This window comes from Streptomyces kunmingensis, from assembly GCF_039533535.1.
Classification (GTDB): Bacteria; Actinomycetota; Actinomycetes; order Streptomycetales; family Streptomycetaceae; genus Streptomyces; species Streptomyces kunmingensis.
Genome location: NZ_BAAATS010000019.1, coordinates 273,693 through 331,120 on the forward strand (window position 1 = coordinate 273,693; position 57,428 = coordinate 331,120).

At 70.9% G+C, this 57,428-nt stretch carries 50 protein-coding genes and 2 riboswitches (2 of these 52 cut by a window edge); of the genes, 12 read left to right on the top strand and 38 right to left on the bottom strand.

What is annotated here, in order from left to right:
* Positions 1–780, top strand: the 3' portion of a protein-coding gene (locus ABD366_RS25590; RefSeq protein ID WP_324769516.1) for a helix-turn-helix transcriptional regulator. It extends 2,181 nt beyond the left edge of the window; the window shows 780 of its 2,961 coding nt (coding positions 2,182–2,961); the start codon falls outside the window, past its left edge; the stop codon is at positions 778–780.
* 119 nt (positions 781–899) lie between these two features.
* On the opposite strand, the gene serA is transcribed toward ABD366_RS25590, so the two are convergent.
* From serA to ABD366_RS25620, 6 genes are all read right to left on the bottom strand, one after another.
* Positions 900–2,501 carry a phosphoglycerate dehydrogenase gene (gene serA / locus ABD366_RS25595; RefSeq protein ID WP_324769517.1) on the bottom strand — a complete coding sequence of 534 codons (1,602 nt, stop codon included), beginning with the start codon at positions 2,499–2,501 and terminating at the stop codon, positions 900–902.
* A gap of 254 nt (positions 2,502–2,755) precedes the next feature.
* The gene (gene ilvC / locus ABD366_RS25600; RefSeq protein ID WP_324769518.1) at positions 2,756–3,757 is read right to left on the bottom strand and encodes a ketol-acid reductoisomerase; all 1,002 of its coding nucleotides are present in this window, start codon (positions 3,755–3,757) and stop codon (positions 2,756–2,758) included.
* A 109-nt stretch (positions 3,758–3,866) separates the two neighbouring features.
* Positions 3,867–4,394, bottom strand: coding sequence for an acetolactate synthase small subunit (gene ilvN, locus ABD366_RS25605; RefSeq protein WP_324769519.1), 528 nt, complete (start codon positions 4,392–4,394; stop codon positions 3,867–3,869).
* Positions 4,395–4,420: 26 nt separating this feature from the next.
* On the bottom strand, positions 4,421–6,271 hold the full coding sequence (locus tag ABD366_RS25610) for an acetolactate synthase large subunit (RefSeq protein WP_324769521.1): 1,851 nt from the start codon (positions 6,269–6,271) through the stop codon (positions 4,421–4,423).
* A 245-nt stretch (positions 6,272–6,516) separates the two neighbouring features.
* Entirely contained in the window at positions 6,517–9,396 is a 2,880-nt protein-coding gene (locus tag ABD366_RS25615; RefSeq protein ID WP_324769522.1) for a putative bifunctional diguanylate cyclase/phosphodiesterase, read from the bottom strand.
* A gap of 436 nt (positions 9,397–9,832) precedes the next feature.
* On the bottom strand, positions 9,833–10,771 hold the full coding sequence (locus ABD366_RS25620; RefSeq protein ID WP_324769524.1) for a 2-hydroxyacid dehydrogenase: 939 nt from the start codon (positions 10,769–10,771) through the stop codon (positions 9,833–9,835).
* 76 nt (positions 10,772–10,847) lie between these two features.
* Between ABD366_RS25620 and ABD366_RS25625 the strand changes: the two genes are divergently transcribed.
* Both ABD366_RS25625 and ABD366_RS25630 read left to right on the top strand, forming a co-directional pair.
* Positions 10,848–11,849, top strand: coding sequence for an aldo/keto reductase (locus tag ABD366_RS25625; protein WP_324769588.1), 1,002 nt, complete (start codon positions 10,848–10,850; stop codon positions 11,847–11,849).
* A 286-nt stretch (positions 11,850–12,135) separates the two neighbouring features.
* On the top strand, positions 12,136–13,308 hold the full coding sequence (locus tag ABD366_RS25630; RefSeq protein ID WP_411293718.1) for a PQQ-dependent sugar dehydrogenase: 1,173 nt from the start codon (positions 12,136–12,138) through the stop codon (positions 13,306–13,308).
* A 29-nt stretch (positions 13,309–13,337) separates the two neighbouring features.
* Here the strand turns inward: ABD366_RS25630 and ABD366_RS25635 are convergent, their stop codons facing one another.
* The 17 genes from ABD366_RS25635 to ABD366_RS25715 all read right to left on the bottom strand — a co-directional run bounded on the left by ABD366_RS25635 (position 13,338) and on the right by ABD366_RS25715 (position 35,560).
* Positions 13,338–13,571, bottom strand: a complete 234-nt coding sequence (locus ABD366_RS25635; protein WP_324769590.1) for a DUF6191 domain-containing protein — start codon at positions 13,569–13,571, stop codon at positions 13,338–13,340.
* An 85-nt stretch (positions 13,572–13,656) separates the two neighbouring features.
* Complete coding sequence (locus tag ABD366_RS25640) at positions 13,657–16,752, bottom strand: helix-turn-helix transcriptional regulator (protein ID WP_324769526.1); 3,096 nt, start codon at positions 16,750–16,752, stop codon at positions 13,657–13,659.
* Positions 16,753–16,949: 197 nt separating this feature from the next.
* Entirely contained in the window at positions 16,950–17,132 is a 183-nt protein-coding gene (locus ABD366_RS25645; protein WP_324769527.1) for a hypothetical protein, read from the bottom strand.
* A gap of 232 nt (positions 17,133–17,364) precedes the next feature.
* Positions 17,365–17,994, bottom strand: a complete 630-nt coding sequence (locus tag ABD366_RS25650) for a hypothetical protein (RefSeq protein WP_324769529.1) — start codon at positions 17,992–17,994, stop codon at positions 17,365–17,367.
* 35 nt (positions 17,995–18,029) lie between these two features.
* Complete coding sequence (locus tag ABD366_RS25655) at positions 18,030–18,599, bottom strand: GNAT family N-acetyltransferase (protein ID WP_324769530.1); 570 nt, start codon at positions 18,597–18,599, stop codon at positions 18,030–18,032.
* Positions 18,577–20,835 (bottom strand): MMPL family transporter, encoded by a 2,259-nt coding sequence (locus ABD366_RS25660; RefSeq protein WP_324769532.1) that lies wholly within the window; start codon positions 20,833–20,835, stop codon positions 18,577–18,579. The genes ABD366_RS25655 and ABD366_RS25660 overlap by 23 nt, the downstream gene beginning before the upstream one ends.
* Positions 20,836–21,011: 176 nt before the next feature.
* A complete protein-coding gene (locus ABD366_RS25665) occupies positions 21,012–23,114 on the bottom strand; it encodes a phosphocholine-specific phospholipase C (RefSeq protein WP_324769534.1) in 2,103 nt (700 codons plus the stop codon).
* A gap of 112 nt (positions 23,115–23,226) precedes the next feature.
* Entirely contained in the window at positions 23,227–24,480 is a 1,254-nt protein-coding gene (locus ABD366_RS25670) for an SLC13 family permease (protein WP_411293720.1), read from the bottom strand.
* Positions 24,481–24,574: 94 nt separating this feature from the next.
* Positions 24,575–26,089, bottom strand: coding sequence for an Asp-tRNA(Asn)/Glu-tRNA(Gln) amidotransferase subunit GatB (gene gatB, locus ABD366_RS25675; protein ID WP_324769536.1), 1,515 nt, complete (start codon positions 26,087–26,089; stop codon positions 24,575–24,577).
* Between the two features lie 16 nt (positions 26,090–26,105).
* Complete coding sequence (locus ABD366_RS25680; protein WP_324769591.1) at positions 26,106–26,339, bottom strand: hypothetical protein; 234 nt, start codon at positions 26,337–26,339, stop codon at positions 26,106–26,108.
* Positions 26,340–26,344: 5 nt separating this feature from the next.
* Positions 26,345–27,838: an Asp-tRNA(Asn)/Glu-tRNA(Gln) amidotransferase subunit GatA gene (gene gatA / locus ABD366_RS25685; RefSeq protein WP_324769538.1), complete on the bottom strand. Its 1,494-nt coding sequence runs from the start codon at positions 27,836–27,838 to the stop codon at positions 26,345–26,347.
* Between the two features lie 5 nt (positions 27,839–27,843).
* Entirely contained in the window at positions 27,844–28,140 is a 297-nt protein-coding gene (gene gatC / locus ABD366_RS25690) for an Asp-tRNA(Asn)/Glu-tRNA(Gln) amidotransferase subunit GatC (protein ID WP_018531282.1), read from the bottom strand.
* Between the two features lie 87 nt (positions 28,141–28,227).
* The gene (locus tag ABD366_RS25695; protein ID WP_324769539.1) at positions 28,228–30,723 is read right to left on the bottom strand and encodes an EAL domain-containing protein; all 2,496 of its coding nucleotides are present in this window, start codon (positions 30,721–30,723) and stop codon (positions 28,228–28,230) included.
* 232 nt (positions 30,724–30,955) lie between these two features.
* Positions 30,956–33,154 carry an NAD-dependent DNA ligase LigA gene (ligA, locus tag ABD366_RS25700; protein WP_324769592.1) on the bottom strand — a complete coding sequence of 733 codons (2,199 nt, stop codon included), beginning with the start codon at positions 33,152–33,154 and terminating at the stop codon, positions 30,956–30,958.
* 71 nt (positions 33,155–33,225) lie between these two features.
* A complete protein-coding gene (locus ABD366_RS25705; protein ID WP_324769541.1) occupies positions 33,226–34,245 on the bottom strand; it encodes a methionine synthase in 1,020 nt (339 codons plus the stop codon).
* A 43-nt stretch (positions 34,246–34,288) separates the two neighbouring features.
* Positions 34,289–34,987: an SDR family oxidoreductase gene (locus ABD366_RS25710; protein ID WP_324769543.1), complete on the bottom strand. Its 699-nt coding sequence runs from the start codon at positions 34,985–34,987 to the stop codon at positions 34,289–34,291.
* A 27-nt stretch (positions 34,988–35,014) separates the two neighbouring features.
* Entirely contained in the window at positions 35,015–35,560 is a 546-nt protein-coding gene (locus ABD366_RS25715; RefSeq protein ID WP_324769544.1) for an LOG family protein, read from the bottom strand.
* Positions 35,561–35,623: 63 nt separating this feature from the next.
* Here ABD366_RS25715 and ABD366_RS25720 point away from each other — a divergent pair, with 63 nt between their 5' ends.
* The 5 genes from ABD366_RS25720 (at position 35,624) to ABD366_RS25740 (ending at position 38,353) form a co-directional block, all read left to right on the top strand.
* A complete protein-coding gene (locus ABD366_RS25720; RefSeq protein ID WP_324769545.1) occupies positions 35,624–35,950 on the top strand; it encodes a DUF427 domain-containing protein in 327 nt (108 codons plus the stop codon).
* Between the two features lie 42 nt (positions 35,951–35,992).
* Positions 35,993–36,361, top strand: coding sequence for a hypothetical protein (locus tag ABD366_RS25725; protein ID WP_324769546.1), 369 nt, complete (start codon positions 35,993–35,995; stop codon positions 36,359–36,361).
* 212 nt (positions 36,362–36,573) lie between these two features.
* On the top strand, positions 36,574–36,927 hold the full coding sequence (locus tag ABD366_RS25730) for a hypothetical protein (protein WP_324769547.1): 354 nt from the start codon (positions 36,574–36,576) through the stop codon (positions 36,925–36,927).
* Positions 36,924–38,042, top strand: coding sequence for a hypothetical protein (locus ABD366_RS25735; protein ID WP_324769549.1), 1,119 nt, complete (start codon positions 36,924–36,926; stop codon positions 38,040–38,042). Before ABD366_RS25730 ends, ABD366_RS25735 begins: the two co-directional genes overlap by 4 nt.
* A 32-nt stretch (positions 38,043–38,074) precedes the next feature.
* Positions 38,075–38,353 (top strand): hypothetical protein, encoded by a 279-nt coding sequence (locus ABD366_RS25740; protein ID WP_324769551.1) that lies wholly within the window; start codon positions 38,075–38,077, stop codon positions 38,351–38,353.
* Positions 38,354–38,372: 19 nt separating this feature from the next.
* Here the strand turns inward: ABD366_RS25740 and mnmA are convergent, their stop codons facing one another.
* Positions 38,373–39,509: a tRNA 2-thiouridine(34) synthase MnmA gene (mnmA, locus tag ABD366_RS25745; protein ID WP_324769552.1), complete on the bottom strand. Its 1,137-nt coding sequence runs from the start codon at positions 39,507–39,509 to the stop codon at positions 38,373–38,375.
* 99 nt (positions 39,510–39,608) lie between these two features.
* Between mnmA and ABD366_RS25750 the strand changes: the two genes are divergently transcribed.
* A complete protein-coding gene (locus ABD366_RS25750) occupies positions 39,609–40,295 on the top strand; it encodes an N-acetylmuramoyl-L-alanine amidase (RefSeq protein ID WP_324769553.1) in 687 nt (228 codons plus the stop codon).
* 66 nt (positions 40,296–40,361) lie between these two features.
* Here the strand turns inward: ABD366_RS25750 and ABD366_RS25755 are convergent, their stop codons facing one another.
* The 3 genes from ABD366_RS25755 to ABD366_RS25765 form a co-directional block, all read right to left on the bottom strand.
* On the bottom strand, positions 40,362–41,531 hold the full coding sequence (locus tag ABD366_RS25755) for a cysteine desulfurase family protein (protein WP_324769593.1): 1,170 nt from the start codon (positions 41,529–41,531) through the stop codon (positions 40,362–40,364).
* 82 nt (positions 41,532–41,613) lie between these two features.
* A complete protein-coding gene (locus ABD366_RS43505; protein ID WP_411293721.1) occupies positions 41,614–41,832 on the bottom strand; it encodes a DUF4190 domain-containing protein in 219 nt (72 codons plus the stop codon).
* A 189-nt stretch (positions 41,833–42,021) separates the two neighbouring features.
* Positions 42,022–42,180 (bottom strand): hypothetical protein, encoded by a 159-nt coding sequence (locus ABD366_RS25765; protein ID WP_324769556.1) that lies wholly within the window; start codon positions 42,178–42,180, stop codon positions 42,022–42,024.
* 104 nt (positions 42,181–42,284) lie between these two features.
* On the opposite strand from ABD366_RS25765, the gene ABD366_RS25770 reads away from it, so the two are divergent.
* Together ABD366_RS25770 and ABD366_RS25775 are read left to right on the top strand one after the other, a co-directional pair.
* Positions 42,285–42,908 carry a TetR family transcriptional regulator gene (locus tag ABD366_RS25770; protein ID WP_324769557.1) on the top strand — a complete coding sequence of 208 codons (624 nt, stop codon included), beginning with the start codon at positions 42,285–42,287 and terminating at the stop codon, positions 42,906–42,908.
* An 18-nt stretch (positions 42,909–42,926) separates the two neighbouring features.
* On the top strand, positions 42,927–43,835 hold the full coding sequence (locus ABD366_RS25775) for an alpha/beta fold hydrolase (RefSeq protein WP_324769558.1): 909 nt from the start codon (positions 42,927–42,929) through the stop codon (positions 43,833–43,835).
* Here the strand turns inward: ABD366_RS25775 and ABD366_RS25780 are convergent.
* From ABD366_RS25780 to ABD366_RS25830, 11 genes are all read right to left on the bottom strand, one after another.
* On the bottom strand, positions 43,780–44,772 hold the full coding sequence (locus ABD366_RS25780) for a helix-turn-helix transcriptional regulator (RefSeq protein ID WP_324769559.1): 993 nt from the start codon (positions 44,770–44,772) through the stop codon (positions 43,780–43,782). The genes ABD366_RS25775 and ABD366_RS25780 overlap by 56 nt on opposite strands.
* A gap of 221 nt (positions 44,773–44,993) precedes the next feature.
* Entirely contained in the window at positions 44,994–45,863 is an 870-nt protein-coding gene (locus ABD366_RS25785) for a thioesterase family protein (protein ID WP_324769560.1), read from the bottom strand.
* Positions 45,864–45,994: 131 nt separating this feature from the next.
* Positions 45,995–46,666 (bottom strand): trimeric intracellular cation channel family protein, encoded by a 672-nt coding sequence (locus tag ABD366_RS25790; RefSeq protein ID WP_324769562.1) that lies wholly within the window; start codon positions 46,664–46,666, stop codon positions 45,995–45,997.
* A gap of 91 nt (positions 46,667–46,757) precedes the next feature.
* Positions 46,758–48,011 carry an ABC transporter ATP-binding protein gene (locus tag ABD366_RS25795; protein WP_324769563.1) on the bottom strand — a complete coding sequence of 418 codons (1,254 nt, stop codon included), beginning with the start codon at positions 48,009–48,011 and terminating at the stop codon, positions 46,758–46,760.
* Positions 48,012–48,031: 20 nt separating this feature from the next.
* Positions 48,032–49,135 carry an ABC transporter ATP-binding protein gene (locus ABD366_RS25800; protein ID WP_324769565.1) on the bottom strand — a complete coding sequence of 368 codons (1,104 nt, stop codon included), beginning with the start codon at positions 49,133–49,135 and terminating at the stop codon, positions 48,032–48,034.
* The gene (locus ABD366_RS25805; RefSeq protein WP_324769594.1) at positions 49,132–50,133 is read right to left on the bottom strand and encodes an ABC transporter permease; all 1,002 of its coding nucleotides are present in this window, start codon (positions 50,131–50,133) and stop codon (positions 49,132–49,134) included. The genes ABD366_RS25800 and ABD366_RS25805 overlap by 4 nt, the downstream gene beginning before the upstream one ends.
* 149 nt (positions 50,134–50,282) lie before the next feature.
* The gene (locus tag ABD366_RS25810) at positions 50,283–52,052 is read right to left on the bottom strand and encodes an ABC transporter substrate-binding protein (protein ID WP_324769566.1); all 1,770 of its coding nucleotides are present in this window, start codon (positions 52,050–52,052) and stop codon (positions 50,283–50,285) included.
* A 113-nt stretch (positions 52,053–52,165) separates the two neighbouring features.
* Positions 52,166–53,170, bottom strand: a complete 1,005-nt coding sequence (locus ABD366_RS25815; RefSeq protein WP_324769568.1) for an ABC transporter permease — start codon at positions 53,168–53,170, stop codon at positions 52,166–52,168.
* A gap of 363 nt (positions 53,171–53,533) precedes the next feature.
* Entirely contained in the window at positions 53,534–54,325 is a 792-nt protein-coding gene (locus ABD366_RS25820) for an enhanced serine sensitivity protein SseB C-terminal domain-containing protein (protein WP_324769570.1), read from the bottom strand.
* A 119-nt stretch (positions 54,326–54,444) separates the two neighbouring features.
* A complete protein-coding gene (locus tag ABD366_RS25825) occupies positions 54,445–55,227 on the bottom strand; it encodes an enhanced serine sensitivity protein SseB (RefSeq protein WP_324769572.1) in 783 nt (260 codons plus the stop codon).
* Positions 55,228–55,252: 25 nt separating this feature from the next.
* Positions 55,253–55,915, bottom strand: a complete 663-nt coding sequence (locus tag ABD366_RS25830) for an AAA family ATPase (protein ID WP_411293722.1) — start codon at positions 55,913–55,915, stop codon at positions 55,253–55,255.
* Between the two features lie 134 nt (positions 55,916–56,049).
* A riboswitch (glycine riboswitch) is annotated at positions 56,050–56,149 on the top strand.
* A riboswitch (glycine riboswitch) is annotated at positions 56,150–56,268 on the top strand.
* A gap of 53 nt (positions 56,269–56,321) precedes the next feature.
* Between ABD366_RS25830 and gcvT the strand changes: the two genes are divergently transcribed.
* Positions 56,322–57,428, top strand: the 5' portion of a protein-coding gene (gene gcvT / locus ABD366_RS25835) for a glycine cleavage system aminomethyltransferase GcvT (RefSeq protein WP_324769574.1). It continues 9 nt past the right edge of the window; 1,107 of the gene's 1,116 nt are visible here — the first part of the coding sequence; it begins with the start codon at positions 56,322–56,324; its stop codon lies beyond the right edge, outside the window.

The window sequence follows — 57,428 nt, forward strand, 5'->3', positions numbered from 1 at the left end:
GCGGCGCTGCGCGGCGACGCCGGGGACTGCGTACGTCAGATGCGGGCCTCGGTCGAGCGGCTCATGGAGGGTGCGGGCTCCGAGCGGCCCGACGCCTTCGTGCGGCTCGCCGCACTGACCTTGTCGGGGGTCGCCGACGCGGCGGAGGAGGCCCGGCGGTCCGGCGACGCGAGCGCCGTCGAGCGCTGGACGCCGATCGCCACCGAGCTGGTGGAGCTGGCCCGCGGCACGGCGGCACAGGGCGAGGACGGCACCGAACAGGGGCCCGAGGGGCTGGCCTGGCTGGCCCGCGCCGAGGCCGAGGCGGTGCGCGCCGCGACCGGCCCGTCCGTCGAGGCGTGGGAGCGGGCGGTGACGGCGTTCGGCTACGGCGAACCGTACGAACTGGCCCGGTGCCGACGGCGGCTCGCGGAGGCCCTGCTCATCGCCGACCGCCGCGAGGAGGCCGCCGAGCAGGCCCGCGCGGCCCGGACGGTCGCGGAGCGACTGGGCGCCGTGCCGCTGCGCGAGGCGCTGGACGCGCTGGCCCGGCGGGGCCGCTTCACCGAGGCGCCGGGCGCCGAGGAACGGATCGCCGCCCTGACCGCCCGGGAGAGCGATGTGCTGCGGCTGCTCGGCCGGGGCCGCACCAACCGTCAGATCGGCGAGGAACTGTTCATCAGCGGCAAGACGGCGAGCGTCCACGTCTCGAACATCCTCGCCAAGCTGGGCGCCGCGAGCCGCACCGAGGCGGTCGGCATCGCCTACCGGGAGGGCCTGATCGAGCGCGCCTCGTCCTGAGAGTCTTCCCGAGAGCCTGACTGTGAGCCTGACTGTGAGCCTGTCTGTGAGCCTCTCTTCGGGACGCACGAGGGCCGGGCCACCCGTGGGTGGCCCGGCCCTCGTGTGTCCGCTGTGCCTCAGACCAGGTTGACGGAGCGCGCCGACGTCGCGCCGATCTCCGCGGCGACCTCGGTGAGGACGCTCTGCGGCACCGTGTCGTCGACGGTCAGCACGGCCAGCGCCTCGCCGCCCACGTCGGCACGGGCGACCTGCATGCCGCCGATGTTGATGCCCGCCTCGCCGAGGACACGGCCCACCGTGCCGACGACACCGGGACGGTCCTCGTAGCGCAGGACGACCATGTGGTCGGCGAGCGCCAGGTCCACGTCGTACTCGCCGACGGCGACGAGCTTCTGCAGGTGCTTCGGGCCGGCGAGCGTGCCGGAGACCGAGACCTCCTGGCCGTCGCTGAGGGTGCCGCGCACCGTCACGACGTTCCGGTGGTCGGGCGACTCGGAGCTCGTGGTCAGCCGGACCTCGACACCCCGCTCCTGCGCGAACAGCGGAGCGTTCACGTACGACACCGTCTCGTCGACGACGTCCTCGAACACGCCCTTGAGCGCGGAGAGTTCGAGCACCTTCACGTCGTGCTGGGTGATCTCGCCGTACACCTCGACGTCGAGGCGGACCGCGACCTCGCCCGCGAGCGCGGTGAAGATCCGGCCGAGGCGCTCGGCGAGCGGCAGACCCGGCTTGACGTCCTCGGCGATGACGCCGCCCTGCACGTTCACCGCGTCCGGGACCAGCTCGCCGGCGAGCGCGAGGCGCACCGACTTGGCGACGGCGATACCGGCCTTCTCCTGCGCCTCGTCGGTCGAGGCGCCGAGGTGCGGGGTGCAGACGACCTGGTCGAACTGGAACAGCGGGGAGTCCGTGCAGGGCTCCTTCGCGTACACGTCCAGGCCGGCGCCGGCGACGCGGCCCTCCTTGAGCGCGGAGTACAGCGCCTGCTCGTCGACGATCCCGCCGCGCGCGGCGTTCACGATCCGCACCGAGGGCTTCACCTTGTGCAGTGCCTCGTCGCCGATCAGACCGATCGTCTCGGGCGTCTTGGGCAGGTGGACGGTGATGAAGTCGGAGACCTCGAGCAGCTCGTCGAGCGAGAGGACCTTCACGCCCATCTGCGCGGCGCGCGCGGGCTGCACGTACGGGTCGTAGGCGACGACCTTCATGCCGAAGGCCGACATGCGCTGGGCGACGAGGGCGCCGATGCGGCCGAGGCCCACGACGCCGAGGGTCTTCTCCGCGAGCTCCACGCCCGTGTACTTGCTGCGCTTCCACTCGCCGCCCTTGAGGGCCTGGCTGCCCTGCGGGATGTTGCGCGCGGTGGCGATGAGGAGACCGCAGGCCAGCTCGGCGGCGGTCACGATGTTCGACGTCGGGGCGTTGACGACCATCACGCCGGCCTTGGTGGCGGCGGAGACGTCCACGTTGTCCAGGCCGACGCCGGCTCGTGCGACGACCTTCAGCTTCTTCGCGGCGGCGACGGCCTCGGCGTCGACCTTGGTGGCCGAGCGGATCAGGATGGCGTCGACGTCGGCGATGGCGGGCAGCAGCTCCGCGCGGTCTCCGCCGTTGCAGTGGCGGATCTCGAAGTCCGGGCCCAGAGCGTCGACGGTGGCGGGCGACAGCTCCTCAGCGATGAGTACGACGGGTTTGCCGGTGTCAGCAGTGCTCACGTGAGTCCTCACAAGTCCCAATGCGGACGGCCGTCCCGACGGCCGCAAGCGGTGGAGGTGGCTAGCCGCGTGAAAGACGCACGACGCTGTGGGCCCAACGCGAATTTAATTCAGCAGTGTAGTGGCGCACGGAAGGCGGTCTTGCGCCTCCCTGGAAGGATCACTCGTCCGTGGCTGGACGCCATGGACAACCATGTGTACAGCCTATGGAGAACGGGGCCGCGGCGTGTGCCGCGGCCCCGCACCCGAGGGGCTTACGCCTCCTCGTTGTCCACCCAGCTCATGAGCTTGCGCAGCTCCTTGCCGGTGGTCTCCAGCAGGCTGCTGGCGTCCTGCTCCTTGTACTCGTTGTACTTCTTCAGGCCCGAGTGGTACTCGTCCATCCAGTTCTTGGCGAAGGTGCCGTCCTGGATCTCGGCGAGAACCTTCTTCATCTCGGCCTTGGTGGCGTCCGTGATGATCCGCGGGCCCGTGACGTAGTCGCCCCACTCGGCGGTCTCGGAGATCGACCAGCGCATCTTCTCCAGGCCGCCCTCGTACATGAGGTCCACGATGAGCTTCAGCTCGTGCAGGCACTCGAAGTACGCGATCTCCGGCTGGTAGCCGGCCTCGGTCAGCGTCTCGAAGCCCGCCTTCACCAGCGCGGCGGTACCGCCGCAGAGCACGGCCTGCTCACCGAACAGGTCGGTCTCGGTCTCCTCGGTGAAGGTCGTCTTGATGACGCCGGCGCGGGTGCCGCCGATGCCCTTGGCGTAGGACAGCGCCAGCTCGAAGGCCTTGCCGGTGGCGTCCTGCTCGACCGCCGCGATACACGGCACGCCGCGGCCCTCTTCGTACTGACGGCGCACCAGGTGACCCGGGCCCTTGGGGGCGACCATGCAGACGTCGACGCCGGCCGGCGGCTTGATGAAGTCGTAGCGGATGTTGAGGCCGTGACCGAAGAACAGCGCGTCGCCGTCCTTCAGGTTGTCCTTGATGGACTCCTCGTAGACCTTGGCCTGGAGCGGGTCCGGGACCAGGATCATGATGACGTCGGCCTCGGCCGTCGCCTCGGCGGGGGTGACCACGCGCAGGCCCTGCTCCTCGGCCTTCGCCTTGGACTTGGAGCCCTCGTGCAGACCGACGCGCACGTCGACGCCCGAGTCGCGCAGGGACAGCGCGTGGGCGTGGCCCTGGCTGCCGTATCCGATCACCGCGACCTTGCGGTTCTGGATGATGGACAGATCGGCGTCGTCGTCGTAGAACAGCTCGGCCACTGGGGTTCTCCTATGTGTGCTGGTGTTGCGTCCCACCGTACGGCGGAAGAAGGACAGGAAGTTTTCAGGTCTCGCAATGCGAGCCGGATGGTGCCGGGATAAGGCCGGTTCAGGCCGTGCGGTCGAGCGCCCGCAGGCTCCGGTCTGTGATGGAGCGCGAGCCGCGGCCGATCGCGATGGTCCCGGACTGGACGAGTTCCTTGATGCCGAAGGGTTCCAGCATCTTGAGCATCGCCTCGAGCTTGTCGCTGGAGCCGGTGGCCTCGATGGTGACGGCCTCGGGCGAGACGTCCACGGTCTTGGCGCGGAACAGCTGGACGATCTCGACGATCTGCGAGCGCGTCTCGTTGTCGGCGCGGACCTTGGCGAGCACGAGCTCGCGCTGGACGGCGGAGCCCGGCTCCAGTTCGACGATCTTCAGGACGTTGACCAGCTTGTTGAGCTGCTTGGTGACCTGTTCGAGCGGGAGTCCCTCGACATTCACGACGATGGTGATGCGCGAGATGTCGGGGTGCTCGGTGATACCGACGGCGAGCGAGTCGATGTTGAAGCCGCGGCGTGAGAACAGGGCGGTGATACGGGCGAGGACACCCGGCTTGTTCTCGACCAGGACGGAGAGCGTGTGCTTGGTGGACATGGCGCTTGTTCCTCTTCCTACAGCTCTCAGTCGTCTTCGTTGTCGCCGAAGTCGGGGCGGACGCCGCGTGCGGCCATGACCTCGTCGTTCGAGGTGCCGGCGGCGACCATCGGCCACACCATGGCGTCCTCGTGCACGATGAAGTCGACCACGACGGGACGGTCGTTGACCGAGTTCGCCTCCTCGATGCACTTGTCGAGGTCCTCGGGGCGCTCACAGCGGATGGCGTAGCAGCCCATCGCCTCGGACAGCTTCACGAAGTCGGGGACGCGCGTGCCCTTGTTGGGCGGCGTGTCGCCCTCCGGGCCCGCGTGCAGCACCGTGTTCGAGTAGCGCTGGTTGTAGAACAGCGTCTGCCACTGGCGGACCATCCCGAGGGCGCCGTTGTTGATGATGGCGACCTTGATCGGGATGTTGTTCAGGGCGCAGGTGGTGAGCTCCTGATTTGTCATCTGGAAGCAGCCGTCGCCGTCGATCGCCCAGACCGGCTTGTCGGGTGCGCCGGCCTTGGCGCCCATCGCGGCGGGCACCGCGTAGCCCATGGTCCCGGCGCCGCCCGAGTTCAGCCAGGTGGCCGGCTTCTCGTACTGGATGAAGTGCGCGGCCCACATCTGGTGCTGGCCGACGCCCGCGGCGAAGATCGTGTCGTCCGGGGCGAGCTGGCCGATGCGCTGGATGACCTGCTGCGGGGAGAGCGAGCCGTCCTCCGGCTGGTCGTAGCCGAGCGGGTAGGTCTCGCGCCAGCGGTTGAGCCCCGTCCACCAGGCGCTGTAGTCGCCGACGTGACCCTCGCTGTGCTCCTTCTGGACGGCCTGCACCAGGTCGGCGATGACCTCGCGGGCGTCCCCGACGATCGGCACGTCCGCGGCGCGGTTCTTGCCGATCTCCGCCGGGTCGATGTCGGCGTGGACGATCTTGGCGAAGGGGGCGAAGCTGTCCAGCTTGCCGGTGACGCGGTCGTCGAAACGGGCGCCGAGGGCGACGATCAGGTCGGCCTTCTGCAGCGCGGTGACGGCGGTGACCGCACCGTGCATGCCCGGCATTCCCACGTGCAGCGGGTGGCTGTCGGGGAACGCGCCGAGCGCCATCAGGGTGGTGGTGACGGGCGCTCCGGTCAGCTCGGCGAGGACCTTGAGCTCGGCGGTGGCCTGCGCCTTGAGGACGCCGCCACCCACGTACAGGACGGGCCGCTTCGCGTTCGTGATCAGCTTCGCGGCCTCGCGGATCTGCTTGGCGTGCGGCTTGGTCACCGGGCGGTAGCCGGGCAGGTCGGTCTGCGGCGGCCAGGAGAACGTCGTCTGCTTCTGCAGGATGTCCTTCGGGATGTCCACGAGGACCGGGCCCGGGCGGCCGGTCGAGGCGATGTGGAACGCCTCGGCGATCACCTTCGGGATGTCCTCGCCCTTGGTGACGAGGAAGCTGTGCTTGGTGATCGGCATCGTGATGCCGACGATGTCCGCCTCCTGGAAGGCGTCCGTGCCGATGGCCTCGGAGACGACCTGGCCGGTGATCGCGACCAGCGGCACCGAGTCCATGTTCGCGTCGGCGATCGGCGTGACCAGGTTGGTGGCGCCGGGACCACTCGTCGCCATGCAGACGCCGACCTTGCCGGTGGCCTGCGCGTAACCCGTGGCCGCGTGCCCCGCACCCTGCTCGTGACGGACGAGCACATGGCGCACCCGGCTCGAGTCCATCATCGGGTCGTACGCGGGAAGAATCGTGCCGCCGGGGATACCGAATACGGTGTCGGCCCCGACCTCCTCAAGCGAGCGGATGAGGGACTTCGCACCCGTGACGTGCTCGACGGGGGCGGACTGCTGTCCTCCGGAACGGGGCCGCGGCTGCGGATGGTGGGCCCCGGTGGCCTGCTCGGTCATCGGCATTCTCTTCTCGATGCTGAGGGTTTTTGCGAGGGTTGTGCAGGGGTCTTGCGGGTTGCGTCCTGTGCCGGTGCAACAAAAAACCCCTCGTGCCGTGAGGCAAGCGAGGGGAGCGCGCCGGGTGCGGTCGCTGGGAATTCAGGTGTTTCCACCAGTGGATCCCAGCTTCAGCCGACGCGCTTTCCAAGTACGAGAATTCGGGTGCGCATGGCCTTGACCCTCCCCCCGGCACGCAGGGCGTGTCAAGTGGGTGGGACGGGAGTCTCATTATGTGAGCGTGGTCCGGGCGCCCCCGCGAGCACCGGTTCGCCCGCCTCCCGCGGCATCGGGTACTCCCCCGAGGTCAGCGCGCGGCGCAGCCGGTACTCGTCGAGCGGCCCGGAGAACGCCATCCCCTGGCCGTGCGTGCAGCCCATCTCCCGCAGCGCGAGGACCTGCTCGGGCAGGTCCACCCCGTCGGCCACCGAGGCGAGTCCCAGATCTCCCGCGATCCGGAGCAGCCCGCTGGTGATCTTGTGCAGCCGTGCGGACTCGACGACGCCCTCGACGAGCGATCTGTCCAGCTTCAGTACGTCCACGGGCAGCCGGCGCAGCGCGGTGATGGCCGCATAGCCGCTGCCGAATCCGTCCAGGGCGATACGGACGCCGAGTCTGCGCAGCGCGGTGAGGCGCCGCTCCAGCTCGTCGAGAGGCACTCTCGGGTCGCTGTCGGCGAGCTCGATGACGAGCGAGCCGGAGGGCAGCCCGTGCCGGGTCAGCAGCGCCTCGATGGAGCTGAGCGGCATGGCCCGGTCGAGGAGTCTGCGGGCGCTCATCCGCACGGCGACCGGGGTCACATGACCGCTCTGGCGGCGGTCCGCGGCCTGCTCGACGGCCTGCTCCAGCATCCAGCGGCCCAGCTCCGCGGTGCGCTCGCCGTCGTCGGCGACGCGCAGGAACTCGGCGGGCGTGAAGAGGATGCCCTGTGACGAGCGCCAGCGCGCCTGCGCCGCGACCGCCGTGATCCGGCCGTCGTCGAGGGCGACGATCGGCTGGTGCAGCAGCGCGAACTCGCCGTCGCGCAGCGCGGAGCGCAGCCGGGTGGCCAGCTCCGCCTTGCGTACGACGTCGGCCTGCATCTGGGGCGCGTACAGCTCGACCCGGCCCTTGCCCGCGGCCTTGGCCCGGTACATCGCCAGGTCCGCGTTGCGCAGCAGCTCGCCCGCCGTGATCTCGGGCTCCGCGAAGGAGACGCCGATGGAGGCGGCGACGCGTACGTCCTTGTGGCCGTCGATCGTGTACGGCTGGGACAGGGCGATTCTGAGCCGGTCGGCCAGCTCGTATATCTGCTGTTCCCTGGCGGTGTGGTCGCGACCTCCGTCGCCGACGATGAGCGCCGCGAACTCGTCACCGCCGAGACGGGCCGCGGTATCTCCGGAACGTACGGAGTCGGCCAGCCTTCTTGCCGCCTGCACGAGCAGTTCGTCGCCCGCCTGGTGGCCGATCGTGTCGTTGACCTGCTTGAAGCCGTCGAGGTCGATGAAGAGCACGGCGGTGCCCCGGTCGGTGGCCCGCCGCCCGGTGAGGGCCATGCCGACCCGCTTGGTGAACAGTGCCCGGTTGGGCAGGTCGGTGAGCGGGTCGTGCTCGGCGTTGTGCTGTAACTGCGCCTGGAGCCGCACCCGTTCGGTGACGTCTCTGCTGTTGAGGATCAGGCCGCCGTGGTGGCGGTTGATCGTGGACTCCACGTTCAGCCAGGCTCCGGTGCCGGACCGGAAACGGCATTCGATGCGGGTGGTGGGCTCCTCGACCTGGCTCGCGGCGAGGAACCTGCGCACCTCGTGCACCACCCGCCCCAGGTCCTCGGGGTGGATGATCGACGCGAGCTCGGACCCGACGAGCTCGTCGGCCTCGCGTCCGTAGACCCCGGCGGCGGCGGGGCTGACGTATCTCAGGATCCCGTTCGGAGCGGCGATCATGATGACGTCGCTCGAACCCTGCACCAGGGAGCGGAAGTGGTTCTCCTTCTGCGCCAGCTCCTGGGTCAGCGTGATGTTGTCGAGCAGCATGATGCCCTGGCGCACGACCAGGGCGAGGACCACGGTGCAGGCCGTGAAGAGCACGACCCGGTCCACACTGTGACCGTTCAGCACGTTGTAGAGAATCCCCAACGTGCAGACCGCGGCGGCCAGATACGGGGTGAGGGCGGCCAGCGAACCCGAGATGGGCCGGGTGTGACTGACCTGGTAGCGCCCGCCGGGCCCCTGTGCCCGCTCCTCGTAGGACGAGCCGCCCATGGGCCCCACCCAGGGCGCGTACGCGAGCAGCAGCGACCCGGCGAACCAGCCCGCGTCGAGGATCTCCCCCGAGCGGTAACTGGCGTGCAGCAGCGGCGAGGTGAACAGGGCGTCGCACATCACGGTCAGGGCGAGCGCGCCGATCGCGGTGTTCACCGCCGTGCGGTTGCCGGGAGAGCGGCGGAAGTGCAGGGCGAGAACCATGCTGACCAGCGCGATGTCCAGGAGGGGGTACGCGAGCGAGAGCGCGGTGCGGGTGACGCTCTGCCCCTCGGACTCGGCGGTGTGCGCGAGGGCGAGGCTCCAGGAGAGGGTGATGAGCGATCCGGCGATGAGCCACGCGTCGAGGCCGAGGCAGATCCAGCCGGCCTTCGTGACGGGGCGCTTGGCGAGGACGAGGAGGCCGATGATCGCGGGTGGCGCGAAGCAGAGGAAGAACAGATCGGCGAGGCTCGGGGTCGGCACCTGCACCCGCAGGACGACCTCGTACCACCCCCACATCCCGTTGCCCAGCGCTGCCATCAGGGAGGACAGCGCGAACAGGAGCCAGGCAGGTCGAAAGCGGCTGCGTCGGCTGCGCGCGTACAGGAAGTTCGAGACAGCGGCGACGGCGGCGGCGATGCTCAGCCCGAAATCCCCCATGAACAGGGCGATTTCCTCGCTCCCCCAGCCGAGCGCGGATCCCGTGGCGTAGGCCGCGCACAGGACGGTGAGCGCCACCTGGGGGCCCGTGCTGCTCGTGGTGGGCCGCGAAGCGGTCGAGGCGGACGGAGCGTGCAGCGGCACCGAGGCCCTGGCCCGCAGCGGGGCACGCAGGGTCGTCGTCTCCGTCGGCTGGGCGGTCACCGGGCCGCCTCGGTCCGCCGCGCCGCTCCCGTGTCCCGCTCGCCCGGGCCGGTGTGCGGATGCTTTCTGCGGCCGCCACGGGGCCCGCCCCGGTGTGTATGACTTCTGGGGCAGCCAGGACTGCGCCCGCGCATCGGTGCGTGTGTGGGTCGCCGTCGACGGCCCCGCCGCGTCGGATCGTTCACCCATAGGCCGTGCATCGCCCGTCGCCCCCCTCGCAGTCAGTCCGTCACTCATCCCCGGCGCCGTGTACCCGAGTGGCGCTGCCCCAGTCGGGACGATACACCAGTCTCGTCACTCAGGGACATAGCTTCTCTACGCTCCGTGACGACCAGCAGTGATGGTGGCACGCGGTGCGGCCGGACGGGCGCGGAGCGTGTGCGTCCTCGCGCGGGCAGCCGCACGGACGGTGTCCGTGGGGCCGCTGATCCGTCGGTCAGCCGATGGTGTGCACGACGTTGCCGAGCGGTTGCCCGGCCGCGAAGCGGGTGAGCTGGGCGGCGAGAAGCCGCTTGGCGCGGGGCAGGAAGGCGGAGGTGGGACCGCCGACATGCGGGGAGATGAGCACCCCCGGAGCCTGCCACAACGGGTGCTCCTGGGGCAGTGGTTCAGGATCGGTGACGTCCAGGGCGGCAGTGATCCGGCCACTTTCCAGTTCCGCGAGGAGCGCCTTGGTGTCGACTATGGGGCCACGGCCGACGTTCACGAGGAGCGCGCCGTCCTTGAGTCGCGCGAGGAAATCGGCGTTCACCAGGCCGCGGGTCTCGTCGGTGAGCGGGGTGACCAGGATGACGACGTCGGCCTCGGGCAGCAGCTCCGGCAGGTCGGTGAGCGGGTGCACGGGTCCGCGCTCCGTCGTGCGCGCGGAGCGCGCGACGCGCGCCACCCGCGCGACCTCGAAGGGAACGAGCCGGTCCTCGATGGCCGAACCGATCGCCCCGTACCCGACGATGAGGACGTTCTTGTCGGCGAGGGCCGGACGGAATCCGGAACGCCATTCCCCGCGCTCCTGACCGCGCACGAAGTCGGGGATCCCCCGCAGGGAGGCGAGGATCAGGGTGAGCGCCAGTTCGGCGGTGCTGGCGTCGTGCACCCCGCGCGCATTGCACAACTCCACGCCGGGACGCAGGTACTTGAGCCCGCTCTGCACGTGGTCGACGCCCGCGGACAGCGTCTGCACCGCACGGAGGGACGTCATCCGCGGCAGGGGCCGCACGGCGACATCGGCTCCCTTCATGTAGGGGACGACGTAGTACGCGCAGTCGGCCGGGTCCGCCGGAAAGTCCGGCTCACCGTTCCAGAAGCGGTAGTCGAGCCCGTCGGGGAGGCCCGGGATCTCGTCGGCGGGGAAGGGCAGCCATACATCTCCAGTCATGGTCAGGAGGCTATGTCAGCCGCGCCGACGTGCAGAGGTTAGGTTGGTGGCCAAAGACAGGGAGGGTCACGAGCAGGTGGAGCGCAAGGCGATCGGGGCGGCGGCGCTCGAGGTGGGGGCGGTCGGCCTCGGCTGCATGCCGATGAACTGGGCGTACACCGGCTCGCGGCGGCGCGGCGAGGAGTCCTTGCGCACCGTGCACGCGGCGCTGGACCGGGGCTGCGATCTGATCGACACCGCCGACATGTACGGGCCGTTCACCAACGAGCTGCTGCTCGGCCGGGTCCTGAAGGAGCGGCGTGCGGACGCGTTCGTGTCGACGAAGGTGGGGCTGCTCGTCGGCGAGCAGCACATTGTCGCGAACGGCCGCCCGGGCTATGTGAAGCGGGCGTGCGACGCGTCGCTGCGGCGTCTGCAGACGGACGTCATCGATCTGTATCAGCTGCACCGGGCCGATCCGGAGGTCCCCGTCGAGGAGACCTGGGGCGCGATGGCGGAGCTGGTGCGCGCGGGCAAGGTGCGTTCCCTGGGGCTGTGCGCGGTGGGGGCGCGGGCCACGCGGCGCGGTGGCCGTGCCGGGCTGCATGCCGAAACGATTCGCCAGTTGGAGAGGGTCCAGCAGGTGTTCCCGGTGAGTTCGGTGATGGCGGAGTTGTCGGTGTGGTCCCCCGACGCGCTGGAGACGCTGCTGCCGTGGTGCGCGGCGCGCGGTGTCGGGCTCCTGGCGGCGATGCCGCTGGGCAACGGGTTCCTGACGGGGACGCTGACGCCCGGCCAGGGTTTCGAGCCGGACGACGTACGGGCCCGGCACCCCCGCTTCACCGCGGAGATGATGGCGGCGAACCAGCCGATCGTGGCGGGCCTGCGCCGGATCGCCGCGCGCCACGGCGAGAAGGTGACGCCGGCGCAGGTCGCGCTGGCCTGGGTGCTCGCGCAGGGGCCCCACGTGGTGCCGGTGCCCGGCGCCAAGCACGAGCGGTGGGCGGTGGAGAACGCGGGGGCGGCGCACCTTGCCCTGACCGAAGCGGACTTGGCGGAGATCGCAAGGTTGCCGCGGGCGCAGGGGTCCTGGGACTGACGGCGGACGCGGGGTTGCCGGGGGCACAACGACCCGGGACCGGCGGCGGACGCGGAGGTGCCGGGGGCGCAAAGGGTCTGGGACTGATGGCGGTCCGGGGCGTCGGGTTCCGGCCATGGCGTGCGGGGTTCGGTCGTATCCGGCCGCGCCGTCGGGATTCGGCCATGGCGGGTGTGGTCCGGTCGGATCCGGTGACCCGGCCGGATTCCGTCGGCGGAGATCGGGAACCTGCGGGGCGCGAGCGGTGTATGAACGGTAGAACCGTCGCGTCGAAGGGATCCTGATCGTGCAACGTCAAGCTGTGCGGCCCGCGTTGGCCGTGGCCGCCTGTGCCGCGTTCCTGTTCACGGCGGGGTGCTCCTCCGGTGACGACGGGCAGGCGAGCAGAGACAGGACGTCCGCGCCGAGCACGAGCGACGCGGACGCCCCGGCCGCATCGCCGAAGCCCGGTGACGTTCCGCCGGCCAAGGGATCGGTGACCGTCGTGCGCACGGTCACCGAGGGCCTCAAATCGCCGTGGGGGCTGGCCCCGCTGCCCGGTGGCGACCTGCTGGTCTCGTCCCGGGACGAGGGGACGATCACCCGCGTCGACGGGGAGACCGGGAAGAAGACGGAGCTCGGCCCGGTGCCGGGGGTGGCCGCGGCCGAGGAGGGCGGCCTGCTGGGCCTCGCGCTCTCGCCGTCCTTCGCCTCGGACCACATGGTCTACGCGTACTTCACGACGGAGTCGGACAACCGCATCGCGCGGATGCTGTACGACGAGAAGAAGCCCGCGGGCAAGCAGCTGGGCGCTCCGGACACGGTGTTCCGGGGCATCCCCAAGGGCTCGAACCACAACGGCGGACGGATCGCTTTCGGCCCCGACGGCCTGCTGTACGCGGGGACGGGCGAGACGTACCGGACCGAGTTGGCGCAGGACAAGAAGTCGCCGGGCGGCAAGATCCTCCGGCTCGCCGCGGACGGCGACCCCGCTCCGGGGAACCCGTTCGGCGACTCGCCGGTGTACTCGTACGGGCACCGCAATGTGCAGGGCCTGGCCTGGGACAAGGACAAGCGGCTGTGGGCCTCGGAGTTCGGCCAGGACACCTGGGACGAGCTGAACAACATCGTGGCGGGTGACAACTACGGCTGGCCCGACGCCGAGGGCAAGGGCGGCGGGTCCGGCTACCACGACCCGATCGCCCAGTGGCGGACCGACGAGGCCTCCCCCAGTGGCATCGCCTACGCCGAAGGCTCGATCTGGATGGCGGGGCTGCGGGGCGAGCGGTTGTGGCGCATCCCGCTGGACGGCACCAAGGCGGCGCACGATCCGCAGGAGTTCCTCGAGGGGAAGTACGGGCGGCTGCGCACGGTGGTCGCCGCGGGCGGCGACAAGCTGTGGCTGATGACGAGCGAGACGGACACGCGGGGCACGCCGGGTGAGGGGGACGACCGCATTCTGGAGCTGAAGGTGAGCTGACCGCACCCCGGCCAGGGCTGGGCGGACGGTCAGTCCCGGGGCGGCGCCGGGTCCTGCTCCGCCTCGGCGTCCGGCTCGGGCCGATCCGGCACAGTCCGATCCGGCTCGGGCCGATCCGGGGCGCGGACGGTCACCTTGCCGGAGGTGAGGTCTATGGGGCCGCGGCCGGGGTCGCCGTCGTTCAGGTCGACCCGGGTCAGCTCCAGGCGCTTGCGCTCGTCATCGGCGTGCTTGCGGCCGGGCGCGAACAGTTCCTCGAACATGTTGAACACTGCGCCTCCAGGTGGCATGCAGCTGGCACGGCGGCCGAGCCCTCCGTCCAGCGTACGGCGGGGCCCTGCGGACCCGTCAGGCCGAGACGCCGGGCCCCGCCGGAGCCGGCTGGTCCGGGAAGAGGCGCAGCCGGTGGGCCAGGGCGGCCGCCTCGCCGCGGCCCGCGACCCCCAGCTTGGCGAGGATGTTGGAGACGTGGACGCTGGCGGTCTTCGGGGAGATGAAGAGTTCCTCGGCGATCCCCCGGTTGCTGCGCCCGGCGGCGACCAGGCGCAGGACGTCCCGTTCGCGGCTGGTGAGACCGAGCCCTTCGGCCGGGTCGGCCGGGGCGGCCCGGCGCGGCACGGAGGGGGTGAGGCTGAGCCGGGCGCGCTGGGCGAGCAGGGCGACGGACTCGATGAGCGGGCGGGCGCCGAGGTGGTCGGCGACGGCTCCGACGAGGCGGAGCAGTTCGGTGGCGCGGTCGCGGTCGGCCTCGGTGGGGCCGCTGCCGGTGGCGGAGGAGAGAAGCAGGGACTCGGCGAGGCGGAGCCGGGCGCGGGCCAGGTCGTGGGGGCGCCCCAGGGGTTCCAGGGCGGTGACGGTGGCGGACCAGTCGTCGGGGGTGTCTCGGCCCTCGGCGCGCAGGAGTTCGGCCCGGACCCACTGTTCATGGGCGTGCCAGACGGGGACCGGGGTGGCCTGGTGCTTGACGGCGTCCCGGATGCGGGCGATGGCCCCGGCACGGCCGGCGCCGGCGGCGGGCAGGCCGCGGGCGTCCGCCTCCACGGCGGCGGCGGTGCGCAGCAGCGGCCAGATGTAGCGGTGCATGGAGGGCGGCAGGCCGGCGGTGACGATGCGGTCGAGTTCGGCGCGGGCGTCGAGGAGGCGGCCCTGGGCGGCGGCGAGAGCGAGGGAGAGATGGGCGAGCGGGAGAACGTACTGCGGCATCGGGTCGTGGGTGCCGTAGTGCTCCAGGGCGGCGGTGAGATGACCGGCCGCTTCCTGGAGGGCGCCGCGGCCCAGCGCGATGGTGGCGAGGTGCACGCCGGCGGTGCCCCGGGGCTTGCCGCTCAGTGAGGAGCGGCGGGTCAGCTCCGCGGCCTCGGCCGCTTCGTCCCAGCGGCCGAGGGAGAGGAGGGACTCGGCTTTGTTGGAACGGACCCAGCCCTTGGTGTCGGTCAGGCCGTAGCGGCGGCACAGGGCGATGCCCTCGTCGCAGATGCGGACGGACTCCTCGGAGCGGCCGGCGCCTTCGAGGCAGGAGGGCAGGTTGACGTTGACGTTGTTGATGCGGGCGATCAGGCCGAGTTCGACGGAGCGGTCGCGGACCGCGTACATCTCGGCGAAGCCCTGCTCCATGTCGCCGGCGTCGACGAGGAGGCCGCCGCGGATGAGGCGGGCGTGGAGTTCGGTCGCCTCGTCGCCGACCATGCGGGCGTATTCGACGGCGCGTTCGGCGGCGGCGAGGGTCTCGGCGCCGGGGCTGTGCAGCATGCCCCAGGCGGCGGCGTGCGTGAGGACCTGGGCGTGCACGGCGGACGGCGGCAGACCGCGGACCAGTTCCTGCGCGGTGGCTATCTCGTCCCAGCCGTCACCGCGGCCGGTGTGGGAGCTGATCCGGGAGCGCTGGATCCAGAACCAGGCGGCGCGCAGGGGGTCGCCCTCGCCCTGGGCGGCGGCCTCGTCGAGGATCCGGATGGCACGTCTGCTGATCTTCATGGCGCGTTCCCGCTCCCCGCACAGGCGGCCCGCTACGGCGGCTTCGCCCATCAGGTCGAGGTAGCTGAGCGGGGTGGTGGCGGGGTCGCCTTCAGAGGCCGGGTAGGCCTCGGAGTAGTCGCCGAGGCGGAGTGCGGCCCGGATGGGTTCCGGCGCCCCGTCCCACAGCTCCATCGCCCGTTCCAGCAGCCTCAGTTGTTCGGAGTAGGCGTGCCGGCGGCGGGCTTCGACGCAGGCGCCGAGGACGGCGGGCAGCGCCTTGGCGGGGTCGTGGGCGTGGTACCAGTACGTGGCCAGGCGCATGGCGCGGGAGTCGGCGGGGACGAGCGCCGGCTCGGTTTCGAGGGCTTCGGCGTAGCGGCGGTTGAGGCGGGAGCGCTCGCCGGGCAGCAGGTCGTCGCTGACGGCCTCGCGGACCAGGGAGTGGCGGAAGCGGTAGCCGTCGCCGTCCTGGGTGGCGAGCAGGATGTTGGCGCCGACGGCCGCGCGCAGGGCCTCGATGAGTTCGTCCTCGCCGAGCCGGGCGACGGCGGCGAGCAGCGGGTACTCGACGGTGGAGCCGCCTTCGGCGCAGATCCGGGCGACGCGCTGGGCGGACTCGGGCAGCGATTCGACGCGGACGAGGAGGACGTCGCGCAGCGAGTCGGTGAGGCCGGTGGCGCAGCCCTCCGCGGCGGAGACGGCGAGTTCCTCGACGAAGAAGGCGTTGCCGTCGGAGCGTCGGAAGATGTCGTCGACGAGGGCCCGTTCGGGTTCAGCGGCCATGATCCCGGCGATCTGGCGGGCCACCTCGTCGCGGGTGAGGCGGCCGAGTTCGATGCGGGTGACGGTGCGCAGCCGGTCGAGTTCGGCGAGCAGGGGGCGCAGCGGGTGGCGGCGGTGGACGTCGTCGGCGCGGTAGGTGGCGACGACGGCGAGGCGGCCGCTGCGCAGGGTGCGGAAGAGGTACGAGAGGAGGTGGCGGGTCGAGGCGTCGGCCCAGTGCAGGTCTTCGAGGACGACCACGACGGTCCGCTCGGCGGCGACGCGCTCCAGGAGCCGCGCGGTGAGTTCGAAGAGGCGGGCGGTGGCGCTCTCGTCGCCGCGTCCGTCGAGGCCCCGGACCGTCCGGTCGCCCAACTCCGGCAGAAGCCGGGCCAGTTCGTCCTCCTGGCCGGCCGCCGCGGTGTCGAAGTCGTCGGGCAGCTTGCGGCGCAGCGCGCCCAGAGCGGCGGAGAAGGGGGCGAAGGGCAGTCCGTCGGCGCCGATCTCGACGCAGCCGCCGGTGACGACGACCGCGCCCTGCCCGCAGGCCCCGGCGGCGAACTCCTCGATGAGGCGGGTCTTGCCGACCCCGGCCTCGCCGCCGAGCAGCAGCGCCTGGGGCGCGGCGTCGACGGCACGGGCGAGGGCGGAGTGCAGTACGCCCAGTTCATCGGCGCGGCCGACGAACACCGGGCTGACGGACCTGGTTTCCACAGCGCCGAGCATCGCACACGGATACGAGGGCGAGGCGGGGTTTTCGGCGCGGGCGGGCGCCGGGGCCACGGGGAAGGGGAGAACGGCGGGCCGCCCGTCCTCCCCTGTGGATCCCCCTATGGATCGCCCCGTGGATCCCCCCGTGCGGCGCTCCGTGAATCCCCCCGCGGAGCGCCCCGTGTTCGTTCCGCCGGGCCGTGGTGCCGCGCTCATGCTGCGCGCGGGGCACGGTGCCGGCGGGGTCCGTTCGTACTCACCCGCCCTTCGGCCTCCTGGCGGGCCGAGTGACGTGCGGCGCGGCGGGCCTTGAGGGCGGCGCGTGCCAGACGGTAGGCCTCGGCCTGCTGGATGAGTTCGGCGGAGCGGGCCTGGTGCAGTTCGTACTCGAACATCTCGTCTCCCTGGTGACGATCGTCCGCGGTTCTCGCGGACCGTTGGTTCTCGCGGACCGTTCTCCGCGATGCCTCAACTCTCGTTTCCCAGGGGGGTGCGGCACATCGGGAGAGTGCCGCATGTTCGGGGGCGGGGATGCCTTAGGCGGGGCCGGAAACGCCTTAGGCGCCCAAGGCGGCCGGTTACGACCGCCTTAGACGCCCTCGGACTCGACCAGGTACAGGCTCCGGCTCAGCTGGTCTTCGGCAGGCCCAGGAGCAGGTCCGAGTACTTGGCGACGGCGAGCAGCAGGCCGAGGACGCCGAGCGAGACGCCGGCCCACGCCGTCGACTTGATCCAGACCGCCTGCGCCTTGACGGGCGCCCCGAACGCGGGCTTGGCCAGGACGACCGCGCCGACGATGAGGGCGATGAGCGAGAAGACGCCGCCGACCAGGGCGGCGGCGTGCCAGGAGTCGCCGTAGACCTCGGAGACCTGCGTGGCGACGCTCGCGGTCTGCGTGGTGTTGAGCTGGCCGATGAGCGACTCGCGGGCCGAGGCGACCGTGCCGAGCCAGCTGCCGCTGAGGGCGATGATGCCGAGGCCCACGGAGACGATGGCGCCCGCGCCCTGGCCGACACCGGACGGGTGCGCGGCGGCGGCCTCCTTCGCGACGAGTTCATCGTCGAGGGCGTCGTCGTCCAGGGCGTCATCGTCCGTGGCGGCGTCGTTCACGCCCTCCTCGGCCGTGGTGGCCTCGCTCTTGGTAACGGCCGGCTGCTCGGCCGTGCCGGGGGTGTCCGTCGACTCGGTCGCCTCGACGGCCTCCTCGTGCTCCTTCCGCTCGGCGGCGTCGGGCTGCGCATCAGTCTTCGTAGTCATGCTGCGCACCGTACGGACGGAGTCTGAGAGCTTTCTTAATGTTTCTTGTGCGCGTCGCGCGCGCCGCGCCACTCGGGCGCCAGGACGGACCAGATCTCTTCGTCGTGCCGTACTCCGTCGTGGTGGACCGCCCCGCGCAGTACGCCGTCCCGCCGCATCCCGAGGCGGCGCGCGACATTGAGGCTGGCGGTGTTGCCGGCCGCGGCCATCCACTCGACACGGTGGATGCCGCGCTCTTCGATGGCCCAGTCGACGAGGACCCGGGCCGCGCGGGTGATGAGGCCGCGCCCCGTGGCCGCGGGCTCCAGCCAGCAGCCGATCTCGCAGGTGCCGGCCGTGGCGTCGAAGGTCCGGAAGAGGACGCCGCCGACGAGTTCGCCGTCCAGCCAGATGCCGTGCAGGCTGCCGCTGTCCGCGGCGCGCTTGGCCGCGTACCGCTGGATGAGGGCGCGCGCCGAGTCGGTGTCCGTGGCGTCCCTCCCGAACGGGATGAACCGACCGATGAACTCCCGGCCGCGGTCGAAGTGACGGAGGAGCTCCTCCGCGTGCCAGGACTCCAGGGGGCGCAGTTCGGCGCTGCCGTCACCCAGCGGTATCGCGTACATCGGGCTCCTTCGTGGTCACGTCGTCCAGCGCGCCGTCCGCCGCGCCACGCTGCACGGGGATCTTCGCACCCGCGGCGGCCCGGCACTCCGGCGGCTCGATGCTGAGGCGGGGCAGGCAGCGGTCGAGCCACTTGGGCAGCCACCAGTTGGCGCCGCCGAGCAGATGCATCAGGGCGGGGACGAGGAGCGTACGCAGGATGAACGCGTCGACGGCGACCGCGGCGGCCAGGGCGATGCCGAACATCGCGATCACCCGGTCCCCGCTGAGCACGAAGGCCAGGAAGACCGAGATCATGATGACGGCCGCCGAGTTGATCACGCGGCTGGTCTCGGCGAGGCCGATCCGGACGGCCCGCCGGTTGTCACCGGTCTCCAGCCACTCCTCGTACATCCGGCTGACGAGGAACACCTGGTAGTCCATGGACAGGCCGAAGAGGACCGAGACCATGATGACCGGCAGGAACGGTTCGATCGGGCCGGATCTGCCGAGCCCGAGGAGCTCGCTGCCCCAGCCCCACTGGAAGATCGCGACGACGACTCCGAAGGCGGCGGCGACGGCCGCGACGTTCATCGCGGCGGCCTTGAGCGGAATGCCGAGGGAGCGGAACGCGAGCAGCAGGAGGACGCAGCCGAGCCCGACCACGACGCCGACGAACAGCGGCAGCTTGCCGATGATGACCTCGGCGAAGTCGTCGTAGCTCGCCGTGACGCCGCCGACCTGGACCTCCAGCGAGCTGCCCTGTTCGGCGTCGGGGACGACGTCGTCGCGCAGCCGGTCGACGAGCGCGCTGGTCGCGTCGGACTGGGGTGCGGAGGTCGGTACGACGGTGAGGTAGGCGGTGCTGTCGTCGTGGTTGTACGTCACCGGGGAGACGGCGGCGACGCCCTCGGTGGAGCGCAGCTCTCCGGCGAGCCGGCCGAGCGCGAGCTTGTCCTTCGCGCCGTCCACATCGCTGACCAGGGTGAGCGGTCCGTTCACGCCGGGCCCGAAGCTGTCGGCGAGCAGGTCGTAGGCCTGCCGGGTGGTGCTGGACTTGGCGTTGTTGCCCTGGTCGGAGGTGCCGAGGTGGAGGAAGAGGGTGGGCAGCGCGAGGACCGTGATGACGGCGAGGGCGATACCGCCGAGCAGTTTCGGGTGGCGCTCGACGAAGGCGGCCCAGCGGGCGGCGAGCCCGGTCGGCAGTTCCGGTGCGGGCCCGTGCGCGGCGAGCCGGCGCCGCTCGCGCCGTGACAGGGCCCGCATCCCGATGAAGGACAGCAGGCCGGGCAGCAGGGTGACGGAGGCGGCGACGGTGAGCAGGACGGTCACGGACGCGGCGATGGCGACGCCGTTGAGGAAGCTGAGCCGCAGGATCAGCATGCCGAGCAGGGCGATGCAGACGGTGGCGCCGGCGAAGACGACGGCCCGTCCGGTGGTCGCCACGGCCTGTTCGGCGGCGACCGCGACGGGCAGGCCGCGTTTCAGCCCGCGCCGGTGCCGGGTCACGATGAACAGCGCGTAGTCGATGCCGACGCCGAGTCCGACGAGCATCCCGAGCATCGGCGCGAAGTCCGCGACGGTCATGGCGTGGCCGAGCAGCACGATGCCCGCGTAGGCGGTACCGACGCCGATCAGCGCGGTGGCGATGGGCAGCGCGGCTGCGGCGAGCGAGCCGAAGGCGAGGAAGAGCACGACGGCCGCGACGACGACGCCGATGATCTCCGAGAGGTGCCCCGATGTGGGTTCGGTGAGGGCGACGGCGCTGCCGCCGAGCTCCACCCGCAGGCCGTCGGGTCCGTGCGCCTCGGCGTCGCGCGCCGTGTCCACGACGGCCTGCGCCTGGCTCCGCGGGATGTCGTCGGCCTGCCGCTCGAAGGTGACCGTGGCGTACGCGGTGTGTCCGTCGGCGCTGATCCGGCCCGCGCCCTGGGTGTCGTACGGGGTGGCGACGGACGAGACGCCGGGCAGTCTTCCGATCTCGTCCAGCGTGTTGCTCATCGTCGTCTCGACGTCGGCGGCGCGCACGGTGGAGCCGTCGACGTGCCAGACGACGGTGTCACTGTCGCCGCCGAGGCCGGAGAAGCCCTCGTCGAGCAGTTGGGTGGCCCGGCCGGATTCGGTGCCGGGTGCCTCGTAGTCGTTCGAGTACGCGGACCCGGCGACTGCGGCCGCCGCGCTCGTGGCACCGAGCGCGAGCAGCCACAGCAGAACGACGACGAGCCGGTGCCTGACACACCACCGTGCGAGTGCGGCCACGGACGTGCTCCCTGGGGGTTTTGTGGATCTTTACCGGGAGCAGTCGGTGATCGGGTGAAATCAGCTGAACCAGCCCGCAAAGAACACTTGAGCAAGAGCCAGTCACTCTTGCAGGCAGAAGTGATCCTTTGTCGCTTTCGTGGGTTTACTCACAGGCCGAACGCCGGCGGCTCCGGTCAGCCGGAGACGCTCGGCCGTCCGTTCTCGATATGCCCGGCCAGGCGCCGGTGGAACGCGTCGCCGGAGCTGATTTCGACGTCGTACCAGCCGTGCGCCTTCTCCGTCTCGTGCACCACGGTGACGGTCCGGCCGGGCCGGACGACGACCGTCCGCTTCCCTACGGTGAACGTCCTGGCTCTCTCCCCCGTGCCGCGCAGCCGGATGCGCACGACGCGCGCGCGTGCGTCCACGGTCGTCGTGACGTCGGCCCCGAAGTCGGTACGCCCGCGGAACTCGCGCCGGAAACCGTTCGGCCCGGTGACCACGAAGTCGTACGCGCCCTCGCGCACCGGCACGGTCGCGTCGCGGACCACGTCGAAGTGGCGCGGCGCCGCGAACTCTCCCGCGTACGGGTAGAGCGCGAAGTGCGCGCTGGAGCTGCCCTCGTTGACGAGGCTGAGGGTCAGCTTCCCCTCGTGCACGCGCGCGTGGGCGTCCGGCTGGTACGGCAGGGCGCGGGCCCGCCGGGTGCCGGGCTCCTGCACGGGCATCGACTGCTTCAGCGGCGGCTGCGGGGCCCAGCGGCCGCTGAACTCGGGAATGGCGCCGGGCTGTTCGACCTCGGGCTGCCGGTGGCTGTGCCTGAAATCGAAGGCACCGGTCAGATCACCGGTGACCTGACGGCGCCAGGCGCCGATGTTGGGCTCGCGCACGCCGGTCCACTGTTCGAGGAAGCGGATCACGGAGGTGTGGTCGAAGACCTCCGAGCACACGTATCCGCCGACGGTCCAGGGCGAGACGACGAGCATCGGCACGCGCACGCCGAGCCCGGTGGGCAGCCCCTGCCAGTGCTCCTGTGTGACGTCCGGACCGGGTACGGGCGGCGGGACGTGGTCGAAGAACCCGTCGTTCTCGTCGTAGTTGATGAAGACGGCGGTCTTGCGCCACACGTCGGGGTGCGAGGCGAGCGCGTCCAGCACCTTGTAGACGATGGTCGCGCTGTGGACCGGCGAGGAGACGGAAGGGTGCTCGGAGTCCACCGCGGACGGTACGAGGTAGGAGACGCGGGGCAGCTTTCCGCGCGCGACGTCGCGCGCGAACGTCTCGGCGAGCTTCCCCGTCGGCACGCGCCGCAGCGCCCGCTCGAACAGGGACCGCTCGCTCCTGCTCAGCGTCGCGACGCCCTGGTCCAGGGTGGCGAGCAGCGCGGCCCGCTCCTCCTCGTCGGCGGCGTCGCGCACCTTCGCGTAGAAGGCCTCCATGTAGGTGAGACCGGTCCCGGCCAGCACCTTCTTCGCGATGGCCTTGAAGGTGGTGAAGAACTCGATCTGGTTGTCGGTGAAGTTCTCCCACTCGGTGTACGTCTGCCAGCTGACGCCCGCCTTCTCCAGGCGTTCGGCGTACGTGCCCCAGTCGTAGCCGGGGTGCGTGCCCTCGTCGTACGCGTCGTTGCCGACCGCCCGGTCGCCGCCCGGCTCGAAGCCCGTCTTCCCGCTCCACAGGTGGTTGCGGTTCGGGCTGGTCGAGGAGTGGATGGAGGAGTGGTAGGCGTCGCAGACGGTGAAGGTGTCGGCGAGTTCGTAGTGCAGGGGGATGTCCTCGCGCGTGTAGTACGCCATCGTGGCCGCGGTCTTCGCGGTGATCCACCCGTCGTGCCAGCCGTCGTGCCAGGCCTTGGCGCCGCCGGACCAGGAGTGGTCGAGGGCGCCTATGTACTGGAGGTCCTTCTTCTGCGTCCGCGCCGCTTCCCGTACGGGGAACGGCAGGACGGTGCGCAGCGCACCCGGCTGCTCGAAGACGCTCGTGCCGCCGGGCAGCCGGATCGCGTTGCGGTCGCCGAAGCCGCGCACTCCGCGCAGGGTGCCGAAGTAGTGGTCGAAGGACCGGTTCTCCTGCATCAGGATCACCACGTGCTCGATCGCGTCGAGGCCGCCCCGGGGCGGCGTGCCGTGCTCGGCCTGAGCGGCGAGGGCCTGTTGCAGCGAGGGTGGCAGGAAGGATCCGACGGCGGCGGCGCCGAGCGCGCCCCCGCCGACGGCCATGAGACGTCTGCGGGACAACTCAGGGGACTCCGGGGACACGGGACGACCTCCGCACGTAATGGTCTGCAACTGACCCATTGACTGGTTCGGCGGGGACGGTAGCCACGCCAGATGTCCCTGGGAAGTACGAGAACCAGCCGAAACGTAAACGTCCAAGCATCCGGAACAAAGGTCCAACTGCTCTCGGCTGTCAGCCGAGGAGCGCCAGGCCGGCCCACAGGGCCACCGTCGAGGCGAGCAGGGTGGCCGGCACCGTGAGCAGTCCGAGGCGGGTGAAGTCACCGAGCTCGGGCTCCGTGCCGTGGGCGTGCACGATGCGCCGCCACAGCAGCGTCGCCAGGGAGCCCACGTACGTGAGGTTCGGGCCGAGGTTGACGCCGATGAGCGCGGCGAGCACCGGGCCGGGGCCTGCCGGGGCGACGGCCGGCAGCAGGGCGAGGATCGCGGGCAGGTTGTTGATGAGGTTGGCGAGCACCGCGGCCACACCGGCGATCGCGAGCAGCGCGGGCAGCGACGATCCGTCGGGCAGGACGTGCGCGATCCCGTCCCCGAGCCCGTTGTCGGCAACCGCCCTGACCACGATGCCGAGGGCGAGGACGAAGAGGCAGAAGGGCAGGTTGAGGGCTTTGACCAGCTCGCCCGGGGTGCTGCGGCGCCGCGCCAGCGAACGGGCGCCGAGCACGAGCGCGCCCGCGAGCGCCGCCCACAGCGGCTCGATGCCCGCGAACGACGTGACGACGAACCCGGCGAGCGTCAGCGCCAGCACCACGAGCGTGAACACCGGGACGCCGGTCTCCTCCCCGGGCTCTGGCTCGTGCGCGGGCGCCGCGAGATCGTCGGCGAAGTACCGGCGGAACACCGCGTACTCGACGCCTACGGCGACCAGCCAGGGCAGCGCCATCAGCCCCGCGAACCGGCTGAAGGTCAGCCCGCTCGCCGCGAACGCCAGCAGGTTCGTCAGGTTGGAGACGGGCAGCAGCAGCGACGCCGAGTTGGCGAGGTGGGCGCTCGCGTAGAGGTGCGGGCGCGGGCGGGCGCCGATCCTGGTGGCCGTGGCGAAGACGACCGGGGTGAGCAGGACGACGGTGGCGTCCAGGCTCAGCACGGCGGTGACCGCGGCGGCCACGGCGAAGACCCCGCCGAGCATCCGCTTCGGGCTGCCGTGACAGACCCGCGCGACGACGTCACCGGCCGCTCTGAACAGGCCGTCGTCGGCGCAGAGTTGCGACAGGAGCAGGATCGCGGCGAGGAACCCGACGACGGGGAGCAGCTCTTTGGTCTCGGACCAGGCGTGGGCGGGGGTGACGGTTCCCAGGCCGATGGCGATCGCGGCGGCGGGTACGGCGGCGACTGCCTCGGGCCAGTTGCGGGGTCGCAGGACCACGCATGCCAGGGTCGCCAGGAGAAGGCCTGTGGCCAGGATCTCGGCCGAGGTCGTACTCAGTGCGCTGCTCCGTTCCACGGGGCTCCGCCCCGGACCCCGCTCCTCAAACGCCGGAGGGGCTGGAAAAGATCCAGCCCCTCCGGAACAAGAAGGCTCAGCCCTCGCTGACGCCCAACTTCTCCAGGATCAGTTCCTTGACGCGAGCCGCGTCCGCCTGACCCCGGGTCGCCTTCATCACGGCCCCCACAAGGGCACCGGCAGCGGCAACCTTGCCGGACTGGATCTTGGCGACGATCCCCGCGTTCCCGGCGATGGCCTCATCCACGGCGGTGGAAAGCGCGCCCTCATCGGAGACGACCTTCAGGCCGCGCTTGTCGACGACCTCGTCCGGCGTGCCCTCGCCCTTGAGGACGCCGTCGATGACCTGGCGGGCCAGCTTGTCGTTGAGGTCGCCCTTCGCGACGAGCTCGGAGACGCGGGCCACCTGCTCGGGCGTGATGGGCAGCGCGCCGAGGTCGACGCCCTGCTCGTTGGCGCCGCGGGCCAGCTCGCCCATCCACCACTTACGGGCGGAGGCCGCGTCCGCACCGGCGTTGATCGTGGCGACGATCGGGCCGATGGCACCGGCGTTGCGGATCGACTGCATGTCGTGGGCGGTGATGCCCCACTCCTCGATCAGCCGGTTGCGCTGCGCGAGCGGCAGCTCCGGGAGCTCGGCGCGCAGCGCCTCGACCCACTCGCGGGACGGGGCGACGGGCACCAGGTCGGGCTCCGGGAAGTACCGGTAGTCCTCGGCGTTGTCCTTGATGCGGCCCGACGTGGTGGAGCCGTCCTCCTCGTGGAAGTGACGGGTCTCCTGCACGATCGTGCCGCCGTCGTTCAGGACGGCCGCGTGGCGCTGGATCTCGAAGCGCGCCGCGCGCTCCACGGAACGGAGCGAGTTGACGTTCTTCGTCTCCGAGCGCGTGCCGAACTCCTCGCGCCCGTGCGGGCGCAGGGAGAGGTTCACGTCGCAGCGCATCTGGCCCTTGTCCATCCGGGCCTCGGACACGTCGAGCGCCTTGATGACCTCGCGCAGCTCGGCGACGTACGCCTTCGCGACCTCGGGGGCCCGCTCCCCTGCACCCTCGATCGGCTTGGTGACGATCTCGATGAGCGGGATGCCCGCGCGGTTGTAGTCGAGCAGCGAGTGCGAGGCGCCCTGGATGCGGCCGGTGGCACCGCCGACGTGCGTCGACTTGCCGGTGTCCTCCTCCATGTGGGCGCGCTCGATCTCCACGCGGAAGACCTCGCCGTCCTCCAGCTGTACGTCGAGGTAGCCGTTGAAGGCGATCGGCTCGTCGTACTGGGAGGTCTGGAAGTTCTTCGGCATGTCCGGATAGAAGTAGTTCTTCCGGGCGAACCGGCACCATTCGGCGATCTCGCAGTGGAGCGCGAGGCCGATCTTGATGGCGGACTCGACGCCGATCTCGTTCACGACCGGCAGCGCGCCGGGCAGGCCGAGACAGGTCGGGCAGGTCTGGCTGTTGGCGTCCTGCTTCAGCTCCGTGGAGCAGCCGCAGAACATCTTCGTCTTGGTGCCGAGTTCGACATGGACCTCGAGGCCCATGACGGGGTCGTACGTCGCGAGGGCTTCCTCGTACGACACCAGGTCAGTCGTGGCAGTCACGGTGAAACTATCCCTCTCAGCCCAGCAGGACGTCGTCGTCGCCCAGGCGCTTGAGCTCCCGGTAGAGGATCGCCAGGCCGGTAGCGATGGCGGCGGCGGACACGGCGGCGTCGATCAGCCGCAGCGTGTCGTTCTCGTTGCGGGCCAGCTTCGCCTGCTTCGCGACGCTGATCGCGCCGAAGGCGGTGCTGGCCAGCGAGACGTAGACGCCGGTCTTGGACTTCTTGAAGTTCTTGGCCTTCTTTGCCATGGCACTCACAGCGACGGAGCCTCCTCAAGCAGCGGGTGCCCCCACTTTTCCACGAAGGCGGCCTCGACGGCGGCACCCACCTTGTACAGGCGGTCGTCCTTCATGGCGGGGGCGATGATCTGCAGGCCGACCGGCAGGCCGTCCTCCGGGGCCAGGCCGCAGGGCAGCGACATGGCCGCGTTGCCGGCCAGGTTGGTCGGGATGGTGCACAGGTCCGCGAGGTACATCGCCATCGGGTCGTCGGCGCGCTCGCCGATCGGGAAGGCGGTGGTCGGCGTCGTCGGCGAGACGATGACGTCCACGTCCTCGAAGGCCGCCTCGAACTCGCGGGTGATGAGCGTGCGGACCTTCTGGGCGCTGCCGTAGTACGCGTCGTAGTAGCCGGAGCTCAGCGCGTACGTGCCCAGGATGATGCGGCGCTTGACCTCGTCGCCGAAACCGGCCTCACGGGTAAGGGCGGTGACCTCCTCGGCGGAGTGCGTGCCGTCGTCGCCGACCCGCAGGCCGTAGCGCATGGCGTCGAACCGGGCGAGGTTCGAGGAGCACTCGGACGGCGCGATCAGGTAGTACGCGGAGAGCGCCAGGTCGAAGGTGGGGCAGTCCAGCTCGACGATCTCGGCGCCGAGCGACTTCAGCAGCTCGACGGACTCGTCGAAGCGCTGCACGACGCCGGCCTGGTAGCCCTCGCCGCGGAACTGCTTGACGACGCCGACGCGCATGCCCTGGACGCTGCCGTTGCGGGCGGCCTCGACGACCGGCGGGACCGGCGCGTCGATGGACGTCGAGTCGAGCGGGTCGTGCCCGGCGATGACCTCGTGCAGCAGCGCCGCGTCCAGGACCGTACGGGCGCAGGGCCCGCCCTGGTCGAGCGAGCTGGAGAACGCGACCATGCCGTACCGCGAGACGCCGCCGTACGTGGGCTTGACGCCGACGGTGCCGGTGACGGCGGCGGGCTGGCGGATCGAGCCGCCGGTGTCCGTGCCGATGGCGAGCGGGGCCTCGTAGGCGGCGAGGGCTGCGGACGAGCCGCCGCCGGAGCCACCGGGGATCCGGGTGAGGTCCCAGGGGTTGCCGGTCGGGCCGTAGGCGCTGTTCTCGGTGGAGGACCCCATGGCGAACTCGTCCATGTTGGTCTTGCCGAGGATGACGACGTCGGCGGCCTTCAGCCGCTTCGTGACCGTCGCGTCGTACGGCGGGATCCAGCCCTCGAGGATCTTGGAGCCGACCGTGGTCGGCACGCCCTCGGTGGTGAAGATGTCCTTCAGCGCGAGCGGGACGCCGGCCAGCGGGCCGAGCTTCTCGCCCTTGGCGCGCTTCTCGTCGACGGCGCGGGCCTGCGCGAGCGCGCCCTCGCGGTCGACGTGCAGGAAGGCGTGCACCTTCTCGTCGACGGCCTCGATCCGGGCCAGGTGGGCCTCGGTGACCTCGACGGCCGTGAGCTCGCCGGAGGCGATCTTCGCGGCGGTGTCGGCGGCGGTGAGCCTGATGATGTCCGTCATGGTGATTAGTCCTCCCCCAGGATCTGCGGCACCTTGAAACGCTGCTGCTCCTGGGCCGGGGCGCCGGAGAGCGCCTGCTCGGGGGTGAGCGACGGACGGACCTCGTCCGCGCGCATGACGTTCGTCAGCGGCAGCGGGTGGGAGGTCGGGGGTACGTCTTGGTCGGCGACCTCGCTGACGCGGGCGACCGCGCCGATGATGTCGTCGAGCTGGCCGGCGAAGTGGTCGAGCTCTTCGGGCTTCAGCTCCAGACGCGCCAGCCGGGCGAGGTGGGCGACCTCCTCGCGCGTGATGCCAGGCATGCAGCGATCCTCTGGGTGGGAGTGTGTGGTTTGGGCTCAATCCTATGGGTCCCGACACCATGCCCGGTCCCGGGCCCGGCCCCGCCGTCAGTTCAGAGGGCGGGGCTCCTCCCCGGTGACCGCCGGCAGCGCCGCGGACTCCCGCTGCCAGCCGCGGGAACCGCGGGCGCGCAGCCAGGCCGTCGTCTCGTCCGGCGGCATCGCGGCGGCGACGAGCCAGCCCTGCACCGCGTCACAGCCGAGGTCGCGCAGCCGCTCCCACGTCTCGTCGTCCTCGACGCCCTCGGCTACGACGAGCAGGCCCAGCGAGTGGGCCAGGTCGACCGTGCAGCGGACGATCTCCGCGTCCTCGTTGTCCACGGCGAGGCGGGCCACGAACGAGCGGTCGATCTTCAGCTCGCTCACCGGCAGCCGCCGCAGGTGGACGAGGGAGGAGTAGCCGGTGCCGAAGTCGTCCAGGGACATCTTCACGCCGTGGCCGGTCAGCCCGGCGAGGGTGTCCGCGGCCCGCTGCGGGTCCTCCAGGAGCACATGCTCCGTTATCTCCAACTGCAGGGAGCCGGCCGGGACCCCGTGCCGCGCGAGCCGCGCGGCGACGGCGCCCGCGAAGCCGGGGGTGTGCACGTCCCTCGGCGACACGTTCACCGCGACCGGCACGTGCAGCCCCTGCGCCCGCCACCGCGCGACCTGGGCGAGCGCCGTGTCCAGGACGTACTCGGTCAGGTGCGGCATGAGTCCGGACGACTCGGCGATGGCGATGAACTCGTCCGGAGGAACCTTCCCTCGCTCCGGATGCACCCACCGTACGAGCGCTTCGAGCCCGGCGACCTGGCCGTCGAACTGCACCTTGGGCTGGTAGTGCAGCTCCACGTCCCCGGCGTCGAGGGCGAGCCGCAGATCGCCCAACAGGCCGAGCCGGTCGGGGGTGTTGGAGTCCCGCTTCGACTCGTACACCTCCACCCCGCTGCGGTCCCGCTTGGCCTGGTACATCGCGACGTCGGCGCGCCGCAGCAGTCCTTCGGCGTCGAGCGCGTGGTCGGGGAAGACGGCGAGCCCGGCGCTGGCCTCCAGGACGAGCGTCAGCCCGTCCAGGTCGAGCGGTGAGCCGAGCGCGGCGACGAGGTTGCGGGCGACGCGTGACGCGGACGTCGTGGAGTCGGCGACCGGCAGCAGCACGGCGAACTCGTCGCCGCCGATCCGCGCGGCTTCCGCACCGCGCGGCAGAGCGGCTCTGAGCCGATCGGCGATCTGCAACAGGAGCCGGTCACCGGCGAGGTGGCCGAGCGTGTCGTTGACCGACCGGAACCGGTCGAGGTCGATCAGCATCAGCGCGCTGCGTGCCCCGATCCGCTCGGCGTCGTCCAGCGCCGTCCAGGTGCGCTCGAGGAGCCACTGCCGGTTGGGCAGTCCGGTGAGCGGGTCGCGCAGCTGTTCCTCGGCGCGGGCCCGCGCGATCCACAGCGTGGAGTCGAGCGCGACCAGCGGGATCGCGAACAGCGGCAGCAGCACCGGCAGGGCGATCGCCACGACGCAGACCAGGGGCGCGATGCCGAGCAGTGCGACGCCGACCAGTCCCTGGCGCATCAGCGCCGTCCGGGCGACCGTCGGCAGCCCTGAGGGGCGCGGCGCGTGGACGTACCAGAGCAGGGCGCGGGTGATGAGTAAATACGCGGCCGCTACGAGCACGACCTCGGGCACGGCGGCGAAGGTCCAGGTCTCCGGCTGCCACGGGGTCTCGACGGACGGTACGCGGCCGAACGCGGCCAGCACGAGGGCGCCCGCGCCGATCCCGAGGATGTCGATCGCGCCGTGCAGGACGCCCTGTCGCCAGCGGTGCCGGCGTGCGGCGCCGACGAGGACGACGACGGTGAGGCTGACCATCCCGGCGGGCACCCAGCCGTAGAGGAGCAGCACGGCGAGGGTGAGCGCGGCGCCGGAACCGGTGCCGCCCCACCAGCGGTCGCGGCCGAGCGCGACGAGATGGCCGACGATGATCCCGGTCAGTACGGCGAGCGACCAGCCGATCGTGCCGGACGGGAAGAGTGCGTGGTGGCCGGCGAAGGCGCGGTAGAACCCGGCGCCGAGGACGACCGCGGCGAGGGTGACGATCACGCCGGGCAGTAGCGGCAGCGCCGCGGCCCGGGAGGTGCTGTCGGGCTGCCCCGCGTGCTGGTTGCTGGCCGGGGTCGCGACGCCGATGGTGCCGGCCGGGGGCGGTCCCGCGGACGCCGTGCCGTTGGCCGTCCTGGACAGCGGTCCCGAACCGTTCGCGGTCCTTGGGCCTGTCGGGTGGCGCTCGCCGCCGCGCGCGGTCCCGCCGGGGCCGGCTCCGGTGGTCGGAGCTCCGGGGCCCGCGGGCCCGCGGGTCCTGCCGAAGGCTGTCCGGGCCCGGTCTCGGTCGGGGCGGATGAAGCCGCGTCCCGCCTCGCGCCACCAATTGCGCCAGTTCACCACATCACCGCGCTCGTTCTCCCCGCGACCGCTCTCGCTGCTGTCGCCCCCGCCACCGTGCGTCTGCCCGCGCCGCGCGCGTCGGCGCGGACGCAGCCGTGAGTCCGGGGCAGCGCTCTCGGTCGGTTCCATTCCCGTCCCTCTCACAGCCGGCGGTGCCCACATCCACTGCCCGCTCCCCCGGTTTTCCGAGAACCGGAGGATTTGCCCCATCCGCAGCAGGACACGGCAGACGCACACCCTCAACAGTAGGCCGCAGAAGGCTTTCACGGGCACCAGACGGTCGCGCCCGACCGCTGTTGCCCGAATGCGACCTGGCCACCCGTATGCATCTGGTATGCGCCGAACGGGTGGCCTTCAACCGCTACTCCGTGGTCGGTTCTTCTACGGGAAGTGCCACTTCGGCGGCGGCTTCGGGGCCCTGATCGAGCAGGACTTCGAATCCGTCCTCGTCCAGAACCGGAACCTTCACCTGCATGGCCTTGTCGTACTTGGACCCTGGGTTCTCCCCGACGACCACGAACGACGTCTTCTTGGAAACGGAACCGGTGACCTTGGCGCCTCTGCTCTGCAGCGCCTCCTTCGCCCCGTCCCGCGTGTGGTTCTGCAGCGTGCCGGTGACGACGACGGTGAGCCCTTCGAGCGGCCGGGGCCCTTCGTCCTCACCCGCGCCCTCTTCCTCCGTGCGCACACCGGCCTCGCGCCACTTGCGCAGGATCTCGCGGTGCCAGTCCTCCGCGAACCACTGCTTCACGGACGCGGCGATGATCCCGCCGACCCCGTCGGTGGCGGCGAGCTCCTCCTCGGTGGCCTGGTCGATGCGGTCGATGGAGCGGAACTCGCGGGCCAGCGCCTGGGCGGCGACCGGGCCGACGTGCCGGATGGAGAGCCCGTTGAGGAAACGGGCCAGCGGGCGGTCCTTGGCCGCCGCGATGTTCTCCAGCATCGCGACCGCGTTCTTCTTCGGCTCGCCCTTCTGGTTGGCGAAGACCGTGACGACCTTGTCCTCGCCGGTCTTCGGGTCGCGCTTGGGCAGCCCGCTGTCCGGGTCGAGGACGTACGCCTTGATGGGCAGCAGCTGCTCGATGGAGAGGCCGAACAGGTCGCCCTCGTCGACGACGGGCGGCTCGGGCGGCTCCAGCGGGGCGGTGAGCGCGGCGGCGGCGACCTGTCCGAAGTTCTCGATGTCCAGGCACTCGCGGCCACCGAGGTAGAAGAGGCGCCCGCGCAACTGGGCAGGACACCCACGGGCGTTGGGACACCGCAGGTCCTTGTCGCCCTCCTTCATGGCCCGCAGCGGGGTATTGCACTCAGGGCACTCGGCGGGCATCACGAACTCCCGCTCGCTGCCGTCCCGCAGGTCGGCGACGGGCCCGAGGATCTCGGGGATCACATCACCCGCCTTGCGAATGACGACGGTGTCCCCGATGAGCACGCCCTTCTTCTTCACGACCTCCTGGTTGTGCAGCGTCGCGAACTCGACCTCGGAGCCCGCCACGGTCACCGGCTCCACCTGCGCGTACGGCGTGGCCCGGCCCGTACGCCCCACGCTGACGCGGATGTTGACCAGCTTGGTGTTGACCTCTTCGGGCGGGAACTTCCAGGCGATGGCCCAGCGCGGGGCGCGCGCGGTGGAGCCGAGGCGGCCCTGGAGGCGGATCTCGTCGAGCTTGACGACGACGCCGTCGATCTCGTGCTCCACGGAGTGCCGGTTCTCGCCGTAGTACGCGATGAACGCGCGCACGCCGTCGAGGTCGTCGACGACCTTGTTGTGCTTGGCGGTGGGCAGCCCCCATTCGCGGAGCAGGTCGTACGCCTCCGACAGGCGGTCGATGTCGAGGCCCTCGCGGGCGCCGATGCCGTGGACGACCATGTGCAGGGGGCGGGTGGCGGTGACGCGCGGGTCCTTCATGCGCGCGGATCCCGCCGCCGCGTTCCGAGGGTTGGAGAAGGGCTTGTCGCCCGCCTCGACCAGCCGCGCGTTCAGCTCGTCGAACTTCTCCATGGGGAAGAAGATCTCACCGCGGATCTCGACGAGGGCGGGGACGCGGTCGCCCTTGAGGCGGTCGGGGATGTCCGCGATCGTGCGCACGTTGGGCGTGATGTCCTCGCCGACGCTGCCGGTGCCGCGGGTGGCCGCGCGGGTCAGCCGCCCGTGCTCGTACGTCAGGTTGACCGCGAGACCGTCGATCTTGAGCTCGCACAGGAAGTGGTAGCCGGGGGCGCCGACGTCCTTGGCGACTCGCTCGGCCCACGCCGCCAGCTCCAGGTCGTCGAAGGCGTTGTCCAGGGAGAACATGCGCTCGCGGTGCTCGACGGCGGTGAACTCCGTCTCGTAGGCCCCCGAGACCTTCTGGGTCGGCGAGTCCGGGGTGCGCAGCTCCGGGTACTGCTCCTCCAACGCCTCCAGGGAGCGCAGCAGCTTGTCGAACTCGGCGTCCGAGACGACCGGTGCGTCCTTCACGTAGTACCGGAAGCGGTGTTCCTCGATCTGGTCGGCCAGGTGGCCGTGCTCGTCCCGCGCCTTGGGAGGCACGGGGCTCTGCCCGGCGACCTGGTCGATCTTCCCGGCCCGTCCGTGTTCGGCGTTTCCGGCAGCCACCGTCTCGTCCTCCCGTTGCCTTCGGTCCCCGGTCACTCAGGGTTGTCCGCGAGTGATCTTGCTGCCCGGGCGCAGTGGGCGAGCGCCGCACGGGCGTACGCGGGTGAGGCGCCCGCGAGTCCGCACGACGGGGTGACCGTGACCGCCTCCGCGAGCGACCCCGGATTCAGCCCCAGCCTGCGCCACAGCGTCCTGACACCCATGACGCTACCGGCAGGGTCTGACAATGGACTGTCGATGCCGGGCACGACACCGGCCAGAAGCTTGGTACCGCCCTCGACCGCTTCACCGATCGTTTCGTCGTCACGCTCGGTGAGCAGGGAGAAGTCGAACGAGATCGCGTCGGCCCCGGCTCGGCGCAGCAGCGCGAAGGGCACGTCGGGGGCGCAGGAGTGGACGACGACGGGGTCGCCCCCGGCCGCCGCCATGACGTCGCGCAGGGTGCTCTCGACGAGCTGGCGGTCGACGGCGCGGTACGTGCGGTAGGTGCTGGCGGTCTTGACCTGTCCGCGCAGGACGGCGACGAGGGAGGGCTCGTCCAGCTGGAGAACGATCCGGGCACCGGGGACACGGCGCCGGACGTCGGCGAGATGGGAGCGCAGGCCCTCGGCGAGCGACCCGGCGAGGTCACGGCAGGCGCCGGGGTCGGAGAGGACGGCCTGCCCGTTCCTCAACTCCAGGGCCGTCGCGAGGGTCCACGGCCCGACGGCCTGCACCTTGACCGGGCCCTCGTACCCCTGCGTGAACTCCTCCAGGGCGTCGAGGTCCTCGCCCAGCCACGACCATGCGCGCCTGGTGTCACGGCCCGGCCGGTCGCCGAGGCGCCAGCCGCTGGGCTCCACGCGCGCGTACAGGTCCACGAGCAGCCCGGCGGTCCGGCCGATCATGTCGGCGCCGGGGCCGCGCGCGGGCAGCTCGGCGAGGAACGGCATCCCCTGTTCGGGGCCCTCGAAGGAACCGGTGACGGTCTTGGCGGCCTCTCGGGCATCGCCGCCGGGCATCGAACCGACGCCTGTGGCCGGCCCCCACCTGAAGTCGCTCTTTTCGCTCACTCAGGAAGGGTACGTAACGTCGGCGTCGGTGTTCTCTGTCAGGTCAGCGTCCCGGGCGCACCGTCAGGTCGTTGACCTCCGCGTCGCGCGGCAGGTCGAGGGCCATCAGGATCGTCGTGGCGACGGACTCGGGGTCGATCCAGCGCGACGGGTCGTACTCCTTGCCCTCCTGCTGGTGCACCTTGGCCTGCATGGCGCTCGCTGTGCGGCCGGGATAGACGGAGGTGACCCGCACCCCGTTCCCGTGCTCCTCGTGGCGCAGCGAGTCGGCGAGGGCCTTCAGGCCGTGCTTGGAGGCGGCGTACGCGGACCATTCGGGCCCGGCGTTGAGGCCGGAGCCGGAGTTCACGAAGAGGACGTGGCCCTGGGCGAGGCGGAGCTGGGGCAGGAAGTGGCGGGTCAGCTCGGCCGGGGCGATGAGGTTGACGTTGAGCTGGTGGCGCCACGTCTTCGGGGTGAGGTCCCCGACGGCGCCCAGGTCGACGACGCCGGCGATGTGCAGCAGCGAGTCGATCCGGCCCGGCAGCGACTGGTGCGAGAACGCCCAGGACAGCTTGTCGGGGTCGGCGAGGTCGCCGACGAGCGTTCTGGCACCGGGGAACTCGGCGGCGAGCTCCTTGGCGCGGCCCGCGTCGCGCGCGTGGAGGAACAGTTCGTCCCCGCGCGCGTGGAGGCGGCGGGCGACGGCGGCGCCGATGCCGGAACCGGCGCCGGTGATCACATGGGTAGCAGTGCCTGTCATAGCCGCCATGCTCGCACTACTCGACCGCTACTCGACGCCCTGCGACTCCTCCAGGTAGGCCACGGCACCGACCGGCTCCTCGGCGAAGAACACCAGGTCGGTGAGGGGGATCGGCAGGAAACCCTCGTCCTCCATGCGCCGGAACTGCTCCTTGAGGCCGTCGTAGAACCCGGCGCTGTTGAGCAGCACGACCGGCATGGTGGTCTTGCCGTGCTTCTTCAGCTCGAGGATCTCGGTGGCCTCGTCGAGCGTCCCCGTGCCACCCACCATGATCACAACAGCGTCGGCCTTCTTGAGCAGCAACGCCTTGCGCTCGGCGAGATCCTTGGCGATCACCATCTCGTCGGGCGCGGTGACGGCACGCGCCTTGGCCGCGAGAAAGTCGACGGAGACCCCCATGAGCCGCCCTCCCGCCTCCTGCACCCCGTCGGCGACGACCCTCATGAGCCCGCTCTCCGAACCGCCCCACACGAGCGTGTGCCCGCCCTTGCCGAGCAGCTCGGCGAACTCGCGGGCGGGACGGGTGTAGCGGTCGTCGAGGTCGGCGGCGGAGAGGAAGACGCAGATGTTCATGGGCTCCACGGTACGGGGCTGTGTTCGGGGAAGAACGGCGGCTTCATCGGCGCTGAACCCCGTATGACTCCTGGACACAAGATCACGATCGAGCACGGTTCGCAGCGGGTGCGCGTGGTGCGGGACGGGCAGGTGCTCGCCGAGAGCGCGCGGCCGCTGCTGTTGCGCGAGACGGGCTGTCCCGTGCGCTATTACCTCCCGGGTGAGGACGTCGCCGTCGACCTCCTGACCCCCTCGGACACGACGACGTACTGCCCCTTCAAGGGAACGGCCTCCTACTGGTCGCTGCCGGACGCTCCCGACGCCGTCTGGTCGTACCCCGAACCGAAGACGGACGTGGCCGCCATCAAGGGGCACTTCTGCTTCTACGAGGTGGAGGTGGTGGGATGAGTTCCTACGGGCCTCTGCGGAGGGGCCAGAGCTAGGAGCTGGGTGGGCGTGACGCAGGGATACGGGCAACAGGGCGGTCCGGTGGGCGGGTTCGGGGCGCCGCCGCCGATGTTCGGGCCGCCGGTGGTGGCGGGCGGGCCGGAATTCGTTGCGGCCGATGAGTTCAACGGACTGGTCGTCGATCCCGAGGGGGTCCACTTCGAAATGGGCCCGCACGGCATCGAACTGCCCTGGTCACGCCTGCGCACGGTGCAGTTCCATCCGCTGGACGGGGGGTTGTCCGTGAGCGCCGTGACGGTCGACGGGCCTGTGTACGAGTGCCGGGTGCGGGCTCGGCGGCGGGCGCAGGTGGGGCGGTGGTGTACGGAGCTGGCGGGTGTTCTGCATCACTATCTGGGGGCTCGGGGCTGAGCGCCGCCCTTCGGGTCGCAATTCACCGCCTTCCGGAGCCAGTTGACGGCTAGCCCATTCGGATGAGGCGCCGCGCCGGGGGTCGGCCAGCGGGCCCTTGCGCCCCGGCCGTCCTGCGCGCCCGTCTCTCCCCTTTGCACGGCCTCTCTCCTTCTCCTCCCTCACTACTGTGCCGCTCCCTGCGATATGCGCTGCCGCACCGAGGAGACGTAGTGACCGCCGAGACGCCGCACCGGCTCGACCGAGCCACCTACATGGACCTGACGGACGACCCCGTCCAGCAACGCCTTCTGCGCCGGGCGATGGAGGTGTTCCGCCGGGGTGACGCGGGCCCCGTCCTGAAGGAGATGTCCCAGGAGGTACTGGCCGGCCGGGTGGGGCTGCGGGAGGCCACGCGGATTTCTGCGTATGCGGAGGCGGTGATTGAAGGGGGTCGGGATTTCCGCTCGCGCTGGGAGGCGATGTCGGATGCGGAGCGGGAGGCGCTGACCCGGGCCGGCGAAGAGCAGACGGCTGCGGAACGGGTCCGTATGCAGGCCGAGCGTGCCCGGCGGAGGCCGGTATGACGCTGGCCGTGAAGTCCGCAGACCTGGTCGGTTACGCGGGCCTCGTCCGCCGGGCGGCCGGCGACTGCGGGACCGCCCGCGCCTACCTCGATCGCAGCACCGCCATCGACTCCTCGCTCATCGGAGAGTTGTGGGACGGGGCGGTTGGTGATCACGAGAAGAGGGTGCGTGAGGCCCGTGACGTCCTGGGCCGTTTCGACGCGATCCTCGACGCCTCGGTGGGCGAGCTGAAGAAGACAGCCGCCTGGTACGACTCGATCGACCTGACACAGGCCCGAAAGCTCGACGCGACCTATCCGGGCGTGACGCCCTCCCACGTCCCCCGACCTCGTCCGAGCGGTGGTACGTCGTTCCGGGACGTCAGCGATGCCGGCAGCCGCCTCAAACCACCGGGCGGAGCGGACGGCTGGCTCCAGGGACATCTGGCGGAGCTCGAGTTCGCGCCCGCCAACAAAGTCGCGGGGACTCTGCTCGACTTCGGCAGTGTGTCCGCACTGGCGAACGAGGGCCTCAAGTTCGCCTTCGGCTACGACATCCTCGGAAACGTCACCAACTGGCTCATGGGTGACTGGCAGAGCTACGCCGATTGTGCTGACGCGTGGGACTGCCTGGGGGGCGCGTGCAGCGACATGGCCGCGAACATTCGACACGGGAATTCCGTGCTCGACGTCACGTGGCAAGGAAATGCCGCGGACGCCGCGTGGAAGTATTTCGACAATTCGGCCGGAAAACTCGACGCGACACGCGATGCCTTTCACGACCTCCGGGATCGGTACCTGAATGTGGCCAGGCTCGTCTTCTCGTTCGCCGAGACAGCGAAGGGTGCGATCGCGGAGATCTGCGACTGGGGAATTCAGGTCGCTGTCTCCGCCGCCGCCTCCACCGCAGTGGCATTCTCCGGGGTCGGCATCGCCCGAAGTTTCGTCGGCGCGGCCTTCGCGGCAGAACGCGTGACCGCCATGGTCAAGCGGTATCGGGAACTCACCGAGCAGTACGACCGCCTGATGGCCGCCGTCAACCTCGCGTTCGCAGCCGTCGGCGGCATGTGCGCGCTTGTCGGCGATATGCGGAAGTTCCCCGTAGTAGGCAAGAGCTACGACAACGCACTGCTGTAAGACGCCCACCCAACCCCAGCAGAGAAGATTGCATGAACCTCGAACAGAGACTGGCCGACGAAGCGCGGGACAATCGTGACCGGCGGTTCACCGCCCTCGCGCTGGCGTTCTTCGCCGCGATGGCGGCTTTCGGAACCGTGACGCACACCATGGAGGGGACACTCCCGCCGCCTATGGTCGGCGCGGACCTGATGTTGTTCTACGGCGCTTATCTGGCGGTTCAGGGGTGGCGCCAAAAAGAGACACGTCTCTCTTGCGCCGCCATGCTGGTGGTGCCCGGGCTCGCCTTTGCCGCCTACCTCGTCAAGTAAGAAAAGGAGGCGTCGCGGGCTACACCCCGGCCGCGACCCGCGACGTCGTAGCGATAGTCGCCGACCCCACCACCCGCGTCCCGTCGTACAGAACGATCGCCTGGCCCGGGGCGACCCCTCGGGCCGGCTCTGTGAAGGTGACGCGGAGTTCGCCGGCGACCAGTTCGGCCGAGACCTCCGTTTCGCCGCCGTGGGCGCGGAGCTGGGCCGTGTAGGTGCCGGGGCCGGAGGGGGCCGCTCCGCACCAGCGGGGCTTGATCGCGGTCAGGGCGGAGACGTCCAGGGCGTCGGCCGGGCCGACCGTGACCGTGTTGTTGACCGGGGAGATGTCCAGGACGTAGCGCGGCTTGCCGTCGGGTGCCGGGGTGCCGATGCGCAGGCCCTTGCGCTGGCCGATGGTGTAGCCGTAGGCACCCTCGTGGGTGCCGAGCTTCGCGCCCGACTCGTCGACGATGTCCCCTTCGGACTTGCCGAGGCGGGAGGCCAGGAACCCCTGGGTGTCGCCGTCGGCGATGAAGCAGATGTCGTGGGAGTCGGGCTTCTTGGCGACGGCCAGGCCGCGGGCCTCCGCCTCCGCCCGGATCTCTTCCTTGGTGGTGACCGTGTCGCCCAGCGGGAACATCGCGTGGGCGAGCTGCCGGTCGTCCAGGACGCCGAGGACGTAGGACTGGTCCTTGGCCATGTCGGAGGCGCGGTGCAGTTCGCGGTCCCCGGACTCGTTCACGATGACCTGGGCGTAGTGGCCCGTGCAGACCGCGTCGAAGCCGAGCGCGAGGGCCTTGTCCAGGAGCGCGGCGAACTTGATCTTCTCGTTGCAGCGCAGGCACGGGTTCGGGGTGCGCCCGGCCTCGTACTCGGCGATGAAGTCGTCGACCACGTCCTCGCGGAAGCGCTCCGCGAGGTCCCACACGTAGAACGGGATGCCGATGACGTCCGCCGCGCGGCGCGCGTCGCGGGAGTCCTCGATGGTGCAACACCCGCGGGCACCGGTGCGGAAGGATTGCGGGTTCGCGGACAGGGCGAGGTGCACGCCCGTCACGTCGTGGCCGGCTTCGGCGGCGCGGGCCGCGGCGACGGCCGAGTCCACGCCGCCCGACATGGCGGCGAGTACGCGGAGGGGACGATCGGCGGGGAGCATCGAGGTCTGCGAAGTCATAGCACTTACAGGGTACGGGGCGTCGGGAACCGAATCCCCCCGGATAAGCGTTGTTGATCTCGTACGGGGACGACGGGGGTGAAAGAGCGGGGGCGTCTTATGGGGGAGCAAGGGGCCGCGAAGGGCGGCCGGGACGGCGGGCGGGCGGTCAGCCGGCGGACCCTGATCATCGGGGGCGTGGCGTCGGCCGTGGGCGTCGGGGTCCTCGCGCGCAGCGATCTGGCGCACATGTGGTGGCAGGTACCGGGCGTCGACAAGCCGCGTGAGGCCGGGGCGGTGGACTACCGGGGCGCGGAGTGGGTGGCGGCGGCCGCGGCGAACTGGCGGCGGGCGGACCGGCCCGCCGACTACACGATCGACCGGGTCATCGTGCACGTCACGCAGGGCAGCTATCAGGGGACGCTGAAGGTCTTCAAGGACCCCTGGCACGGCGCGGCCGCGCACTACGTGGTGCGCCAGGACGGGCACATCGCGCAGATGATCCGGGAGCTGGACGTCGCGTTCCACGCGGGGAACCGGGAGTTCAACGAGCGCAGTGTCGGCATCGAGCACGAGGGGTTCGTCGACCGGCCCGAGGACTTCACCGATGCCATGTACGCGGCGTCGGCCCGGCTGACCGCCGCGATATGCAGACGCTACGGGTTCCCGGCCGACCGTGAGCACGTCATCGGGCACGTCGAGGTGCCGGGGACCGACCACACCGACCCCGGGCCGCTCTGGAACTGGGACAAGTACATGCGGCTGGTCAAGGCTGCCTATGAGAAGGCGGGCGCCGCCAAGGCCTGAGAGCGTGACTTTGCGAGCCTGGCCTCGAACCCCGCTCGCACCCGTACGCGCTCGCATGGGACCTGTTCACGTCAGGCCCGCGCTGCGTGCCCGCTCCACCGCCGGGCCGATCGCCGCCGCCACCGCCTCCACGTCCGCCTCGGTCGACGTATGGCCGAGGGAGAAGCGCAGGGTGCCGCGGGCGAGGTCCGGGTCGGTGCCGGTGGCGAGCAGGACGTGGCTGGGCTGGGCGACGCCCGCGGTGCAGGCCGAGCCCGTCGAGCACTCGATGCCCTGGGCGTCCAGGAGCAGCAGGAGGGAGTCGCCCTCGCAGCCGGGGAAGGTGAAGTGGGCGTTGGCGGGGAGACGGCCGCCGGGGGCCGGGTCGCCGCCGAGGATCGCTTCGGGGACGGCCGTGCGGACCGCCGTGACCAGCTCGTCGCGCAGGGCGCCGATCTCGCGGGCGAACCACTCGCGCCGCTCGGCCGCGATCCTGCCCGCCGTCGCGAAGGCGGCGACGGCGGGCACGTCGAGCGTGCCGGAGCGGACGTGGCGCTCCTGGCCGCCGCCGTGCAGGACGGGGACGGGGCTGTACTCGCGGCCGAGGAGGAGGGCGCCGACCCCGTACGGGCCGCCGACCTTGTGGCCGGAGACGGTCATGGCGGCGAGGCCGGAGGCGGCGAAGTCGACCTCTAGCTGGCCGTAGGCCTGCACCGCGTCGGCGTGCAGCGGGATGGAGAACTCGCGGGCCACGTCGGCGAGTTCACGGACGGGCTGGACCGTGCCGATCTCGTTGTTGGCCCACATGACGGTGGCCAGGGCCACGTCGGCGGGGTGGCGGGCGATCGCCTCGCGCAGGGCGTCGGCGTGCACACGGCCGTAGGAGTCGACGGGCAGGTACTCGACGGTGGCGCCCTCGTGCTCGGCGAGCCAGTGCACGGCGTCGAGGACGGCGTGGTGCTCGACGGGGCTGGTGAGGACGCGGGTGCGGGCCGGGTCGGCGGCGCGCCGGGCCCAGTACAGGCCCTTGACGGCGAGGTTGTCGGCTTCGGTGCCGCCCGCGGTCAGGACGACCTCGCTGGGTCGGGCGCCGAGGGAGGCGGCGAGGGTCTCGCGGGACTCCTCGACGGTGCGCCGGGCGCGGCGGCCCGCGGCGTGCAGGGACGAGGCGTTGCCGGTGACGCCGAGCTGGGCGGTCATCGCCTCGATCGCCTCCGGAAGCATCGGAGTGGTCGCGGCGTGGTCGAGGTAGGCCATGGTGGGCATGATTCTACGAGCCCGCCGGCGGGCCTCGGCCGCCGCGTGGGGTCCCGTCCCACCCGAGGGCTCTCGCCGGGTGTCAGCCGGCGATGCTCCAGGACAGTGTGGAGTCGCCGGCGATGAGGACGGCGAGCACGACGAGGTCGGCGATGCCGAGCCCGAGGCCGAGCAGGGCGCGGCCGCGGCGTGTGGTGCCGCGCCACAGGGCGAGGCCGGCGAGGACGATCGCGATCGGGCCGAGGAAGACGTTCAGGACGAGCAGGCCGACGAGGCCGAGGACGAACGAGGCGACGGCCATACCGTCGGTGTCCCGCCGTCCGGTGGGCCGGACCTCCTGCTCCTCATGTGCCTGCGATGCCTGCTGCGTCTGCCGCGGTTCCTGTGCCGGCTGCGTCTTCTGTGTCCGGTCGGGTGCGGTGAGCTGCATGGTTGGTACCCCCTTACAGATGAAACCTGGTGACTTACCGATGAAACCTGGCGTGGTGGATCAGCTCTGGTGGCGGCGGCCGTAGCGCTCGCGGGCCGCGAAGACGGCCAGCCAGACGGCGATGACGGCGGCGGCGACCAGCGTGAACGAGAGCGGGGCGTGCGCCACGGTGCCGAGCGCGAAGCCCAGCAGGAGCAGAGCCGCTACGAGGAACAGCACGGGAAACCTCTCAGACCGAATCTGGATTACAACTGTTCACTGACTCACTAGTCTATCCCCGTACGCGGTTTCCAAATACGGAGAACAGTTGTTAACTGGATGACATGAGTCACACTCTCGGCATCCGCCAGGCGCAGAAGCAGAAAACCCGGCAGGCACTCCTGGACGCGGCACTGCAACTGCTCGAGGAGCAGAGCCTCAGCAGCCTGGGCCTGCGGGAGGTCACGCGCGCCGTGGGGGTGGCACCGACCGCGTTCTACCGGCATTTCGACAGCACGGCCGACCTCGGGGTCGCGCTGGTCGACGAGGCGCTCGGCAGCCTGCACACGGTGGTCTCGGAACTGCTCACGGCGACCTGGGACAGCGACGAACGGATCGCGCGGACCGTGGAGTTGATCGCCGCGCATGTGCGTGCCCACCCGGCCCATGTGCGCTTCATCGCGCGCGAGCGGCACGGCGGCGTGCAGCGGGTCAGCGAGGCGATAGGGGCACAGCTCGGGCAGTTCGCCGAGGAGGTGGCCGCGGCCCTGAGCCACGACCCGGAGTCGGCGGGCTGGACCCGGGAGGACCTGCTGATGCTCGCCGGCCTGTACGTCGACCACATGGTGATGACGGCGTCGGTCTTCCTCACCACACCTCCCGAGGACTTCGCCCGCGCGGCGGGACTCGCGGAGCGGCAGCTGAGGCTGGTGAGTCTGGGCCGCAGACACTGGCTGGACGTGTCATGAGCAACTAGCCTTACGGTCATGACATCAGCGGACCGGAACACCGACCGGCACCTCGACCGCACCGATCGGCACCTCGACCGCACCGACTGGTACCTCGACCGCACCTACGCCGGACCCTCCGGTGAGGTCCGCTGGGCCGCGCTCGGCCCGGCCGACGCGCCGCCCGTCGTCCTCGTCCACGGCACGCCGTTCTCGTCCTACGTGTGGCGCGGCCCGGCCCGCGCCCTGGCCGCCGAACACCGCGTGTACGTATGGGATCTGCCGGGCTACGGCGCCTCCGAGATGCGCCCCGACCAGGACCTCACGCTGGACACCCAGGCCCGCGTCCTGGCCGGCCTTGTCGACCACTGGGGTCTGACCGAACCGGCCGTCGTCGCCCATGACTTCGGTGGCTGCGTCGCCCTGCGTGCCCACCTGCTGCACGGCGCCGCGTACTCCAGGCTCGCCCTGGTCGACCCGGTGGCACTCGCACCGTGGGGCTCCCCCACGTACCGGTTGCTCGCCGAACACGCGGACGTCTTCCGGCAGTTGCCGGACGATCTGCACGAGGCGCTCGTGCACCGCTACCTCGGTTCCGCCAGCCGGTCGGGCCTGCATCCGGACACGCACGCGCGGCTCGTCGCGCCGTGGCTGACCGAGGCGGGCAAGGACTCCTTCTACCGGCAGATCGAGCAGAACGACCAGCGGTTCACCGACGACATCCAGGGCCGCTACGGGGAGCTGGAGCTGCCCGTACTCGTCTGCTGGGGCGCCGAGGACACCTGGATACCGCTCGCGCGGGGGCACGAGCTGGCCGAGGCGATCCCCGGGGCCGAACTGCGGATCATCGAGGGCGCGGGGCATCTGGTCCAGGAGGACGCGCCCGCCGAACTCACGGCCGCGCTCGGTCGGTTCCTGCGTGCGGGGCTTGCGCGTACAGAGCGGTGATCGCGGCGGCGCAGCGCGCCAGTTCCTCGCGCACCTCGGGCGGTTCGAGCACTTCCAGGTGGTCGGCGAAGGGTGCCAGCGAGCGGGCCGCGCCCAGGACTCCGTAGCCGAGCCTGACCGTGATCCACTCGCTGGCGCCGTCGTCCTCGGGGTGTTCGGTCAGGGAGTTGCCGCACATCCGCAGGAACAGGTCGAAGCGGGCGCGGCGGACCCTGGCGGTGACGTCGATGCCGCCGGGCCGTACCTCGACCTGTCGCTTCAGCACCGCCCAGGCGTCGGCGAGTTCGACACCGTCGCGCCGCCTGACCGGGGCCTCGGTGACCGTCGCCGCGTGCATCCGGTCCGCGCGGAAGAGGCGGGGCACGCCGCGCCGGTCGGCGACCAGGTACCAGACTCCGGCCTTGCAGACGAGGCCGTAGGGGTCGACGGTGTACGTGCGGGGCGCGTCGGCGCCGCTGTGCCGGTAGCGGATCCGCAGCCGGCGGTCGGCGAAGACCGCGTCCTGCAAGGCGCTGACGTCGACCTCGCGCGGGGGCGGGCCCATCCAGCGCGAGGACTCCACCAGGATGCGCCGTGACGTCAGCTCGGCCGCCGGGCGGTGCGGTGCGGGCAGGGCCACCATGACCTTGCGCAGGGCCGAGCCGATCGCCGAGTCGAGGCCGAGGGCGGCGTGGGCGCCCTGCGCGGCGAGGATGAACAGGGCGCGGGACTCGTCCGCGGTGAGTCCGGTGACGTCGGTGCGGTAGCCGGGCAGGAGGGCGATGCCGCCGTGTCGCCCGCGCTCGGCGTAGACCGGTACGCCTGCGCCGCTCAGCGCTTCGATGTCCCGGTAGATGGTGCGGACCGAGACCTCTAGGGCGGCCGCCAGTTCGGGGGCGGGGACGCGGCCGCGGGTCTGTAGGAGCAGCAGGATGGACAGCAGGCGGTCGGACTTCACCAGCCCAGTCTGGCGTGCCGCATTGGTTGTTCGTCGACCGCGGCCCGGTGGGGGGCTGGTCGCGCAGTTCCCCGCGCCCCTGGAGCATGCGGCTTCGCCGCAGCCCCATGGGGGCGCGCTGGACGCGCCGCTTGAGATGGCGCACGCAGTGCGCATCTCAGGGGCGCGGGGAACTGCACGAAAAGCCCCACCGGGCCGCAGCCGGCGGACAACCGGACGCGTCAGCTCAGTCGGACCCTGGCCAGCTGCCGAGACTGAGCCACCAGCCGACCCTCCGCATCCCAGACCTCCGCGTCCTCCTCCAAGAAACCCCCCGCAAGGTTCCGCGTCGTGATGGAGACGCGGAGCGGGCCCGGAGCCGGGCGGCTGCGGACGTGGACGGTCAGTTCGACGGTCGGGACCCAGCCCTTGAGGCCGAGTTCGAACGCGGTCGGCGGCAGGGCGTCCACCACGAGGAGCAGCGACAGCGGATCCGCGTCGCGGCCGTCGGCCAGGCCGAACCAGGCGCGCATCTCGCCCTTGCCGGACGGCGCGCCGAGCGCCCAGCCGAGGGTGGCCGGGTCGAGCTTGAGGTCGAGGCGGTCGGTGATCGCGGAGCTGCCGGGGACCGGGGGCGCGCCCTCGGGTGCGTCGCCCGCGCCGAAGCACTGGTCGATGGGCGGGAACGCGGGTATCTCCGCGCTGGTGCGCACGTCGTCGGGGAGGGCGTCCAGGTCGCCGTAGGAGGCGAGGACGCGGATGCGCTCCACCTCGGTGCCGTCGTCGGCGTACTGGAACAGGGAGGCCTGGCCGGTGGAGAGGGTGCGGCCGGTGCGGACGACGTCGGTGCGGATCACGGCGGGACCGGGGGCCGAGGCCGTCAGGTAGTGCGCCGAGATCGTGAACGGGTCGTGGTGCGGCAGGGCGTCCGCGAGGGCGCGGCCGAGGACGGCGAGCAGGTAGCCGCCGTTGACGGCGTTGATGATCGTCCAGCCGGCGGAGAGGTCGATGTCGTAGACCCCGGGTGCGCGGCGGGTGACGGCGGTGTCGCGGTCGAACTCGCTGTCGCCGATGCGGGCCTTCGTGGATGCCGTGGATGCTGCTTCTGCCATGCATTGAACGTACAACAGGAAATTACTAAGCGGTAGCTTCTGTCTGTGAAGCCCTGGCCACGCGCCTTCGTCACGCGCCCCGGCGCTCGACCTCGTCGCCCTGGTCACGCGCCCTCGTCACGCAACCCGCGCTACGGCGTCTCCTCCGTCACATCCACCGAGGCCGACCTGCGGTTCCACGCGCGGGGCGCGCGCCAGTGGTAGCGCATCGCGAGCAGGCGCAGGAGGAACGCGGTGAGGACCGCGAGGGAGCTGGTGTAGGCGTTCAGCGCGTCGTAGTTGATGCACAGGACGACGGTGACGGCTCCGACCATCGCGGGCACGGCGTAGAGGTCGCGGTCCCAGCGGACCAGGGACGGCACCTCGTTGGCGATGATGTCGCGCAGCACTCCCCCGCCGACCGCCGTGGCGACGCCGAGCGCGGCGGAGGCGGTGAGGCCGAGCCCGTAGGCGTACGCCTTGGTCGTGCCCGTGACGCAGAACAGGCCGAGGCCCGCCGCGTCGAAGACGTTCACCGCGGTCTGGGTCCGCTCGACCTCGGGGTGCAGGAAGAAGACCAGGGCCGCGGCGACCAGCGGCGTCACGAAGTAGCCGAGGTCGGTGAAGGCGGCCGGGGGCACGGCCCCGATGATCAGGTCCCGGAGCAGCCCTCCGCCCAGCGCGGTGACCTCGGCGAGGACGCCGATGCCGAAGACGTCCCAGTTCTTGCGTACGGCCATCAGCGCACCGGAGATGGCGAACACGAAGATGCCGATGAGGTCGAGCGAGTGCTGGACGGAGGGGGTGAACAGGTTGTGGAGCACCCCATGATTGTTACAGCGCGGGTTTCCGGTTCTGCTTCACCCGGGCGGGGAGCGGCGCGAGGGCCCTTTGCCGCGCTCGCCCCCCAGCGGGCTACTTCTTCTTCGGCTCCTCAGCCGTCTTCGGCTCCTCAGCCGTCTCCGGCACCTCGGACGTCTCCGGCACCTCAGGCGTCTCCGGGGCCTCCGGTGCGGCCTCAGGCGCCTCCGGGGCCTCCGCGGCAGCGGGCTCCGCCGGGGCCGGGACCGTCACCACGTCGATCGCCTCCTTCGCCACCGAGAGGAGCTTGGTGTCCTCCGGGGCCTGGTCCGGGGCGTTCTCCGGGTGGTGGCAGGCGACCTGGTGGCCGGTGCCGAGCTGGAGCAGCGGGGGCTCCTTCGTCGCGCACACCTCCGTCGCCTTCCAGCAGCGCGTGTGGAAGCGGCAGCCGGCGGGCGGGTCGATGGGCGAGGGGACGTCACCGCGCAGCAGGATGCGCTCGCTCTTGGCGCCGCGCCGCTTCGGGTCCGGCACCGGCACCGCGGAGAGCAGCGCCTTGGTGTACGGGTGCATCGGCGTCGAGTAGAGGTCGTCGCGGTCGGCGAGCTCCACGATCTTCCCGAGGTACATCACCGCGATCCGGTCCGAGACGTGCCGGATGACCGAGAGGTCGTGCGCGATGATCACGTACGTCAGGCCGAGTTCCTCCTGGAGGTCGTCGAGGAGGTTCACCACCTGGGCCTGGATCGAGACGTCGAGCGCCGAGACCGGCTCGTCGGCGACCACGAGCTTGGGGCGCAGGGCCAGCGCGCGGGCGATGCCGATGCGCTGGCGCTGGCCGCCGGAGAACTCGTGCGGGTAGCGGTTGTAGTGCTCGGGGTTGAGCCCGACGCGCTCCAGCAGCTCCTGTACGGCCTTGCGTACGCCGCCCTCGGGCTTGACGCCCTGGATGGTGAAGGGCGCGCCGACGATCGTGCCGATGTTGTGGCGCGGGTTCAGCGACGAGTACGGGTCCTGGAAGATCATCTGCACGTCGCGGCGGAGCGGACGCATGCCGCTGACGCCCAGGTGCGTGATGTCCGTGCCCTCGAACTCCACGCGCCCGGCGGTGGGTTCGAGCAGCCGCGTGATCAGCCGGCCCATGGTCGACTTGCCGCAGCCGGACTCGCCGACCACGCCCAGGGTCTCCCCCGAGCGCACGTCGAAGGTCAGCCCGTCGACCGCCTGTACCGCGGCGACCTGCCGCTTGAGCAGGCCCTTCTTGATGGGGAAGTGCTTGACCAGGCCCTCGACCTTGAGCAGCGGCTCACCCTTGGCGGGATCCGGCGAGGTGGCCGGCGAGTCACTCGTCTGCTGAGGGATCGTCATCTCGGGTCCTTTGGCGTCCGTCACAGCTTCGGCGCAATCTCTTCGGTCCAGATCCGCTCCCGCTGCTCGGCCGACATGTGGCAGGCCGAGTAGTGACCGGAGTCGATCTGCTGGAGTTCGGGGCGCTCGCGACGGGTGATGTTGTCCTTGGGGATGTCCGCGTACGGGCAGCGCGGGTTGAAGGCGCAGCCGGTCGGCAGGTTGATCAGGCTGGGCGGGGAGCCCTTGACCGGGGTGAGCCGCTCGGTCTGCTCCCGGTCGATGCGCGGCATCGAGCCGAGGAGGCCCCAGGTGTACGGGTGCTGGGGCGTGGAGAAGACCTGGGTCGCCGAGCCGCGCTCGACGCAGCGGCCGCCGTACATGACGAGGAGCTCGTCGGCCATCTCCGCGACGACCCCGAGGTCGTGCGTGATCATGATGACGGCCGAGCCGAACTCCTTCTGCAGATCCCGGATCAGGTCGAGGATCTGGGCCTGCACGGTCACGTCGAGAGCCGTGGTCGGCTCGTCGGCGATCAGCAGCTCGGGGTTGTTCACCAGCGCCATCGCGATCATCGCGCGCTGGCGCATACCGCCGGAGAACTCGTGCGGGTAGGCGTCCACCCGCTTGTCCGGCTGGGGGATCCCGACGCGGTCGAGCATCTCGATGGCCCGCTTGCGCGCCGTCTTCTTGTCGACGTCGTGGTGGACGCGGTACGCCTCCACGATCTGCTTGCCGATCGTGTAGTACGGGTGCAGCGCGGAGAGCGGGTCCTGGAAGATCATCGCCATGTCGCGGCCGCGCAGCTTGCGGACCTTGTCCTGGTCCGCGGTCAGCAGTTCGGTGCCGTCGAGCCAGATCTCACCGCTGATCTGCGCCTTGCGCCGGCCGTACTGACCGGCGGTGTGCAGGCCGAGGATGCCGAGCGAGGTGACGGACTTGCCCGAGCCGGACTCGCCGACGATGCCGAGCGTGCGGCCCTTCTCCAGCTTGAAGGAGAGCCCGTCGACGGACTTGACCACGCCGTCGTCGGTCGGGAAGTGCACCTTGAGGTCGCGGACCTCGAGGAAAGCGCTGGGAGCGGCCGAGGCGGTGGTGTCGGTGGGCTCACCGACCGCCGCCCCGGTCTTGTGCAGTTCGGTCATCCCAGCCTCACTCGCGGGTCGATCACGGCGTACATAAGGTCCACGACGAGGTTGGCGACGGCGATCGCGAGAGCCGCGAACAGCGTCACGCCGAGGATCACGGGCAGGTCCTTACTGCTGATGGCCTGGACCGCCGCGAGGCCGAGGCCCGGCAGGTTGAACGTGGACTCGGTGAGCACGGCGCCGCCGAGCAGCACACCGAGGTCGAGTCCGAAGACGGTGAGGATCGGGGTCATCGCGGAACGCAGGGCGTGCCGGGTGATGACCGCGGACTCACCGAGTCCCTTGGCGCGCGCGGTGCGGATGTAGTCCTCGCCCAGGATCTCCAGCATGGTGGCTCTGGTGAGACGGGCGTACATCGCGGCGTTGAGGAAGGCGAGCACGATCCACGGCAGGATCAGCGTCTCGAACCAGACGCCGATGGAGTCCTCCGTGGAGAGGCTGTCGGCGATGTGCACCCAGCCCAGGCTGTGGACGAAGATGCCCATCGCGACCATGCCGGTGAAGAAGACCGGCAGGGAGACACCGCCGAGGGCGATGGTCATGGCGGAGCGGTCCCAGAAGGTGCCGCGCTTGAGAGCGGAGAGCACACCGGTGGCGACACCGGCGGCCAGCCACAGGACACAGGCACCGGCGGCGAGCGCCAGGGTGACGGGCAGCGCGTCCTGGAGGGTGTTCCAGACGGGTTCCTCCGTACGGAAGGAGTACCCGAAGCAGGGGGCGGAGCAGTGGGTCACGTCGGCGCCGTTGACGTAGTCGCGGCCCAGCGGGATGCCCTTGACGAAGTCCCAGAACTGGACGAGCACGGGGTCGTCCAGGCCGAGCTTGATCCGGATACCGGCGAGCGCCTCGGCACCGGTTGCCTTGCCGGCGAAGAGGACGGCCACGTCCTGACCCGCCCATTTGGGCAGCATGAAAAAGATGGTGAAGGTCGCCAGGAGAACGACGAGCACCATGATGACAACGGCGAACAGGCGCCGGATGAGATAAGCAAGCACTGTGCGCGGCCCGGCGGTGGCCGGGAACCCTTCGTGGGGGTTCCCGGCCACCGCCCGGGGCCATCACCTGCCCTTCGGACTGGCGGGTTTCGGCGGCTGGAGCGGAAGAAGTCCGGACGACGGATCAACTCCGTCGCCCGGACGGGGTGTTACTTGACGACGCCGAGGGAGACGTAGTCGTAGCGACCGCTGTACGCGTCGGACATGTACACGTTGGTCAGACGCGGGCCACGCCAGGTGATGTTCTTCTCGTAGATGAAGGGCATCCAGTCGGCCTGGTCCAGGATCCGCTTGTCGAGCTGCTCGTAGATCTTGCCGGCAGCCTCGGGGTCGGTCTCGGCGATCGCGTCGTCGAAGAGCTTGTCGATCTTCGGGTCCTTGATCTGCGACTCGTTGTAGTTACCCGTGTCGAAGAGGAAGCGGCTGTCCCACAGCGGCTGGCCGAAGCCCTGGCCGGACGGGAAGTCCGGGCCCCATCCACTCATGGTCATGCCGTAGCCGCGCTCCTTGACGACCTTCGGCGAACCGGTGATCGAGGAGATCTCGGCGCCGTCGAGGGAGTCGACCTCGACCTTGATGCCGACCTTGCCGAGCTGCTCCTGGAGCGCCTCGGCGGTGTCGACCTCACCCGGGTTGTTGGTGCGGGCGGTGAGCTTGGTGGAGAAGCCGCTGGGCTTGCCGCACTCCTTCAGCTCGGCCTTGGCCTTGGCCGCGTCCGGCTTGCCCTTGCGGGCGATGACGCCGTACGGGTCGTACTTGGTGTGACCCTTGATGGAGGTCGGCAGCGTGGAGTTGGCGATGTCGCCACCGGCCAGCTCGCCACCGCGGGTCTGCTGGAGACCGGCGAAGTCCGTCGCGTAGAACACGGCCTTGCGGCAGTGGACGTTGTCGAACGGCTTGGCGGAGTGGATCAGCGCGACGTAGCGGACGAAGGAGGTCCGCATGTTGTCGACGCTGTCACGGTGGTCCTGGACGGCGGAGACGCGACCCGACTGGGTCATGCCCGTGCCGTTCAGGTCGACGTCGTAGTCGCCTTCCATCAGACGCTTGTCGTTCTCCTCCAGGTTGGCGGAGATCGTCACGTCGATCTTGTCGGGCAGCGCGGCACGGATCGGGTCCGAGGCCTTGTTCCACTTGTCGTTGCGGACCAGGACGATCTTCTTGCCGGCCTTGTACGACTGGAACTTGTACGGGCCGGAGGAGAACGGGCGCTGGGTGTACTTGTTGGCCGTGTCCTCGGACTGCTTGACCGGCGTGCCGGACGGCATGGCGAGGAACTGCTCGAAGTCACCGTTGGGCTTGGGCAGCTTGAAGACGATGGTCTTCGCGTCCGGCGTCTCGATGGCCTTCAGGCCGAGCTTGTCCTTGGACTTGTCCTTGTAGGGGCCCTTGTACTCGCCCTTGGGGTCCAGGTTCTGCTTCAGGTACTGCGGACCGCCGGTGATGACGTCGGAGGCCCAGGCACGCTCGATGCCGTACTTGACGTCCTGCGCGGTGAGCGCCGAGCCGTCCTCCCAGGTCAGGCCATCACGCAGTTCGTACGTGTACGTCTTGCCGTCGTCCGAGATCTTCGCGGTCGACTTGGCGAGGTCACCGACGAGCTCGGTGGACGCGGCGCCCGGCTTCGGCGCGAACGACACGAGCTGACGCGTGTAGAACCGCATGAAGTCCCACGACATGCCGTAGTAGGCGCGCTGCGGGTCGGCGGAGTCCAGGTCCTGCTTGCCGACCATCTTCAGCGTGCCTCCCTTCTTCGTGGAGGCATTGGCGACCTTGTTGTAGGCCGCGTCGTAGCCGGCGCCCTTCGACGAGTCCTTGGAGTCGCCGTCACCGCCGCCGCACGCCGTGGTCGACACGAGCGCCGCGACAACGAGGGCGGCGCCGGCGGCGAGCCGTCGTTTCGAGGAACCTGTGGGCATTTTCTCGTAACCTCCGAGATCGCGGTCCCGGGCTGCTGCCGGAGAACCATGGAGTAGAGCCACCTGACAGTGCGGCAGGGGCAGTTCGGTACAGACCGGTCGGGCCTGAGGCTTTACCGGGTCCCCTTCGGGTCGAGCGCGTCGCGCAGCCCGTCGCCGAAGAGGTTGAACGCGAGGACGGTGATGAAGATCGTGACGCCCGGGAAGACCATGAACATCGGGTCGTGCTCGTACGTCTCGAGGGCGTCGCGGAGCATGCCGCCCCAGGACGCCGTGGGCGGCCGGACACCGGCACCGAGGAAGCTGAGCGCCGCTTCCGTGAGGATGTTCGTCGGGATCATCAGCGTCATGTAGACGACGATCGGCGCGACGAGGTTCGGCAGCAGCTCCTTGAAGAGGACGTGGCGCGAGCCGCCGCCCAGTGACCGGGCCGCTTCCACGTACTCGCGCTCGCGCAGTGACAGCGTCTGGCCGCGGACGATGCGGCCGATGTACGGCCAGCCGAAGAAGCCGATGACCATGACGAGGACGGCGATGCGTACCCCGCTGCCGGTCAGGCCGAGCAGGTCGTCCGGGAGCACCGAGACCAGGGAGATGATGAAGAGCAGCTGCGGGAACGAGAGCAGCACGTCCATGACGCGGCTGATCAGCGCGTCGACCCAGCCGCCGAAGTAACCGGCGATGATGCCGAACAGGGTGCCGAGGGCCACCGCGACGATCGCCGCGAGGAAGGCCACGAGCAGGGAGATGCGGGCGCCGTAGACGATGCGGCTGAACACGTCGCGGCCCTTGTTCGGTTCGACGCCGAACAGGAAGTCGCCGCTGACGCCGCCGAGGGACCCGCTGGGCAGGTTGGTCAGCGGGTCGAGCTTGTCCTGGTGGAACTGGTTCGGCGGGTGGCCGAGCAGGCTCACGATGAGCGGGGCGAAGACCGCCACCAGAACGAGGAAGACGACAACGATGCCACCGGTGAGGGCGACCTTGTCCCGCTTGAGGCGGTTCCAGGCGATCTGCTTCAGCGACCGCCCTTCCACCTTGCCGCCGGCGCCGCTCGCGGCGGCGTCGACCGGGGCGGTCGGCTCCGTTTCCGCAGTCGTGTCGTGCAATGGTGCCGTCATCGTGGCAGGGACCCCTCTCAACCGGCGGTGACCGGCCCGCACTTGCCGCGGTAGCGGCGTCATTCAGTCCGTCGTACACAGAGGCGAAGCCCCCTGCTGCGGGAGTCTTCAACCTGTGTGCGATCTGTTGCCAGACCCGACGGGGAAAGGATGCCTAAACGTGATGCGGTCAGGGGTGTTCCGTTATCCGGACAGCTGTGAACGGGGTGCGAACGTTGGGCAGTTGGGGCGGAAGTGTTGCTGGTCCGGACATTGGGGCCACAACGGTTCGTAGTCCTATGCAAGTTGCGGTTCCGGCTTATCGCCCGAAAGGCTCGTCCTCAATCGCCGGACGGGCTGGGGGTGGCGATGGAGGACATCGGTTCAGTACGACGCGCCGTACGGCGGCGGGTAGCCGTAACCCCCGCCGGCCGGAGCTGCCGGAGCCGCGTGGGACTCCCGGTCGTAGAACGGCCGCGCGTTCGCCCGCAGCCACATCGCCACCGGGTCGTACTCGTCGGACATGGCCACCGTGGACACCGGCAGCCCGTCCGGGACCGCCGCGACGGACTGCTGCATCATCGCCCGGACCGCGTCCACCGACGCGGGCGCCGTGTCGTAGACGTCGAGGCCGATCGCCAGGTACGGCGCCCCGACCGCGGGCTGCACCCACGCGCGGCGCAGGGACCGGATCGCGGTGGTGCGGTGCGCGTTCTGCGCCAGCAGCGCCCAGAACTGGGGGATCTCGATGGCCGGCTCGGTCAGCCGCAGCGGACCGGCGGGCTGCCGGTCGAGGCCGCCCGCGATCCGGCGCAGGTCGAGCCAGGGCACCCCGACGCCGCCGCCGGGGGCGTGCGGGTTGAGCCAGAGGCCGTAGTGGTCGGGGTAGAGCGTGCGGGCCGCGTCGACGCCGCTGACGACTTCGTAGGCGCGGGACCAGCCGGACGCGGAGAGCTCCTGGGCGGAGGTGACGCAGGGGGCGTAGGAGAAACCGTCCACGTCCATGTTCCCGAACTGGGCGTCGGGCGAGCCTGCCTGGCCGTGCCAGAGCAGCATCCAGACCTGTCCGGCGGCGAGGGCCGCGAGGAGCGCCTCGTACGCGTCGTAGCGCCCGGGAGTCACCTGGCGCAGCATGTGCTCGACCTGTCCGGCCGCGGCCGTGCCCGACGCACTCACCCGTAACCGCCCCTTCGTGAACGTCCGTGTTCCGCCCGTGACCGGAGGGCACAGTGCCGCCCGGTCACGTCATGAAACCAGCTTAAGCGGCGTTCCTGACACCGACTTGACGGACGGTGTCACCGTTCCCGTACATAGAACGGACGTACGCGGGTGCGCAGGAAGTCGGCGACCGGGTCCTGGGTGACGTCGAGGAAGACCAGGTTCACCGGCCAGGCGGCGGGTGACCGGCCGAGCGCACGGCCGAGCGCGTCCAGCGGAAGGTCGCGCGCGGCGCCCTCCCACTGGGTCAGCTGTACGCCGATGAACAGCGACGGAGCCCCGTCCTCGACGACGGCGAGACAGCGGTGGGCGGACAGTACGGTGCCGGTCGCCTCGAACTCCTCGCGCACCGCCGCCAGGAAGTCCACCGGGTCCTGCTGCCAGTCCGGCTCGGAGAGCACGACGCGGCCACCGGTCGCCGGTCCGTCCAGCGGGGTGCGGCCGCTGCGGGCCAGTTCGGCGACGGCGGGCGGGGGCAGCGGGATGCCGATCGCGCCGTCCGGGTTCAGGGCGAGCCCGACCTGCGCGGGCAGCCCGCGCGCGAACTCGACGGCCGGGGCCACCGTGCAGTGCATCCGGCCACCGGTGACCTGCATGAACTGCTGCTCGGAGCTGAAGACGGGGACGAAGGCCTGGCCCTCGATCTCCAGCGTCGGCAGATCGAGGTCGCGGCTCTCGGTGCTGCCGCCCTGGGGCAGCGGAATCCAGATCGGGCTGCGGCCGAGGACCTCGACGATGCGGCCGCCCGCGCCCTCGACGCCGACCGCCGCGGCGAGGACCTCCTCCAGCTCGTTCGCCGGCCAGGCCTGTGCCGGGTGGGGGTGGGGGTGCGCGTCCTCGTGAAATGCCGGGTGTTCCATAGCCGCCGACGATAACGCCTGGGGTTCAGCCCCTGAACGTGATCCCGCCGAGCGCGTCGGTCGCCGCCCGGTCGAGGAGCACCGCCGATTCGATGCCTGCCGGCAGCTCGCCCCGCTCCGTCGACGTCACCAGCGCGCCCACCGCCCGCCGGTGCCGGGCGAACGCGTACCGCGACACCCCCCGGCCCCGCTCCAGCTGCCCTTCGAGCGCCGTGTCCGGGGGGACGTCGAGGAGCAGCAGGTGGACGGAGGCGCCGCGCCGCCGGGCCGCTCGCGTCACCCAGCGGCGCACCCACGCCTGGGTGCCGCAGTCGTGCACGACGACGCTGGCGCCGGAGCGCATCGCCTGGTGCAGGCCCACGTAGTGCGCGATGCGCACCAGCGGCCGGTAGAGCGCGTACGGCACGCCGCGCGGCAGCCGGGCGGCCCAGCGCTCGCGGGTGTCCTGGGAGTCGATGCGCACGACCGTGACGGCCCGTCGCATCAGGGTGGACTTGCCGCTGCCCGGCAGCCCCGAGAGGACGACGAGGTCGCCCGCCGCGAAGCCGATGAAGCGCGGTGTGCGGCCACCGCGCCCGCGCAGGTCCCGCACCGAACGCTGCCCGGGAATGCGCACCCCGGGCACCACCGTGGACGCGGCTGACGCCGCTGTCGCGTACGCCCCCGCGATCGCCTTGCGCACCGTGATCGTCCTCCCCGTCCCGCCCACTTACCCTTGCCCGCCAAGTGTAAAGAGAAGGTAATGCCCGCCGTGGGGTTTCCCCGTTCCACGGGCGTGCAATGATGTGCGCGCCACAGGCACACAACCGCATACCGGCCGCTTGAATCCGCGCGGGAGAGTTCCGGACACGTATGTGGGCCCGGACGCCGAAGGAGCAAGTTCCTCCCTTGAATCTCTCAGGCCCCGTACCGCGCGGGCGAGGCACATCTGAAAAGCGGGCCGACCGTCCAGTACGGCGGCCCCACCCAAGGTGCAAGCCATGACCATGAGTACGTGTGGTCGGGGCGAACCTCTCAGGTTCCGATGACAGATGGGGAGGGCCTCCGCCACGGGGGACCCCTCGCCATCGCCGTCACGCCCGGGAGCACCAGCCATGACCCGTACCCCTCGTACGACAGCCCTCGACGCCCTGCACCGCTCGCTGGGCGCCACGATGACCGATTTCGCCGGCTGGGACATGCCGCTGCGCTACGCCAGCGAGCGCGACGAGCACAACGCGGTGCGTACGAAGGCCGGGCTCTTCGACCTGTCCCACATGGGTGAGATCACGGTGTCCGGACCGGACGCGGTGGCGCTCCTGAACTTCGCGCTCGTGGGCAACATCGGCACGGTCGGCGTCGGCCGCGCCCGCTACACCATGATCTGCCGCGCGGACGGCGGCATCCTCGACGACCTGATCGTCTACCGCCTGGCCGAGACCGTGTACATGGTGGTCGCCAACGCGGGCAACGCGCAGACCGTCCTCGACGCCCTGACCGAGCGGGCCGCCGGGTTCGACGCCGAGGTCCGCGACGACCGGGACGCGTACGCGCTGATCGCCGTGCAGGGCCCGCACTCCCCCGCCATCGTGAAGTCCGTCACGGACGCCGACCTGGACGGGCTGAAGTACTACGCGGGTCTGCCGGGCACCGTCGCGGGCGTCGAGGCGCTCATCGCGCGCACCGGCTACACCGGCGAGGACGGCTTCGAGCTGTTCGTCGCGCCCGCCGACGCGGAGAAGCTGTGGCAGGCGCTGACCGAGGCGGGCGCGGAGTACGGCCTCACGCCGTGCGGCCTGTCCTGCCGCGACACGCTGCGCCTGGAGGCGGGTATGCCGCTGTACGGGCACGAGCTGACCACGGAGCTGACGCCGTTCGACGCGGGGCTCGGCCGGGTCGTGAAGTTCGAGAAGGACGGCGACTTCGTGGGCCGCGAGGCGCTGACGGCCGCCGCCGAGCGCGCCGAGAGCGCCCCGCCCCGCAAGCTCGTCGGCCTGGTCGCCGAGGGCCGCCGCGTCCCGCGCGCGGGCATGCCGGTCGTCCACGAGGGACAGGTGATCGGCGAGGTCACCTCCGGCGCCCCCTCCCCGACCCTGGGCAAGCCGATCGCCATGGCGTACGTGGACGCCGCGCACGCCGGGCCGGGCGCGGCGGGCGTGGGTGTGGACATCCGCGGTACGCATGAGCCGTACGAGGTCGTGGCGCTGCCGTTCTACAAGCGC

Excerpts from the sequence above, each read along its gene's own strand:
- ilvN (WP_324769519.1), bottom strand. The coding sequence starts at position 4,394 with ATGTCCACCAAGCACACGCTCTCCGTCCTGGTCGAGAACAAGCCGGGT.
- ABD366_RS25610 (WP_324769521.1), bottom strand. The coding sequence starts at position 6,271 with ATGACCGAGCAGGCCACCGGGGCCCACCATCCGCAGCCGCGGCCCCGT.
- ABD366_RS25620 (WP_324769524.1), bottom strand. The coding sequence starts at position 10,771 with ATGACTGGAGATGTATGGCTGCCCTTCCCCGCCGACGAGATCCCGGGC.
- ABD366_RS25635 (WP_324769590.1), bottom strand. The coding sequence starts at position 13,571 with ATGTTCGAGGAACTGTTCGCGCCCGGCCGCAAGCACGCCGATGACGAG.
- ABD366_RS25640 (WP_324769526.1), bottom strand. The coding sequence starts at position 16,752 with ATGCTCGGCGCTGTGGAAACCAGGTCCGTCAGCCCGGTGTTCGTCGGC.
- ABD366_RS25645 (WP_324769527.1), bottom strand. The coding sequence starts at position 17,132 with ATGTTCGAGTACGAACTGCACCAGGCCCGCTCCGCCGAACTCATCCAG.
- ABD366_RS25650 (WP_324769529.1), bottom strand. The coding sequence starts at position 17,994 with ATGACTACGAAGACTGATGCGCAGCCCGACGCCGCCGAGCGGAAGGAG.
- ABD366_RS25655 (WP_324769530.1), bottom strand. The coding sequence starts at position 18,599 with ATGTACGCGATACCGCTGGGTGACGGCAGCGCCGAACTGCGCCCCCTG.
- ABD366_RS25665 (WP_324769534.1), bottom strand. The coding sequence starts at position 23,114 with ATGGGTCAGTTGCAGACCATTACGTGCGGAGGTCGTCCCGTGTCCCCG.
- ABD366_RS25680 (WP_324769591.1), bottom strand. The coding sequence starts at position 26,339 with ATGGCAAAGAAGGCCAAGAACTTCAAGAAGTCCAAGACCGGCGTCTAC.
- gatA (WP_324769538.1), bottom strand. The coding sequence starts at position 27,838 with ATGACGGACATCATCAGGCTCACCGCCGCCGACACCGCCGCGAAGATC.
- gatC (WP_018531282.1), bottom strand. The coding sequence starts at position 28,140 with ATGCCTGGCATCACGCGCGAGGAGGTCGCCCACCTCGCCCGGCTGGCG.
- ABD366_RS25695 (WP_324769539.1), bottom strand. The coding sequence starts at position 30,723 with ATGGAACCGACCGAGAGCGCTGCCCCGGACTCACGGCTGCGTCCGCGC.
- ABD366_RS25710 (WP_324769543.1), bottom strand. The coding sequence starts at position 34,987 with ATGACAGGCACTGCTACCCATGTGATCACCGGCGCCGGTTCCGGCATC.
- ABD366_RS25715 (WP_324769544.1), bottom strand. The coding sequence starts at position 35,560 with ATGAACATCTGCGTCTTCCTCTCCGCCGCCGACCTCGACGACCGCTAC.
- ABD366_RS25720 (WP_324769545.1), top strand. The coding sequence starts at position 35,624 with ATGACTCCTGGACACAAGATCACGATCGAGCACGGTTCGCAGCGGGTG.
- ABD366_RS25735 (WP_324769549.1), top strand. The coding sequence starts at position 36,924 with ATGACGCTGGCCGTGAAGTCCGCAGACCTGGTCGGTTACGCGGGCCTC.
- ABD366_RS25740 (WP_324769551.1), top strand. The coding sequence starts at position 38,075 with ATGAACCTCGAACAGAGACTGGCCGACGAAGCGCGGGACAATCGTGAC.
- mnmA (WP_324769552.1), bottom strand. The coding sequence starts at position 39,509 with ATGACTTCGCAGACCTCGATGCTCCCCGCCGATCGTCCCCTCCGCGTA.
- ABD366_RS25750 (WP_324769553.1), top strand. The coding sequence starts at position 39,609 with ATGGGGGAGCAAGGGGCCGCGAAGGGCGGCCGGGACGGCGGGCGGGCG.
- ABD366_RS25755 (WP_324769593.1), bottom strand. The coding sequence starts at position 41,531 with ATGGCCTACCTCGACCACGCCGCGACCACTCCGATGCTTCCGGAGGCG.
- ABD366_RS43505 (WP_411293721.1), bottom strand. The coding sequence starts at position 41,832 with ATGGCCGTCGCCTCGTTCGTCCTCGGCCTCGTCGGCCTGCTCGTCCTG.
- ABD366_RS25770 (WP_324769557.1), top strand. The coding sequence starts at position 42,285 with ATGAGTCACACTCTCGGCATCCGCCAGGCGCAGAAGCAGAAAACCCGG.
- ABD366_RS25775 (WP_324769558.1), top strand. The coding sequence starts at position 42,927 with ATGACATCAGCGGACCGGAACACCGACCGGCACCTCGACCGCACCGAT.
- ABD366_RS25785 (WP_324769560.1), bottom strand. The coding sequence starts at position 45,863 with ATGGCAGAAGCAGCATCCACGGCATCCACGAAGGCCCGCATCGGCGAC.
- ABD366_RS25795 (WP_324769563.1), bottom strand. The coding sequence starts at position 48,011 with ATGACGATCCCTCAGCAGACGAGTGACTCGCCGGCCACCTCGCCGGAT.
- ABD366_RS25800 (WP_324769565.1), bottom strand. The coding sequence starts at position 49,135 with ATGACCGAACTGCACAAGACCGGGGCGGCGGTCGGTGAGCCCACCGAC.
- ABD366_RS25810 (WP_324769566.1), bottom strand. The coding sequence starts at position 52,052 with ATGCCCACAGGTTCCTCGAAACGACGGCTCGCCGCCGGCGCCGCCCTC.
- ABD366_RS25815 (WP_324769568.1), bottom strand. The coding sequence starts at position 53,170 with ATGACGGCACCATTGCACGACACGACTGCGGAAACGGAGCCGACCGCC.
- ABD366_RS25825 (WP_324769572.1), bottom strand. The coding sequence starts at position 55,227 with ATGGAACACCCGGCATTTCACGAGGACGCGCACCCCCACCCCCACCCG.